The 57,671-nt window shown below is 55.6% G+C and carries 50 protein-coding genes, 1 tRNA gene and 1 pseudogene (1 of these 52 running past the window's edge); 31 read left to right on the top strand and 21 right to left on the bottom strand.

From position 1 onward, the window contains the following. Both ACR0LN_RS14610 and ACR0LN_RS14605 read left to right on the top strand, forming a co-directional pair. Positions 1-144, top strand: partial view of an SDR family NAD(P)-dependent oxidoreductase gene (locus ACR0LN_RS14610; protein ID WP_170463241.1) — the 3' end only. The gene continues 615 nt to the left of window position 1, outside the view; only the last 144 of its 759 coding nucleotides appear in the window; its start codon lies off the left edge, out of view; it ends in the stop codon at positions 142-144. A gap of 217 nt (positions 145-361) precedes the next feature. After that, entirely contained in the window at positions 362-1,699 is a 1,338-nt protein-coding gene (locus ACR0LN_RS14605; RefSeq protein WP_480430616.1) for a metal-dependent hydrolase family protein, read from the top strand. A gap of 110 nt (positions 1,700-1,809) precedes the next feature. Here ACR0LN_RS14605 and ACR0LN_RS14600 read toward each other — a convergent pair whose 3' ends face one another. Both ACR0LN_RS14600 and ACR0LN_RS14595 read right to left on the bottom strand, forming a co-directional pair. Then, on the bottom strand, positions 1,810-2,214 hold the full coding sequence (locus tag ACR0LN_RS14600) for a DUF4345 domain-containing protein (protein WP_480430613.1): 405 nt from the start codon (positions 2,212-2,214) through the stop codon (positions 1,810-1,812). 28 nt (positions 2,215-2,242) lie between these two features. Beyond that, positions 2,243-3,070 carry an NmrA family NAD(P)-binding protein gene (locus ACR0LN_RS14595; protein ID WP_480430610.1) on the bottom strand — a complete coding sequence of 276 codons (828 nt, stop codon included), beginning with the start codon at positions 3,068-3,070 and terminating at the stop codon, positions 2,243-2,245. Between the two features lie 137 nt (positions 3,071-3,207). Here ACR0LN_RS14595 and ACR0LN_RS14590 point away from each other — a divergent pair, with 137 nt between their 5' ends. Next, positions 3,208-4,215, top strand: a complete 1,008-nt coding sequence (locus ACR0LN_RS14590) for an AraC family transcriptional regulator (RefSeq protein ID WP_480430607.1) — start codon at positions 3,208-3,210, stop codon at positions 4,213-4,215. Here the strand turns inward: ACR0LN_RS14590 and ACR0LN_RS14585 are convergent. Both ACR0LN_RS14585 and ACR0LN_RS14580 read right to left on the bottom strand, forming a co-directional pair. Further along, on the bottom strand, positions 4,182-4,655 hold the full coding sequence (locus ACR0LN_RS14585; protein WP_480430604.1) for a GNAT family N-acetyltransferase: 474 nt from the start codon (positions 4,653-4,655) through the stop codon (positions 4,182-4,184). The genes ACR0LN_RS14590 and ACR0LN_RS14585 overlap by 34 nt on opposite strands. Positions 4,656-4,721: 66 nt before the next feature. Continuing rightward, on the bottom strand, positions 4,722-5,369 hold the full coding sequence (locus tag ACR0LN_RS14580; RefSeq protein WP_480430602.1) for a class I SAM-dependent methyltransferase: 648 nt from the start codon (positions 5,367-5,369) through the stop codon (positions 4,722-4,724). A gap of 96 nt (positions 5,370-5,465) precedes the next feature. On the opposite strand from ACR0LN_RS14580, the gene ACR0LN_RS14575 reads away from it, so the two are divergent. Together ACR0LN_RS14575 and ACR0LN_RS14570 are read left to right on the top strand one after the other, a co-directional pair. Next, positions 5,466-6,365 (top strand): LysR family transcriptional regulator, encoded by a 900-nt coding sequence (locus ACR0LN_RS14575; RefSeq protein ID WP_480430599.1) that lies wholly within the window; start codon positions 5,466-5,468, stop codon positions 6,363-6,365. A gap of 404 nt (positions 6,366-6,769) precedes the next feature. Further along, positions 6,770-7,186 carry a hypothetical protein gene (locus tag ACR0LN_RS14570; protein ID WP_170463067.1) on the top strand — a complete coding sequence of 139 codons (417 nt, stop codon included), beginning with the start codon at positions 6,770-6,772 and terminating at the stop codon, positions 7,184-7,186. Between the two features lie 556 nt (positions 7,187-7,742). On the opposite strand, the gene ACR0LN_RS14565 is transcribed toward ACR0LN_RS14570, so the two are convergent. From ACR0LN_RS14565 to ACR0LN_RS14545, 5 genes are all read right to left on the bottom strand, one after another. Beyond that, the gene (locus ACR0LN_RS14565) at positions 7,743-9,317 is read right to left on the bottom strand and encodes a relaxase family protein (protein WP_170367310.1); all 1,575 of its coding nucleotides are present in this window, start codon (positions 9,315-9,317) and stop codon (positions 7,743-7,745) included. Then, positions 9,311-9,739 (bottom strand): plasmid mobilization protein, encoded by a 429-nt coding sequence (locus ACR0LN_RS14560; RefSeq protein WP_082643591.1) that lies wholly within the window; start codon positions 9,737-9,739, stop codon positions 9,311-9,313. Before ACR0LN_RS14560 ends, ACR0LN_RS14565 begins: the two co-directional genes overlap by 7 nt. A 19-nt stretch (positions 9,740-9,758) precedes the next feature. After that, complete coding sequence (locus tag ACR0LN_RS14555; protein ID WP_058281560.1) at positions 9,759-10,679, bottom strand: helix-turn-helix domain-containing protein; 921 nt, start codon at positions 10,677-10,679, stop codon at positions 9,759-9,761. Between the two features lie 24 nt (positions 10,680-10,703). Continuing rightward, positions 10,704-10,780: transfer RNA gene (locus ACR0LN_RS14550), tRNA-Pro, on the bottom strand. Positions 10,781-10,884: 104 nt separating this feature from the next. Further along, entirely contained in the window at positions 10,885-12,000 is a 1,116-nt protein-coding gene (locus tag ACR0LN_RS14545) for a THUMP domain-containing class I SAM-dependent RNA methyltransferase (RefSeq protein ID WP_480430597.1), read from the bottom strand. Between the two features lie 288 nt (positions 12,001-12,288). On the opposite strand from ACR0LN_RS14545, the gene ACR0LN_RS14540 reads away from it, so the two are divergent. Genes ACR0LN_RS14540 through nqrF form a run of 6 tightly spaced genes read left to right on the top strand, consistent with a single transcriptional unit; the run spans position 12,289 to position 18,149 of the window. Beyond that, positions 12,289-13,632 (top strand): Na(+)-translocating NADH-quinone reductase subunit A, encoded by a 1,344-nt coding sequence (locus ACR0LN_RS14540; protein ID WP_480430595.1) that lies wholly within the window; start codon positions 12,289-12,291, stop codon positions 13,630-13,632. Between the two features lie 5 nt (positions 13,633-13,637). Beyond that, complete coding sequence (locus ACR0LN_RS14535; RefSeq protein WP_480430594.1) at positions 13,638-14,846, top strand: NADH:ubiquinone reductase (Na(+)-transporting) subunit B; 1,209 nt, start codon at positions 13,638-13,640, stop codon at positions 14,844-14,846. Then, positions 14,839-15,654, top strand: coding sequence for a Na(+)-translocating NADH-quinone reductase subunit C (locus ACR0LN_RS14530; RefSeq protein WP_480430591.1), 816 nt, complete (start codon positions 14,839-14,841; stop codon positions 15,652-15,654). The genes ACR0LN_RS14535 and ACR0LN_RS14530 overlap by 8 nt, the downstream gene beginning before the upstream one ends. Further along, positions 15,654-16,307: an NADH:ubiquinone reductase (Na(+)-transporting) subunit D gene (locus tag ACR0LN_RS14525; RefSeq protein WP_480430589.1), complete on the top strand. Its 654-nt coding sequence runs from the start codon at positions 15,654-15,656 to the stop codon at positions 16,305-16,307. The genes ACR0LN_RS14530 and ACR0LN_RS14525 overlap by 1 nt, the downstream gene beginning before the upstream one ends. Then, positions 16,307-16,915, top strand: coding sequence for an NADH:ubiquinone reductase (Na(+)-transporting) subunit E (nqrE, locus tag ACR0LN_RS14520; RefSeq protein WP_480430587.1), 609 nt, complete (start codon positions 16,307-16,309; stop codon positions 16,913-16,915). The genes ACR0LN_RS14525 and nqrE overlap by 1 nt, the downstream gene beginning before the upstream one ends. Positions 16,916-16,925: 10 nt before the next feature. Beyond that, entirely contained in the window at positions 16,926-18,149 is a 1,224-nt protein-coding gene (nqrF, locus tag ACR0LN_RS14515; protein ID WP_480430584.1) for an NADH:ubiquinone reductase (Na(+)-transporting) subunit F, read from the top strand. A 35-nt stretch (positions 18,150-18,184) separates the two neighbouring features. Here the strand turns inward: nqrF and tviB are convergent, their stop codons facing one another. Together tviB and ACR0LN_RS14505 are read right to left on the bottom strand one after the other, a co-directional pair. After that, on the bottom strand, positions 18,185-19,468 hold the full coding sequence (gene tviB, locus ACR0LN_RS14510) for a Vi polysaccharide biosynthesis UDP-N-acetylglucosamine C-6 dehydrogenase TviB (RefSeq protein WP_480430582.1): 1,284 nt from the start codon (positions 19,466-19,468) through the stop codon (positions 18,185-18,187). Between the two features lie 193 nt (positions 19,469-19,661). Next, positions 19,662-20,186, bottom strand: a complete 525-nt coding sequence (locus ACR0LN_RS14505) for a CBS domain-containing protein (protein WP_480430579.1) — start codon at positions 20,184-20,186, stop codon at positions 19,662-19,664. A 373-nt stretch (positions 20,187-20,559) separates the two neighbouring features. On the opposite strand from ACR0LN_RS14505, the gene ACR0LN_RS14500 reads away from it, so the two are divergent. The 6 genes from ACR0LN_RS14500 (at position 20,560) to ACR0LN_RS14475 (ending at position 27,676) form a co-directional block, all read left to right on the top strand. Next, positions 20,560-21,585, top strand: coding sequence for an FAD:protein FMN transferase (locus ACR0LN_RS14500; protein ID WP_480430578.1), 1,026 nt, complete (start codon positions 20,560-20,562; stop codon positions 21,583-21,585). Positions 21,586-21,600: 15 nt separating this feature from the next. Continuing rightward, positions 21,601-21,843, top strand: a complete 243-nt coding sequence (gene nqrM / locus ACR0LN_RS14495; RefSeq protein ID WP_480430576.1) for a (Na+)-NQR maturation NqrM — start codon at positions 21,601-21,603, stop codon at positions 21,841-21,843. Between the two features lie 63 nt (positions 21,844-21,906). Next, the gene (locus tag ACR0LN_RS14490; protein ID WP_480430573.1) at positions 21,907-23,595 is read left to right on the top strand and encodes a sulfatase-like hydrolase/transferase; all 1,689 of its coding nucleotides are present in this window, start codon (positions 21,907-21,909) and stop codon (positions 23,593-23,595) included. 89 nt (positions 23,596-23,684) lie between these two features. After that, a complete protein-coding gene (gene gpmI, locus ACR0LN_RS14485) occupies positions 23,685-25,202 on the top strand; it encodes a 2,3-bisphosphoglycerate-independent phosphoglycerate mutase (protein ID WP_480430571.1) in 1,518 nt (505 codons plus the stop codon). After that, on the top strand, positions 25,199-26,329 hold the full coding sequence (locus ACR0LN_RS14480) for a murein hydrolase activator EnvC family protein (protein WP_480430570.1): 1,131 nt from the start codon (positions 25,199-25,201) through the stop codon (positions 26,327-26,329). The genes gpmI and ACR0LN_RS14480 overlap by 4 nt, the downstream gene beginning before the upstream one ends. Before the next feature lie 6 nt (positions 26,330-26,335). Continuing rightward, positions 26,336-27,676, top strand: a complete 1,341-nt coding sequence (locus tag ACR0LN_RS14475) for a S41 family peptidase (RefSeq protein WP_480430567.1) — start codon at positions 26,336-26,338, stop codon at positions 27,674-27,676. A 44-nt stretch (positions 27,677-27,720) separates the two neighbouring features. Here the strand turns inward: ACR0LN_RS14475 and ACR0LN_RS14470 are convergent, their stop codons facing one another. From ACR0LN_RS14470 to ACR0LN_RS14460, 3 genes are all read right to left on the bottom strand, one after another. Further along, positions 27,721-29,247, bottom strand: a complete 1,527-nt coding sequence (locus tag ACR0LN_RS14470) for an MFS transporter (protein ID WP_480430566.1) — start codon at positions 29,245-29,247, stop codon at positions 27,721-27,723. Positions 29,248-29,326: 79 nt separating this feature from the next. After that, positions 29,327-29,686 carry a hypothetical protein gene (locus ACR0LN_RS14465; RefSeq protein WP_480430564.1) on the bottom strand — a complete coding sequence of 120 codons (360 nt, stop codon included), beginning with the start codon at positions 29,684-29,686 and terminating at the stop codon, positions 29,327-29,329. Positions 29,687-29,696: 10 nt separating this feature from the next. After that, the gene (locus ACR0LN_RS14460; protein ID WP_480430562.1) at positions 29,697-30,458 is read right to left on the bottom strand and encodes a DUF6478 family protein; all 762 of its coding nucleotides are present in this window, start codon (positions 30,456-30,458) and stop codon (positions 29,697-29,699) included. Positions 30,459-30,700: 242 nt separating this feature from the next. On the opposite strand from ACR0LN_RS14460, the gene ACR0LN_RS14455 reads away from it, so the two are divergent. The 4 genes from ACR0LN_RS14455 to ACR0LN_RS14440 are packed head-to-tail and all read left to right on the top strand — an operon-like array spanning position 30,701 to position 36,959. Continuing rightward, complete coding sequence (locus ACR0LN_RS14455) at positions 30,701-33,814, top strand: ABC transporter transmembrane domain-containing protein (protein ID WP_480430561.1); 3,114 nt, start codon at positions 30,701-30,703, stop codon at positions 33,812-33,814. Continuing rightward, positions 33,807-34,697, top strand: a complete 891-nt coding sequence (locus ACR0LN_RS14450; protein ID WP_480430559.1) for a CPBP family intramembrane glutamic endopeptidase — start codon at positions 33,807-33,809, stop codon at positions 34,695-34,697. Before ACR0LN_RS14455 ends, ACR0LN_RS14450 begins: the two co-directional genes overlap by 8 nt. 58 nt (positions 34,698-34,755) lie before the next feature. Further along, positions 34,756-35,685 carry an acetyl-CoA carboxylase, carboxyltransferase subunit beta gene (gene accD / locus ACR0LN_RS14445; protein ID WP_480430558.1) on the top strand — a complete coding sequence of 310 codons (930 nt, stop codon included), beginning with the start codon at positions 34,756-34,758 and terminating at the stop codon, positions 35,683-35,685. After that, entirely contained in the window at positions 35,685-36,959 is a 1,275-nt protein-coding gene (locus ACR0LN_RS14440; RefSeq protein WP_480430557.1) for a bifunctional folylpolyglutamate synthase/dihydrofolate synthase, read from the top strand. The genes accD and ACR0LN_RS14440 overlap by 1 nt, the downstream gene beginning before the upstream one ends. Here the strand turns inward: ACR0LN_RS14440 and ACR0LN_RS14435 are convergent. Together ACR0LN_RS14435 and ACR0LN_RS14430 are read right to left on the bottom strand one after the other, a co-directional pair. Further along, positions 36,942-37,169 carry a hypothetical protein gene (locus tag ACR0LN_RS14435; RefSeq protein ID WP_480430556.1) on the bottom strand — a complete coding sequence of 76 codons (228 nt, stop codon included), beginning with the start codon at positions 37,167-37,169 and terminating at the stop codon, positions 36,942-36,944. The two genes, ACR0LN_RS14440 and ACR0LN_RS14435, sit on opposite strands and share 18 nt — an antisense overlap. Before the next feature lie 246 nt (positions 37,170-37,415). Further along, complete coding sequence (locus ACR0LN_RS14430) at positions 37,416-38,351, bottom strand: LysR family transcriptional regulator (RefSeq protein ID WP_480430554.1); 936 nt, start codon at positions 38,349-38,351, stop codon at positions 37,416-37,418. An 87-nt stretch (positions 38,352-38,438) separates the two neighbouring features. Here ACR0LN_RS14430 and ACR0LN_RS14425 point away from each other — a divergent pair, with 87 nt between their 5' ends. From ACR0LN_RS14425 to ACR0LN_RS14405, 5 genes are all read left to right on the top strand, one after another. Further along, positions 38,439-39,080 (top strand): class I SAM-dependent methyltransferase, encoded by a 642-nt coding sequence (locus ACR0LN_RS14425; protein WP_480430552.1) that lies wholly within the window; start codon positions 38,439-38,441, stop codon positions 39,078-39,080. Positions 39,081-39,107: 27 nt separating this feature from the next. Next, on the top strand, positions 39,108-39,410 hold the full coding sequence (locus ACR0LN_RS14420; protein WP_480430551.1) for a DUF6326 family protein: 303 nt from the start codon (positions 39,108-39,110) through the stop codon (positions 39,408-39,410). Then, positions 39,343-40,149, top strand: coding sequence for a class I SAM-dependent methyltransferase (locus ACR0LN_RS14415; protein WP_480430549.1), 807 nt, complete (start codon positions 39,343-39,345; stop codon positions 40,147-40,149). Before ACR0LN_RS14420 ends, ACR0LN_RS14415 begins: the two co-directional genes overlap by 68 nt. Positions 40,150-40,628: 479 nt before the next feature. Next, entirely contained in the window at positions 40,629-42,113 is a 1,485-nt protein-coding gene (locus tag ACR0LN_RS14410; protein WP_480430548.1) for a sulfatase-like hydrolase/transferase, read from the top strand. A 360-nt stretch (positions 42,114-42,473) separates the two neighbouring features. Beyond that, the gene (locus ACR0LN_RS14405) at positions 42,474-43,193 is read left to right on the top strand and encodes a M48 family metalloprotease (protein WP_480430546.1); all 720 of its coding nucleotides are present in this window, start codon (positions 42,474-42,476) and stop codon (positions 43,191-43,193) included. A gap of 445 nt (positions 43,194-43,638) precedes the next feature. Here the strand turns inward: ACR0LN_RS14405 and ACR0LN_RS14400 are convergent, their stop codons facing one another. Beyond that, on the bottom strand, positions 43,639-44,649 hold the full coding sequence (locus ACR0LN_RS14400) for a LacI family DNA-binding transcriptional regulator (protein WP_480430544.1): 1,011 nt from the start codon (positions 44,647-44,649) through the stop codon (positions 43,639-43,641). Between the two features lie 107 nt (positions 44,650-44,756). Between ACR0LN_RS14400 and ACR0LN_RS14395 the strand changes: the two genes are divergently transcribed. The 4 genes from ACR0LN_RS14395 to ACR0LN_RS14380 all read left to right on the top strand — a co-directional run bounded on the left by ACR0LN_RS14395 (position 44,757) and on the right by ACR0LN_RS14380 (position 50,722). Further along, positions 44,757-47,078, top strand: coding sequence for a DUF1989 domain-containing protein (locus tag ACR0LN_RS14395; RefSeq protein WP_480430543.1), 2,322 nt, complete (start codon positions 44,757-44,759; stop codon positions 47,076-47,078). A gap of 35 nt (positions 47,079-47,113) precedes the next feature. Continuing rightward, complete coding sequence (locus tag ACR0LN_RS14390; protein ID WP_480430541.1) at positions 47,114-48,082, top strand: ABC transporter substrate-binding protein; 969 nt, start codon at positions 47,114-47,116, stop codon at positions 48,080-48,082. A gap of 62 nt (positions 48,083-48,144) precedes the next feature. Next, on the top strand, positions 48,145-49,194 hold the full coding sequence (locus tag ACR0LN_RS14385) for a quaternary amine ABC transporter ATP-binding protein (RefSeq protein WP_480430539.1): 1,050 nt from the start codon (positions 48,145-48,147) through the stop codon (positions 49,192-49,194). Positions 49,195-49,204: 10 nt separating this feature from the next. Further along, positions 49,205-50,722, top strand: coding sequence for an ABC transporter permease (locus ACR0LN_RS14380; RefSeq protein ID WP_480430538.1), 1,518 nt, complete (start codon positions 49,205-49,207; stop codon positions 50,720-50,722). Between the two features lie 354 nt (positions 50,723-51,076). Here ACR0LN_RS14380 and ACR0LN_RS14375 read toward each other — a convergent pair whose 3' ends face one another. The 3 genes from ACR0LN_RS14375 to ACR0LN_RS14365 are packed head-to-tail and all read right to left on the bottom strand — an operon-like array spanning position 51,077 to position 55,826. After that, on the bottom strand, positions 51,077-52,561 hold the full coding sequence (locus tag ACR0LN_RS14375) for a SpoVR family protein (RefSeq protein WP_480430537.1): 1,485 nt from the start codon (positions 52,559-52,561) through the stop codon (positions 51,077-51,079). Further along, positions 52,554-53,876: a YeaH/YhbH family protein gene (locus tag ACR0LN_RS14370; protein WP_480430535.1), complete on the bottom strand. Its 1,323-nt coding sequence runs from the start codon at positions 53,874-53,876 to the stop codon at positions 52,554-52,556. The genes ACR0LN_RS14375 and ACR0LN_RS14370 overlap by 8 nt, the downstream gene beginning before the upstream one ends. A gap of 15 nt (positions 53,877-53,891) precedes the next feature. Next, entirely contained in the window at positions 53,892-55,826 is a 1,935-nt protein-coding gene (locus ACR0LN_RS14365) for a PrkA family serine protein kinase (protein WP_480430534.1), read from the bottom strand. Positions 55,827-56,102: 276 nt separating this feature from the next. On the opposite strand from ACR0LN_RS14365, the pseudogene ACR0LN_RS14360 reads away from it, so the two are divergent. Then, positions 56,103-56,628: pseudogene (locus tag ACR0LN_RS14360) on the top strand (transposase family protein); the annotation flags it as partial. Between the two features lie 132 nt (positions 56,629-56,760). On the opposite strand, the gene ACR0LN_RS14355 reads toward ACR0LN_RS14360, so the two are convergent. Next, a partial coding sequence (locus ACR0LN_RS14355; protein ID WP_480430532.1) for a LysR family transcriptional regulator occupies positions 56,761-57,671 on the bottom strand: 911 nt, incomplete at its 5' end.

The raw sequence follows: 57,671 nt of genomic DNA, 5'->3' as shown, positions 1-57,671 counted from the left end.
GAAAGCTACATCGAGCAGGCGATCCCTATGAGTCGGTGGGCGACAGTTGAAGAGATTGGCCATGGGATCGTCTATTTAGCTTCAGATGAATCCGCTTTTATGACGGGGCAAGCCTTGGTTATCGATGGCGGTGAATGCATTTAGTGATGGGTTAGACCGCTCAAGAGAATGTCTATCGCCGCACTTCATTTTTGGTGAGCACATTTCAGTCCGCTTTGGGCTCGATGCGGTCATTTGCAAATTACTCGTGAGCGTCTGCTGTGCGGGACAAAGCCGACCTTGCAGAAAAGTGACGGAATCCTTGAAAAAGCTTGCTTCCGCTGGGATGGTGTCTCCGACAGAATTTTCTGAGGAATTGAAAATGCATTTTCCCAAACTTGCGGCAGTTTCGTCGGTTTTCCTCACTATAGCCAGTTCGCAAGCGCTCTCCCAGGATGGGGGGCCGATACTGTTCACAAACGTCAACGTGTTTGATGGTGTGAATGAGGAAATGATTGCAAATGCCAATGTCGTTGTAACCGACAATCTGATCACAGAAGTTTCCTCAGAACCCCTCGCCGTCGCCAATGGTATCGTCATCGACGGTGGCGGGCGCACGTTGATGCCGGGCCTGATCGACGTGCACTGGCACACGCTTTACTGTTGCAATCCGCAGAGTGTGGTTGTGACCGGCGATATTCTTGAGGTCGCGGTGCGGGGTGCCATCGGGTCCGAAGGCACGTTAATGCGCGGCTTTACAACGGTGCGCGACGTTGGCGGCAATTCATTTGCCATAAAACGGATGATTGACGCAGGCGAGATCGAAGGCCCCCGTATTCTGCCGTCCGGCCCACCCGTGACACAAACCGGCGGCCACTTTGACTATCGCCCCTACCAAGCGGTTCCGACGAACGGCGCGGATTCGCAATGGTACTGGTACAGCGTTGGTTTGATGGCGCAGGCTGATGGTGTTCCGGAAGTGGTCAAACGCGCGCGTGAAATCATGCGCATGGGCGCAAGCCAACTTAAGATTTCCACCGGCGGCGGGGTTTCATCCACTTATGACCCTCTGGATGTACGCCAATACACCAAGGCCGAAATCGAGGCTTTTGTAGAGGTGGCCGACACCTACAACACCTATGTTGCATCTCATGTCTTCACGGACGAGGCGGTGGAAATTGCCGTTGCCGCTGGCGTTAAGTCCATCGAGCATGGCTTTTTGATGAGCCGCGAAACGATGGAACTGATGCGCGACAATGAAGTTTGGTTGTCAGTGCAGCCCCTACTGGATGACGAGGACGGCTTTTCTTTCGACGACCCTGTTAGCCAGCAGAAATGGATCGACGTCACCAACGGTACAGATTTCACCTACAAAACGGCAAAAGAAGTTGGCGTGAAAGTCGCTTTCGGCACCGACATCCTGTTCGATCCCAAACTGGCCGAACGTCAAGGCGCGTTCCTTGCCAAATTGCAGCGCTGGTACACGCCATACGAGGTGCTGAAAATGGCGACTTCAACCAATGCTGAACTACTCAAACTCTCAGGCCCGCGCCACCCCTATCAACAAGGTGATTTGGGTGTAATCGCAAAGGGCGCTTATGCCGACTTAATCCTTGTGGACGGCAATCCGCTGCAAGATATCGACCTGATCGCAGACCCGCATGAGAATTTCGATCTGATCATGAAAGACGGCAAAGTCTACAAGAACACGCTGGACTGAGTTCCAGATGAAGTCCTTTGCTCAAAGCCAATTTTGTAACAACTGCTTTGGACTCAGGGCAGCCGTTCGCTGCACTAGGTGTGAACGACTTCTACGTGGACAAAACCGTCTCAGGCAGGCGCTGCAGATTTCGCATTTCCACCGACAACCCACAAACACAACACCGCAAGCAAAACCTCTATCGCAAATGCGGCAAGAATGTTTTCGGATGGCCAACCATCGAGGACGAAACTGATTGTCCTGCCCACGGCGAAAGCTGAGAAAACCGTAGCCCCAAGCAAGGCTGAGGCCTGGATCAACTTTTGGTAAAATGCTCCGCACAAAATGATCAGGCCAAGTACCGCGAGATTGGCAGCAGGTGCACGCAACTCGCTCGTCAGGTTTGGCTGCGGTGAGAGTACGATGCCGTAGTTGGCGTAGAAAGACTGTGGGTCCAATGTGATGGCCAGACCTATTGCAAATGCCGTTAATCCGGACATGCCCAAGATAAGTCTGCATCTAAGTTCAAGTTTCATGATTGTCTCCGATGTCCTTTGGCCCGGTTCAAGCGGCTCTGGTCCACGCGCCAGACATTGCAGCTTTGTTTGCAAAGTCGGCGAAGTCGCGTGGCGCGCGTCCAAGCGCACGCTGGACACCGTCCGCGAGGTTCGCATTGCGTCCGTCCAGCGTTTCACGCGCGATGTCCGTGATCACATCAGCAATCATCTCGCCATTCGCGTGCGCGATTTCCGCGTGGAAGTCTTCGAATGAAATTGGCAGGTATTGCACAGTCCTGCCCATGGCGCGCGAAAGCTCAGCAGCCATGTCGGCAAACGTCATGAGACGTGGTCCCGTGACCTCGTACAGTTCGCCGGCGTGTCCTTCTTCTGTCAAAGCAGCTACGGCAACATCGGCAATGTCGTCTACGTCGATGATTGGTTCGCGTACATCGCCGGCGGGCATCGGCAAGACACCTGCCATGACCGGACCAAGCAATGCCCCTTCAGAGAAGTTTTGTGCAAACCATGCTGCACGAACGATAGTGAACGGAACTCCGGAATTGCGTACCACTGCTTCCGCTCGTTCCGCATGAAACTCGCCACGCCCGGTTAGCAGCACAAAACGCCGTAATCCCTTTTCACGAGCCAATGCTGTGAAGGCTTCGACTTGCTCAACCGCGCCTGGAAAAGCGATGTCAGGAAAGTAAGAAATATAGGCAGACGAGACGCCTTCCAGGATTGCCGGCCAGGTCTGCGGTTGTTCCCAGTCAAATGGCGTTTCACTGCTCCGCGATGCGCGCCAGACTGTCTGCCCTTTTTCTTCTAGACGTGTCGCGATCCGCGATCCGGTTTTGCCTGTTGCGCCAAGTACAAGAATGGTTTGCTGTATCATAGGTCATCTCCATGAGTTCACTTGATAGCCCGAAATTAGGCAATCAATAGTGATGTTCTATTCTTCAAAATCCAATATTCTTATTCGATCGTCCAAATTATATAGACGAAAAGCTAAATTTCAGCCAAGGTCCCCACATGAACAAGGTTGAACCGCATGTCCCTGACCCAGATGCACTGGCACAGCCGATCGGCGATCCGCTGGGGGAAATCCTCCATTTGCTGAAATTGACAGGTACATTCTATTGCCAGTCTCGCATGACTGCACCATGGGGCGTATCGATACCGGGATTTCCCGGCGTACTGAGCTTTGCGGTCATCACACACGGGCGGTGCTTGATGAAGGTCGGCGACGATGACCCGTTCGAGGTCGAAAAAGGCGATCTGGTCTTGATGACCAACGGAGCACCGGTCGGTTTCTTTAGCTCAGAAGACACGCCGCTCTTGACGCTGGAGGAGTTGCCCATTCGCAAGTTAACCGAGCTTTATGAAACACTGGAATACGGCGGCGGCGGCGCGGAGACGGGCATCATGTACGGCTTGGTCCGAATAGATCACGCCGCCAGTGATATGTTGATGCGCTTGCTTCCGGATTTACTCAAAATCGACCCGTGGGAGGAGGACGCCGGAAGCTGGTTACAGGCAACTTTGCAATTCATCGCAAAAGAGGCGCGGGAATTGAGACCGGGCGGCGAAACCGTGATCACGCGACTGGCCGATGTGGTTGTCATTGAGGCCATTCGTCGTTGGCTGAACAGCGCACCCGATGCAGATCGAGGCTGGTTAAAAGCTGCGCGAGACCCGCAGATCGGGCGCACGATAGTCGCAATTCACCGTACGCCTGCTTCGGCTTGGACAGTCGAGGCTCTCGCGGAGGTTGCTGGTATGTCCAGATCCGCTTTCGCGGCACGGTTTACTGAGTTGGTAGGCGTTCCGGCAATCCAGTATCTTGCAACGTGGCGTATGCACCTGGCCAGCGAAAGGTTGGTGTCCACCGATCAACCTATCTCGCAGATTGCCGCTGACATCGGATACTTGTCAGAGCCTGCGTTCAACAAAGCCTTCAAACGGGTGTATGGCGCACCACCGGGAAAAATCAGGAAGAACGGAGTTCACTCCGTATCCAGGCGAAACTTGAGAAACTGAGCATCTTCGTATTCGATCTCTCCGATGTGTTTGGCACCGAGTTTCCGGAACGCACCAAGATTTTTTCTACTTGGTGGCAGCAGAAACGTGACAAAGGGGATACGTTTGTCAGCAATCGCAAAGTCGATTGCCATTTTGCAAATCCGTTTCCCAAGGCCAAAGGCGTCGGGCCGCAAGACCAACCCAAAATCCCACTCATCATCTTCTTTTTGAAAGCCCCCCCAACCAACATACCGACCGCCTGACAAAAACGCCCAATGTCCAAGACCGTCACGTGCCCAGTAGCCTTCCTTCTTGGCGATAAACTCTCTTGCGACGTCAACATTCCATTTGAACGTCAAAAGCGGCATGTGCTCTGCTACCCGGGGGTCGGACATATGAACCGCAATGTCATTCGGATCGATTTCCGAAAGGCGTGCAAATGAAATCCCATCTTTCATCATTATCCTCATTTGATGGCCCGAGCTGTCCCTTGCATGCAAAGTAATTATGGCGCGAATACTGTTTCACAGCTTTCTCGCGACAATGTACCGGCTCGGCAATAACCCGGCTTGATCCGCTGTCTCGACGATATCGAAGCCCGCAAGTTCAATGGCGTGCTGGAGTTCAGCTACGGATACAAAATTTACGAACGGAGCTTTCCCGAGGACCTGCATAATCGGGATCGCTATTCGGCTGATTATGCCATATTTGAACCCTCCACTCTCTGGAGCGCAAACGGTCTTGGAAATGAATACCCCACCGGGTTTTGTAAGGGTCGCAATGTGTTCGAGTGCATGGCCCATATCGGGCACAAGGTGCAGTAGATTATGTGCGAGGACAGCGTCGTAAGAACCGTCGTTAGGATCGTGCTGCAGAACCTCGGCCACTTTGAACGTTACATTCTCCAACTCTTCTTCAGCGAGTTTCTCGTTGGCGATTTCGATCATCCCCGGTGCGAGATCGGAGGCAGTGACTTGAGCCACATGTGGTGCCAGTAGCAACGCGGTTGACCCTGTCCCGCACCCGATTTCCAGCACGCTGTCTTCGGCTTTCAGGTAGGACTTTGTACGTTCGAGCGTGTTCAGATACCCTTCCATATTTCGGATAGGATCAGCCGCATATTTGCGCGAAATCTTGCTCCAGAACTCGGCATCTTTGGACAATGCAGCCATCTTTAATCTCTCTTTCGAACTTTTCACAGCAGTCAGTAAATTAAAACACGATTTTATGGAATTGCCAGATATTGCAGAACTGTTATGCATTAATGCATGAATTGGAACGCTATCAATTTCGATTGGAACCAGGCTCGGTCCTTTCTTGCAACGGCAGAAGAAGGCTCGTTTTCCGCGGCGGCGCGCGTGCTTGGGCAGACCCAGCCAACCGTCGGTCGGCAAGTCGCCGCGCTGGAACAGGCGCTCGGCGTCAGCTTGTTTGAAAGGGTTGGCAAGTCGCTTAATCTGACAACCGCTGGTGCTGAGCTGTTGGTACATGTCAGTGAAATGGCAAATGTTGCGAACAGGATTTCTCTGACTGCGACAAGCCAGTCGCAAGCCATTGAAGGGCAAGTCAGGATCACTGCCTCCGACGTGATGTCAGCTTATCAGCTCCCGCCCATTCTTAAGCAAATCAGGCTCGCGGCACCGCGGCTTGAGATCGACGTGGTCGCAGCAAATGACATACGGGACATACAGCGGCGCGAGGCAGATATCGCCATTCGGCATGTACGCCCAACACAGCCCGACCTGATTGCAAAGCTGGTGGCAGAAGCGACGGCACATTTTTACGCTGCCCCTTCGTACCTCGAACGCGTTGGACGACCAAGAAATGAAGACGAACTTGCCAAGTTGGATTTCGTCGGTTTTGGCGACATTGACACGATGATTGGATTTCTCAATCCGGCTGGCATCGAAGTAACCCGCAAGAATTTCCGCGTTGGATCGCAGAGCGGGATAGTGTCATGGGAGCTTGTGCGCCAAGGCTTCGGCATTAGTGTTATGTCAGACGATGTGGCGGCCCTTACACCCGGTGTGGAGCGTGTTCTGCCCGAACGCGAGCCATTCAAATTTCCTATCTGGTTGGCCACACACTCTGAGTTACAAACAGCGCGAAGGATCAGGTTGGTTTTTGATCAGCTTGCAGACCATCTCGGCTCGCGGACAAATTATTGAACGTGAGTTGGTCTGGTGTCGTGAACTGGAGTCTGCTTCGGGCTCGGAGCTGCCATTCTCTGCGGTTGGTGCCGAATGGAAAAAGAGCCCAAAGTTGCCTTTACCGTGCCAAAAAATGCTGTAGGGAAAATCGGCAGGTCGCAGCCCAATGCGGACCTTGCAGGGAGCGTCAGAACCGATACTCTTCACCATTTCGAGTAATAACCCTAAGCGATGGCGAAAGACCGTTTGAATGAGGCCCGTTTTGTCGCAATCCATGGTTGATATGAAAGCTGAGACTCAAAGAATATGGTAACAATACCAGACTTTATTTCAAAGTACCTTGAGGGAAGTATGTGGCACACCACGTCCGTACTTCGGTGTGAGAAAATTCTAGATACAGGTTTCATTTTGTAGATCCCCCGTTGCCAGATAGTGAGCGTTATGGAGGCACGCCTTTTGTGCGGGCTGAAGGAGGGGTTAGCCTCTTTGATTTCCCTAAAGGCTTTGATTTGCAAGAATACGAAGCTGAGTTCTTCACAAGTTCTATTGGTGAGTTTCTCCCTTTCAAGAGACAATGGGGGCGATCTGTTTGGCTGCGAATAAACACCGATGTAGTGGCAGAGAACATCAAATCCGGGAGGGAAATCAGAGCCCTTTGGAAGTTAGAAGAATCGACAAAAAGATTTATGGCAGAGATCGAAAGTGCTCACCTGGGCGATATTCCAGTTGCCGCCATTTCTGATGCTTTCGAGATCGGTGCAGGAGACGACTGTTGGAGCAGGCGCTCACTGCGCCCTAGATCGCCAGAAACGCGCAAAAAACAGCCCAGGCCCACCTGAGTAGGATTACAAGTGAAACTCTATGATAAAATCGTTCAGGAACTAGTGGGACCGGAGGACGAGCCTCGATTTCTTGGTGACCGCATGAGGTGTCGATTCTGCGACGCCACAGGGTCAAAGGCATTTGGAAAAAGGACTAACGCTCATACGTTCCCACGATCTTTGGGGAACCGGAGTCTCTACTTTCTAGACGAATGCAAGAAGTGCAATACCGAAAAGTTCTCACGCTACGAATTCACTGAGAATACGCAGTTGAGCGCTAGGCTAGAACAACTTGGCCTATTTTGATCATTTTCGCATCGACCCCAAGTTCTGGTATCAAGTAGCCGTTTTTGGTCCTGAACACATTCCGCAAATACTGATTTCCGTCAGTGTCCATAAACAGACACCGTAAGTTGTAGCAATCGCCCCAAACCCCTGCAATTGCAACTAGTGGAATGCCTATCGGTAGCGAGTCGACTCTTTCAAATTCTCTGTAGTCAATCCCGCAGGCGCAGGATTGGCGGAAGCTCATGGTGAAGCGTTCGTGATGAGTGGGTATCGTCATTCCTTCAGATCAAAGATGGAAGCCGTAGTCTTGGTCTCGTTCAAGCAGCCCATGATTCAGCTCTCTTGCAGCAGAGTTTCGGCGGCTCTCGCTAGCTTCAAACTCGTCTGCAAGTTCTCTTCCAGCGTGGTGTAGTTCTGTTCTTCGGTCAGCAAGTCGGCCAATGTAGCTACGGACTTGAGATGTGATTTCATCAGCAGCTCGATGCACTGCGTTAAGCCATTTAGCCTGGCCTCGATCCCGGTCGTCGAGCGTTCTTCCAAATTGCGCAATTCCGAGGCGGAGGTCTCGCAAGCCGTCACCAACTGCTCGACGCACGCGAGCAAATCTCGCTCCAAGGCTGTCAGGGATTGGTCCATCTAGTTTGGCTCCACTCTGATGCAAGAAACCAATCGGCTCGCCACCGAACAGGTGCGCATGCTTGATGTTTCTGGCGGCAGGATCAAATAAGTCGCTCCCTCGTGAAGTACCGCCTGGATGCCCAACCTCTCTAGCTGCGTCGAGGCGGCTATCGTTGAGAGTTTCCAGCTCCACAGAAAAGTCAGTCCTAAGGTTGCTGCGATCAACACCATACAGGCCGTTATCACCGCCCAAGGTGAGATCTGAATCAGGAATTTGATCTTGTCGATGTGACTCTGCCAGGTCGTCCCGCTCCAATCCAAAAACGTGCGGGTATCGGCTTCGATTGTATTCCGCGCGAGTGTTACACATGCTTGAATATCGCTCCTGAAGCTCTGCAATTGAGAATCCATCAAGGCGGCGTGCTCTTTTCGGATCTTGTCCAAGTCCGCGTTCAATTTCTCGCTCAGCCGGGTCGGCTTGCCAGTCGTCATGGAAAATCTCTCCTTTCAATCGCCAGCGTTCGCCTGTGTCGGGGTCTTTGGCCGTGATGTAATTTTTGCTTACGCGGGGGATATCGAAACCTGCGTCGGTCAGAGCATCGACCATGCTTGCGCGGTCGGTGATGGTGCCGATGCTGATCTGGTCTAAGATCCATTCGTGGAGTTCTTCGCGGCCCTGTGCCCTAGTTGGGGCCTCAACGGTGGCTTGAACCTCCTGTGTGCGTTCCAGATCCATCGGATCGGCCCAGTCGTGCGTCTTGTTCATTAAGTCGCGCAGACTGTCATAGGCTGTCCGATAGCCAGGTGGCGCGATGTTGAGGCTTTTACCGGTTGTCAGCTCCAAACGCGGTGTACAGAAATGCAGCTCAACTCGGTCTTCGTGGCTGTGCCGGACCCAGAGCAAGTCGAATTGCTCACTGTCCATACCAGCGAATGCCAGTGCCTCGAAGGCGTTCATGACTTCGACCTGCTGGGCTTCGGTGGGTGCGTCCTCGCTGGCAAAGCTGATGACGCCCGCGCGGTAGGTCCACTGATTGCGACTGGCGTCGATCAGGGCCTCGGTGCGGGTGGAATCGCCGCGCAGCACTTCAGGCAAAGGATCGCGTATGACCGTCATGGGCTGGCCATCAGCATCGCGGATTAGATCGCGATTGGAGTCATAGGCCAAGACCTCACGCGTGACGAGATAGCCAACTGGACCAGCACCCGCGCCTTTGCCATTGGGAAAGAACTTGATCAGCATTGTCGTGCCTCATCAAGGATCTTGGTAAGCTGGCGTTCAATCACAACCAGTTGTCGGGCGACGGCCAGCGTATCCATGTCAACCCGACCAATCAGAAGCGCCCGATTCACAACCCGCGCAACCTGGTTGAGGTTACCGCCAATGCGCCCTAGTGCCAGGACCAGAGCGGGGTCGACGCGAGGCGCAGGCTTGCGACGACGTGCTTCCGTCAGACCCAAGGCTTCGCGCAAGAGGGTCGCGGCAGACACTCCGGCAGCTTCGGCTTTGGCGCGAAGCTCAGCCTTCTCAGCAACGCTACATCGAAAGACGAAGGTCTCGGTGAGCGGCGCTTTGGCGGGCGGCGTGCCTCCGCCGGTGGGGTTCGAAGGGGAGGCTTGCCACCCCTCGCAAGGTCCCGTGTCAGCAGCGCCAGCGTATGACATGGGTCGCCTTGCTCTTTGCTCAGACCGCATGGCACAGTTCCTGCTTCGATGGTGCAAACAGGGTCCAGCCTTCGGTGATGAGCCAGCTGCGCAACACGGGCCACTCGTTCTTGTTCGTTGGAGGGAACCTGCCGGGGAGCCAGTAGCCGCGCTCGTTGTTTTCGATGGCTTCAGGAAGTACCCGGTCGATCCAAGCACCAAACATTCGTTCGGTGAACTGCTCCCATTGGCGGCAGCCGAAAGATTGGCGCGAGACGAATTCGGGTTGCGCACTGCCCACGCGCGCCGAGTCGGATGGCCCACCATTCGGCAGATCCGGCTCAAGCGCGAGGTTTTGTTCTATGGATTGTTCTTTCTTTATATAGGAAAGATCACCCATGCGCCCTTTGTCTCTCACGGGCGAACCCTTTCGCCCTTCTGAAAGGCTCATCGGTGCATCCTTTTTCCTCCGGCGAAACGGGATGATTTTTGTTGGGGAGCGAAGGTCGTATTCTGTGTGATTGCCTGCGCCACGCCCTTCAGTTCGAAACAGCCAACCGAACTCGACAAGCTGTTTGAGGCAGCGTTTGATGGTTGCTAGCGACATTCCGACCAGGAACTCATCAAGCGTTTTTAGTGAGGGATTGAGTTGGCCGGTCCTGTCGTTGGCGAACTGTACCGAAAGCGCTGAGGCAACTACCTTAGTTGACGAGTTGAGGTCAGCGCATTGCAGAACGGCCTTGAGCCATTCAAAGCGATTGAGCCTAGACATATGCGCCTCCCGCGATTGCGGACCGGCTGCGAATTTGGTATTCTGTTCGTGCAGATAAATTTGCATTACCGTTGAGGTGGGTGGCCGCCCCCTCAGCGGTTTTTCTTTCACTTTTCTTCGGAAACCAGACCCTGAAAACAGAATAATCCGGACAAAATCCGGGTATGCTGCTGCGGCGGCGCAGTTCATTCGTATTTAACTGATTGATTTTATTGGTCGGAGTGAGAGGATTCGAACCTCCGACCCCTGCCTCCCGAAGACAGTGCTCTACCAGGCTGAGCTACACTCCGACCGTGGCGCGTGATCTATACCTCGGGATTTGGATGTGCAAGGGGGATTCTGAGTTAGACCTGTGGAATTACTGAAGGCTAGTATCTTGCCCCTGTTTGAGGTTCTAGGGCAGGGGGTCGGTGCGGTACAGCCTGATTTTTGTACCCCCGTGGTCCACGACAGGCCCTGCGGGCAGCAAAGGCAATCGAGTAGCGCGGGCAAGAGATTGGTTGCTTGTTACAACCCCAACGCGCCAGCCGCTGAACCGGGACATCAAAACCTTTCCAAAACTTCCGTATAGTGAGCGCAGACGTTTTTCGTCACCGATTCTGGCTCCGTAAGGTGGGTTGACGATAATCAGTCCGGTGGGCCCTGCGGGTGGTTTAATGTCGCTGACCGATCTGCATTGGAATCTCGTGTTCGCGGCCACTCCGGCGCGATCGGCGTTGGTGTTCGCCGCTTCAACGGCACCCGCGTTACGATCCGAACCGCAGAAGATTGTTTCAGACTTATTCTGTGTGCCATCCGCGCGAAGCTTGGACCAGGTCTGCGAGTCGAAACTGCTCAAGTCTTCGAACGCAAAGCTGCGCGACCGGCCGGGGTTCAGCCCTAACGCAATTTCGGCGGCCTCAATAACGAATGTGCCGGAACCGCACATCGGGTCAAGAACGGGCTCGGACCCGTCAAATCCACACTCGCGCAGGAACATCGACGCCATCGTTTCACGCATAGGCGCCTTGGCGACTGCCGGTTTGTGGCCACGCTTGTGTAGGGGGTCACCCGAGGTGTCGATCGAAAAGGTGCAGATGTCCTTATCTATGCGCAGCAGAACACGCAGGTTCGCGTCGGGTGAAATTGATGCGCCCAGTGTTTCCTTGATCGCCCGTTCGACCCTCTGCCGCGCAGCGCCCGCGTGGTAAATGCGGGACTTGCGACTTGTGGCCTCGACTTTGACCGAAATATCCGGGCGTAGAAAATTGGCCCAAGGGAATTTACGAGACCGCTTGTCCAGTTGCGCCAAGTGAACAGCCGGGAAGCTGCCCAACCGAACCAATACCTTGTTGGCCCCGCGCAAACACAAATTGGCGCGCCAGACTTCTTGCCAATCGCCGTGGCAGCTTATTCCGCCGGGCACGATTTTTGCCCCAGCGAATCCCTTCTCTACCGCTTCGGCCTGTAAAGGAGCCTCAAGCCCGGGGGTTGCGACCAGAAAAATCTCAAGATCGGTGTTTTGTTCCATTGGCCGTGCTTACACTGGAAGTATCCCGGGTGCGACCAGCAAATTAGGCTGCGACATAACGTAAAACTTCAAAGGAAAGTGACATTCTGCTCATATTTTGGGCTGCAACGGGTTTGCCTTTAACAGCATCCCCGCGTAAACGGTGCCAAATCAGAATTTCGCCCGCGGATTTTTAACGCATTTCGACGCTTTTGCGACGACTGCACGAAAAACACGCGTTATTGTCAGGCCCAGTAGTGGGCCCGTCATATTCGGCGCAGGTAAAGAGGCTTGGAAGACAGTAGCGACATGCAAACTTTCAAACTGAAAAAAGGGTTGGAGCTGCCGGTGCTGGGTGCGCCGGATCAAGCCATCCAGCCGGGACCTGAATTTAAGACCGTTGGGGTATTGGGCGGGGATTACCTGGGCCTGAAACCACGCATGTTGGTTCAGGAAGGCGAAATAGTTCAGCGCGGCACGCCGCTGTTCTGTCACAAAGACGCTCCGGACGCGATGATGGTTGCGCCGATGACTGGTAAAGTTGCGGCAATCAACCGAGGTGCGCGTCGGGTGTTGCAAAGCGTCGTGATCGAGGTTTCGGACCCCAATGATACAGGCCTTGACTTCTCGGGCGTGGGTAACGCCGACAGTGCCGAAGGTGTGACCGAGAAGTTGTGCGCCGCTGGCCTTTGGACCGCATTCCGCACGCGACCCTATTCGAAAATGCCGGAACCCGGCACCAAGCCGGCAGCCATCTTTGTAACAGCAATGGATAGTGAGCCACTGGCCGCGGACGCAGCCGTGATAATCGCCGACGCTGGCGAGGCGTTTGCTGCCGGTCTGGCCGCGATAGCCAAGCTGACCGAGGGCAAGACCTATCTGTGCCACAAGGAAGGTGACTCCGTTCCCGGCGCTGACGTGTCGGGTGTCGAGGTCGCTGCGTTCTCGGGGCCGCATCCCGCAGGTCTGGCTGGTACGCATATTCACTTCCTGGAACCGCTGGTCGGTGACAAGCAGGTCTGGACCATCGGTTATCAGGACGTCATCGCCGTTGGTCGCCTGATGCAGACCGGCCATCTGGACCCGAACATCGTGATCGCGCTCAGCGGTCCCGGTGCCCGGCAACCGCGTCTGATCCGAACTGTCATGGGCGCTTCGACCGACGAATTGACCCGTGATGAGGTCGCGGTGGACGGCACACCGCGCGTGATCTCGGGCTCGATCCTGTCGGGTACTCATGCTGAAGGACCGACCGCCTATCTGGGCCGTTTCGCGCGTCAAATCTCGATCATTCGCGAAGATCACGACCAGCATACTCTGGGCTGGATTCTTCCGATGCCATCGAAATTTGCGGTGCAGCCGGTGTTGGGTTCGGCCTTGGCCAAGAAACTATACGCCTTCACTTCGAATTTGAACGGCGGACGTCGTGCGATGGTGCCCACTGGCACGTTCGAAGAGCTGATGCCGCAGGACTACCTGCCGACGCAGTTGCTGCGGGCCCTGTTGGTCATGGACACCGACACCGCGCAGGCGCTGGGTGCGTTAGAGCTGGACGAAGAGGATCTGGGTCTTGTTGGCTTTGCCTGTCCTGCAAAATATGAATACGGGCTGGCGCTGCGCGACTGCCTGACCAAGATTGAAAAGGAGGGCTGATCCAAATGGGTTTGCGCAGCTTCTTCGATCGGATCGAGCCGAACTTTACCAAAGGCGGCAAGTACGAGAAGTATTTCCCCATCTACGAGATGGTGGAAAGTTTCATCTACACTCCGAAAACCGTCACCTCCGTCGCCCCCCATGCGCGGTCATACGTGGATATGAAGCGGATCATGACTTACGTCGTGATCGCCACCATCCCCTGTATTCTTTGGGGGATGTGGAACACCGGTTATCAAGCCAACTCGGCCATAGCCACGCTGGGGCCGGACTCAGCTACTGGTTGGCGGATCGCCCTGTTGCAGATGTTCGGCATCTCGCTGAACCCGTCCAGCCTTTTTGCCAACGTAATGCACGGGCTGCTCTACTTCCTACCGATCTATATTGTGACGCTAGTTGCGGGCGGTATCTTTGAGGTCATCTTTGCCACCGTTCGCGGTCATGAGGTGAACGAAGGGTTCCTCGTAACCTCAATGCTCTATACGCTGATTATGCCGGCGACGACGCCTTTGTGGCAGGTCGCTTTGGGCATCATCTTCGGTGTCGTGATTGGCAAAGAGGTCTTTGGTGGCACCGGCAAGAACTTCCTCAACCCCGCGTTGGTTGGCCGGGCATTCCTGTATTTTGCCTATCCGGCACAAATGTCGGGGGATGCAGTCTGGACGCCGGTGGACGGGTTTTCTGGCGCGACCGCTCTGGCGGTATCGGCTGCCGAGGGTGTTCAAGCGTTGGCGGCCGATGGCATTACGTGGTCCAGCGCCTTTTTCGGCACCATTCAGGGCAGTTTCGGTGAGACTTCGACGCTGGCATGTATGATCGGTTTGGCCTTTCTGTTGGCGACAAAGATTGCCAACTACCGACTGATTGTCGGCTGTCTGGCCGGGACAATCGGCTTTACCCTGCTGCTGAACCTGATCGGGTCGGACACCAACCCCATGTTCGCAATGCCGTGGTATTGGCACGTGGTGCTTGGCGGCTACGCCTTTGGTCTGGCCTTCATGGTCACTGAACCGGTCTCGGCAAGCCACACCAATGTCGGGCGTTATATCTATGGCGCGCTGATCGGTGTCATGGTTGTGATGATCCGTGTCGTCAATCCGGCTTTCCCCGAAGGCATGATGCTGGCCATCCTGTTCGGCAACGTCTTTGCACCGCTGATCGACTATTTCGTCGTTCAGGCCAACATCAAACGGAGGGCGCGTCGCCATGTCTGATACGCAATCCCAAGAACCAAAGGGCGCGATTGCCAAGTTTCTGGCGGCTTCACCGGATTCCGTTGGCAAAACGATTTTCGTCGCCGTCGCCGTTTGTCTGGTTGCTTCGATGGTCGTGTCCTCGGCCGCCGTAAGCCTGCGCCCTGTGCAGCAAGCCAACGCGCTGAAAGACAAGCAGGTGAACGTCCTGCAGGTGGCGGGTGTCTATGAACCCGGCGTCGATGTGTCAGAGGCTTTCGCTGCGTTTGAACCGCACGTACTGGAACTGTCCACCGGCGAATTCGTTGACGATCAGTTCGACCCGACCACTTTCGACGACATCGCTGCCGCCAGCGATCCTGAACTGAGCGTCGCACTTGATGACGACCCGGCCGGCATTGGGCGCAAGTCCAAGTACCGCGTGATCTATCTGCTGCGGGACGATGCTGGCGATCTGGACAAAGTCATCCTGCCGCTGCACGGCTATGGCCTGTGGTCCACGCTGTATGGCTTTATCGCGCTGGAAAACAATGGCAACGATATCTACGGCCTGCAATTCTATCAGCATGGTGAAACGCCGGGTCTTGGTGCCGAGGTGGACAACCCGCGCTGGAAAGCGTTGTGGAATGGTAAAAGGCTGCGGGATGACAATGGTGATCTGCAGATCACCGTGTCTAAATCCCAGCCCGCCGCCGGGCCTGACTTTTACGTCGACGCGCTGGCAGGGGCGACTCTGACCTCGGTGGGGGTCGATAACCTGGTGAAATTCTGGATGGGTGACGCGGGCTACGCTCCGTTCCTGGCCAAACTGCAAGCAGGAGAGCTCTGATGTCTCAGACCAAAAAAGAGATGCTGGTCGACCCGCTTGTCGACAACAACCCGATCACGTTGCAGGTGCTGGGCATTTGTTCGGCGCTGGCGGTGACGTCGTCGCTGCAAGTGTCGTTCGTGATGGCGCTGGCGGTGATCTTCGTGACATCGTTCTCTTCCTTCTTCATCTCGTGCCTGCGCAACCAGATCCCGGGCTCTATCCGGATCATCGTGCAGATGGTGATCATCGCCTCTCTGGTGATCCTCGTGGACCAGATCCTCAAGGCATACGCGTTTGAGATCTCAAAAACCCTGTCGGTCTTCGTTGGCCTGATCATCACCAACTGTATCGTTATGGGCCGCGCCGAGGCGTTTGCGATGAAAAACCCCCCGGTCGCGTCCTTCATCGACGGTATGGGTAACGGCATGGGCTACGGCCTGATTCTGTTGCTTGTCGGTTTCATCCGAGAGCTGTTCGGGAACGGTTCGCTGTTTGGCGTCACCATACTGGAGACTGTCAACAACGGCGGTTGGTATGTGCCAAACGGCATGCTGCTGCTGCCGCCGTCAGCGTTCTTCATCATCGGTCTGATTATCTGGGCGTTCCGCACATGGAAGCCGAACCAGGTGGAAGAGCGTGAATACAAAATTCAGCAGGTAGAGGCCCACTGATGGAAGGTCTGATTTCACTGGCCGTAAAGGCCATCTTTGTCGAAAACCTTGCGCTTAGCTTCTTTCTGGGGATGTGTACTTTCATCGCTGTGTCCAAGAAGATCTCGACAGCGTTGGGTTTGGGGATTTCAGTCATGGTCGTGCAGGCCATCACCGTGCCCACCAACAACCTGCTGCTGAACTACCTGCTGAAGCCGGGCGCGCTGGCCTGGGCCGGGTTCCCGGATGTGGACCTGACCTTCCTCGGCCTGATCTCGTATATCGGCGTGATCGCGGCGATGGTGCAGATCCTTGAGATGATCCTGGATAAGTATTTCCCGCCGCTCTACAACGCGCTGGGAATCTTCCTGCCGCTGATCACGGTGAACTGCGCCATTCTGGGTGGTTCGTTGTTCATGGTGGAACGCGATTACAATTTTGCTGAGGCCGCCACCTATGGTCTGTCTTCCGGCTTTGGTTGGGCGCTGGCAATCACTGCGATGGCAGGTGTACGCGAAAAGCTGAAATACTCGGACATTCCCGACGGCCTGCAGGGCCTTGGGATCACTTTCATCACCGCGGGTCTGATGGCAATGGCCTTCATGTCCTTCTCGGGCGTGAAACTGTAAGGAGGGCGCAATGGAAACTTTTAGCCTGGGCGTCGTCCTCTTTACCCTAATCGTTCTTGGTCTGGTCGCCATCATCATGGCCGCCCGATCGCGTCTGGTGTCGACCGGGAACGTAAATATTACCATCAACGGTGAGAAGACAGTTTCGGTGCCCGCAGGCGGTAAGTTGCTGCAAACACTGGCGGCTGAAAAACTGTTTGTTCCGTCTGCGTGCGGTGGCGGTGGAACTTGCGCGCAGTGCCGGGTGAGGGTGCATTCTGGCGGCGGCTCGATCCTGCCGACCGAGGAAAGCCATATTACCAAGCGTGAGGCTGCTTGCGGTGACCGTCTGTCCTGTCAAGTTGCGGTCAAGCAAGACATGGAGATCGAAGTCCCCGAAGAGGTTTTCGGCGTCAAGAAATGGGAATGCACGGTCCGTTCGAACGAGAACGTGGCGACCTTCATCAAAGCGCTGACGCTGGATCTGCCCGAAGGTGAAGATGTGAACTTCCGTGCCGGTGGCTACATCCAGATCGAGGCACCCGCGCACGCACTAAAATACACCGATTTCGATGTGGAAGAGGAATACCGCGAGGATTGGGATCGCTTCAATCTGTGGCAGTATGAATCTGTCGTCGCCGAACCCATCGAACGCGCCTACTCAATGGCCAACTACCCGGATGAAAAAGGCATGATCATGCTGAACGTCCGTGTAGCTTCGCCGCCTCCGGGGTCGGAAGGTATACCGCCGGGTCAGATGTCGTCTTACATCTTCAACTTGAAGCCAGGCGATAAGGTCACGATTTCGGGCCCGTTTGGTGAGTTTTTTGCCCGCGAGACCGAGAAGGAAATGGTTTTCATTGGCGGTGGTGCCGGCATGGCGCCTATGCGCAGCCATATCTTCGACCAGCTCAAGCGTCTTGAGAACCGCAACCGCAAGATCAGCTTCTGGTACGGTGCGCGCTCGAAGAAAGAGATGTTCTTTGTCGAGGATTTCGACACTCTGGCCAAGGAGTTTGACAATTTCGAATGGCACGTCGCTCTGTCAGACGCTCAGCCCGAGGATGACTGGAAAGGCTATACTGGCTTCATCCACAACGTTCTGTTCGAAGAATACCTCAAGAACCACCCCGCACCTGAGGATTGCGAGTTCTACATGTGTGGCCCGCCAATCATGAACCAGTCGGTCATCAACATGCTACTGGATTTGGGCGTGGACCGCGAAGACATCATGCTGGATGATTTCGGCGGGTAAGAAACGAAAAACCGGCGCTTCTGGCGCCGGTTTTTTTAAAGCCGCAGGTCGCTGGCCTCTTTGGGCAGGCACGATTTTACATCGAAAAGCACCGACTGTTCTTTGCCATAGGACCGGATTTGTACTGGGTCGAGTGCTTTGAATTCCTGATGGGCCACCGCAAGAACCACGCCATCATAGGTTCCGGGCTGCGGGTCTTCGATCAAAGAAATCCCATATTCGTCCTGCGCTGCCTGACTGTCGGCGTGAGGATCGTGGACGTCGACTGTGATCCCGTAATCTTTTAGCTCGTCTATGATATCGACAACCCGCGTATTGCGCAGGTCAGGGCAGTTTTCCTTGAAAGTCAGCCCCATGACCAACACCCGCGCCGCGGCTACGTTTATCCCATCACGCATCATCCGCTTGACCAATTGCGAGACGACATATTCACCCATACTGTCATTCAGCCGTCGACCAGCCAGAATGATTTGAGGGTGATGTCCCACCGCCTCGGCCTTATGGGTCAGATAGTAGGGGTCCACACCTATGCAATGACCACCGACCAGCCCGGGGCGGAAGGGTAAAAAGTTCCATTTCGTGCCAGCTGCGCGCAGAACGGCCTCGGTGTCGATGTCCATCCTTCCGAAGATCATCGCCAACTCGTTCACCAGAGCGATGTTGAGATCGCGCTGGGTGTTTTCGATAACTTTGGCCGCCTCGGCCACCTTAATGCTTTCGGCCTTGTGGGTCCCGGCGCTGATAATCCGCGCGTAAAGACCATCAACAACCTCAGCCACTTCCGGGGTTGAGCCCGAGGTCACCTTGCAGATATCCGCAATCCGATGGGTCTTGTCGCCCGGATTGATCCGCTCCGGGCTGTAACCTGCGAAAAAATCCGTGTTAAACGTCAGCCCCGAGATGCGTTCTAAAACCGGTACGCAATCTTCCTCGGTTGCACCGGGATAGACAGTCGATTCATAGATCACCAAGTCACCGGGTTTCAACAATCCGCCAACCGTCTCAGATGCGCTGAGCAGTGGCGACAGATCAGGCTGTTTTCCAGCGGTGATCGGGGTGGGCACGGTCACAATATAGGTGTCGCAGGAGGCCAGATCGCTCAGATCGGTTGTGAAAATCAGCCCAGACGCCGCCACCAGTTCTTCGGGCTCGACTTCTTGCGTAGTATCTTGGCCTGCGCGCAAGGCATCAATCCGGGCAGGGTTAATATCGTAGCCCACGACTGGGCCAATCTTGCTGAAGGCCACCGCAAGGGGCAGGCCCACATAACCCAAACCGATTACGGCAATACGGCGCGCGTTCGGGTTGGTTTCAAACATTACAAGCCCTCGGGCAATAACCAACAGCGCGGCCCGGATTCGAGCGCTGGAGCTTTATTTTAACGAACCCGCTTGGTTTTGCGGTGTCTGTCAACAGAACCCGTTTCATTCATCCCTCGACCTTGACGCAGCTTTTGACGCATCAGGGATACTGTCGCCGGGCCAAGGTCAAGGAGATTTTCCGCGAAACCGGTCAGCCGACGATCATCTGCTTCATGCGCAGCGCTTCGTATTCCAGCTCCTTCAGGCGGAAATGCACGACGTCACCGATTGTGATCACGCCGCACAGGTTGCCGTCCCGCAGAACCGGCATATGGCGAAAGCGGCCTTCGGTCATGGTTTTCAGTACGTCATTCAGCAGATCATCAGGTGAACAAGTCTTAACCTCGCGCGTCATCAGATCCTCAACCGATTGAGGCAGGGTTTGGCCGGGCGTATCTGCCATGCGCCGCACGATGTCACGTTCGGACAGGATGCCCTGTAGACTGCCATTCTGGTCGGTCACAAGCACCGCGCCTATCCGCTTTTCCTTTAGCGTATTGACCACCGAATGGATCGTTTCATTCGGTCGCACCGAAAACACCGCATCCCCTTTACCCTCGAGCAATTTTGACACGGTAGTCTGGGAATGCGACAGGTTTGACTCTGCCGACTGGCTGTAAGTTGTCTTGTCAGCCTTATCACCGCGCGTCGGGGACTGGTAAGAGGTTGGGGCCATGGGCAATCTCCTTCATGGTTATTGCAAAGTCTTTCCCTTTCACCTTAGCGCAGCTAAACGACCTGTATAGGGTGCAATTGCGCTGATGGGCAAAATCCCACGCCCGTGAAGAAAGCTTAAGCCTTTGACCGATCTGTATCTTACCCCGCCTGTCGCCGCCTTGATTTTCTTTGTGGTCGTAGTGTGCGGTCATAACTTTCGAATGGCTTGGAAGCAGCAGCCGCCGGGTTGGCAGAAACGTGCGTGGCTTTTTGGGATACCTGCCGCGATTGGCCTTCTGGTGTTGGGCTTCACACCGCTCAAACTGTGATGCCGGTTTGACTCTGGCTGAGGTGGCTGGCATATGCCGGGCACTGATTTCCAGGAGACCCCAATGCGTCTTGTGCCTGTTCTGGCTTTCGCCACACTTCTATCCGGCTGCCTGTTCGATAAGGAACCCGAAGTGGTACGCTTGTCGGGCGAAACGATGGGAACGACGTTCAACATCACTGCGATTGGTGAGGATCTGGACGAGGACGCCTTGGCCAGCGCGGTCCAGGAAACCTTGGCCGATGTTAACGCCAAGATGTCGAACTGGGACCCGAATTCCGAGGTCTCGACCTTTTCCGCCGCCACCAGCACCGACCCCATGTCCGTATCCGCCGAATTCGCACAGGTGATGACGGCAGCGAATGAGGTCCATGAGGAATCCGGCGGTATCTTCGACGTCACACTAGGCCCACTGATCGAGCTATGGGGCTTTGGCCCGCGCACACCGGAAGATCCGGTGCCCTCAGATGCCGAGATTGAGGCCGCGCTGAGCGGTGTCGGCCAAAACCGCTTGCTGAACTTGGATGTCGAGGCGGGCACGCTGGCAAAATCTGCGCCCGGCGTGGGCATCAACCTGTCGGCCATCGCCAAGGGCTATGGCATCGACGCCGTGGCCGAGACGCTGCGTGAGGCGGGGATCGAAGACTATCTGGTTGAGATCGGCGGCGATCTGGTCACCAAGGGTCAGAATGACAAAGGCGAAACCTGGCGCATCGGCATCGAAAAACCGCAGGCCGGTGCACAGACCCCGCAACTGATCGTATCGGTGGGCGATCTGGGCATGGCCAGCTCGGGTGATTACAAGAATTTCTTCGAACAGGACGGTGTACGGTATTCGCATATCATCGACCCGACTACGGGTCGTCCGATCACGCACCGCACCACCTCGGTCACCGTTCTGGCCGAAAACGCGATGATGGCGGATGCCTGGGCCACCGCGATGCTGGCTTTGGGGCAGGATAAGGGCCTTGAGCTGGCCGAAAAGCATGAACTTGCCGTGTATTTCATCTCGCGGGATGTGACAGGTGGCGAAGATGCCTATATCACTGTACATAGCTCCGCATTCAAAGACGCGATTGGCACCAACTAACCGGTAGGACCCACGATGAGCACCTTTATTCTGGCTTTCATTCTGCTGACCCTCGTTGTGGTGGGCATGTCGTTGGGCGTGATGCTGATGGGCAAGACCATCAAGGGCAGCTGCGGTGGCCTGAATGCGATCTCGGGTGCGGACAAATGTGTGGTCTGTAAAAAGGACGTCGATCCCAACAGCCCATTGCGTGACCAGTTGCAATGCAAACGCGCCAAGAAGATGCTGGATCAGATGGAGCGTCAGGCTGAAGCATAGATTGCGCTTCGCTGAAGGCCGGTAATTGGCTAACAAGGTCCCTGACCATAGGGGGGCAACACGTTGGCCAAGGCCAAAAACATCCTGTTCATCATGTTCGACCAGCTCCGCTGGGACTACCTGAGCTGTTACGGTCACCCGCATCTGAACACTCCGAATATTGACCGTCTTGCCGCGCGGGGCATTAGGTTCAATCGCGCCTACATCCAATCCCCGATCTGCGGCAGTTCGCGCATGTCCACCTATACCGGGCGTTACGTGCATTCGCATGGGGCGTCATGGAACGGCATTCCCCTCAAGGTGGGCGAAATGACCATGGGCGACCATCTGCGCAAGGCCGGGATGGATTGCTGGCTGGTCGGGAAAACCCATATGCGGGCCGATGCCGAAGGCATGGCGCGGCTGGGGCTTGAACCTGACAGTCTGATCGGTGCCCGCGTGGCGGAGTGTGGTTTTGACGTATTCGAACGCGATGACGGTATGCGCCCTGAAGGTCCCGATGGGTTTTATGATCCTGATGGGTCTAAGAAATATAACACTTACCTGACGGACAAAGGGTACGAGAGCGACAACCCCTGGCACGACTTTGCGAATTCCGGGCTGGATGATGATGGCAATGTTTTGTCCGGTTGGTTCCTGAAGAACTCATCCGAGGCGGCAAATATTGCCGAAGAGGATAGCGAAACCCCATATCTGACCGGGCGCGGCATTGAGTTCATGGAAAAACATGACGGCCCCTGGTGCTGCCATCTGAGTTTTATCAAACCGCACTGGCCTTACATCGTTCCCGAACCCTATGCCTCGATGTACGGCCCCGAGCATGTGCTGCCTGTGGTGCGGTCCGAGGCCGAACGTGTGAATGCGCATCCGGTGCTGCGCGCGTTCATGGACACGAAAATCGGGCAGACATTCTCGCGTCAGGACGTGCGTGAAGCGGTGATCCCAGCCTATATGGGCCTGATCAAACAGGCCGATGACCAGATGGGCCGCCTGTTCGACTGGATGGAGAAAACCGGTCGGATGGGGGACACGCTGATCGTGCTGACCTCGGACCACGGCGATTTTCTGGGCGATCACTGGATGGGAGAGAAGACATTCTTTCACGACGCCTCGACCAAGGTGCCTCTGATCATCTACGACCCGTCCCCCGAGGCCGACGCGACACGCGGTACGGTCAGTGACGCGTTGGTCGAATCCATCGACCTCGCCCCGACGTTTGTGGAGGTGGCAGGGGGTGAGGTAGCCTCACATATCCTCGAAGGGCACTCTCTGATGCCGATTCTGCATGGACAGGCAACTGAAACGCCTCGCGATGTGGTGATCTGCGAGTACGATTACTCTGCCTCACCGATTGCCGATGCGCTGAATGCATCGGTCCGCGACGCGGTGATGTTCATGGTCGCCGACAAGAGGTGGAAACTGATCCATTGCGAAGGTGGTCATCGGCCCATTCTGTTTGATCTCGAGAGCGACCCGGATGAACTGACCGATTTGGGCAATAGCGCTGATCATGCCGAGGTTATCGCGGAAATGTACGACCACCTCTTTGCCTGGACCCGCCGCCCGTCACAGCGAACTACGCGGTCGGAACAGCAGTTGATTAAAATGCGGACCAAAAGCAGGGGCAGGGGAGTCGTTGTCGGCGTCTACGATGAAAACGATATGCCATTGGACCTGACGGTCAAGTATCGAGGGCGCAAGGCCCGGCCCTTTGCTGAATATCTTGGCAAGGGCAGACCACCCCAGCATTAATTCTACCCGTTGCAGGCTAAAAGGCGGTTCACCCGCCGAAGCTCAGTCGATAAAAGACCGCCCAAGAGCAGAAACCCGGAGAGCCTAACATGACCGCCCCCAAACCAGTTGTCCTGTGCATTCTTGATGGTTGGGGCCTGTCCGAGGACACCACGGCCAACGCGCCCTATCTGGCCGATACACCGACCTTCGATGCAATCATGGCCAACGGCCCGCACGCGACTCTGATCACGCATGGGCCGGATGTGGGCCTACCGAGTGGTCAGATGGGGAATTCCGAGGTCGGCCACACCAATATCGGCGCAGGCCGGGTTGTGGCGATGGATCTGGGTCAGATTGATCTGTCGATCGAAGACGGATCGTTTTTTGACAACGAAGCCCTGCAGGCATTCATTGCCAAGGTGAAAGCCTCGGGTGGCACCGCGCATCTGATGGGCTTGGTGTCAGATGGCGGGGTGCATGGGCACCTGAACCACATCGTCGCTGCGACCAAAGCGATCACAGATGCCGGTGTTCCCGTTGCGCTGCACGCAATCACGGATGGGCGGGACGTCGCCCCGAAATCGGCCTTTACCTACATCGCCGAGCTTGAAGATCGCCTGCCCAAAGGTGCGCGCATCGTCACCGTCTGCGGGCGTTATTTTGCGATGGACCGCGACAACCGCTGGGAGCGCGTCAGTGAAGCCTATGAGGCGATGATCAAAGGCAACGGTCGCGCGGCCGCAACGGCCCATGGTGCAGTTGACCACGCCTATAACCAGTCTGAAACCGATGAGTTCATCGTGCCAACAGTTTTGCATGGCTTTGGTGGGGTCAAGGATGGCGACGGATTCTTTTGTCTCAATTTCCGCGCCGACCGTGCGCGTGAAATTCTGCGCGCGATTGGCGAGCCAGAATTCGTCGATTTCGATACCGGAACCCGTCCGAAATTGGCTGCTCTGCTGGGCATGGTCGAATATTCGGACGGCCACAACGCCTATATGAACATTGTCTTCCCCAAGCGGGACATCGTGAACACTCTGGGCGAATGGGTCGCAAAACAGGGTCTGCGTCAGTTCCGTCTGGCTGAAACCGAGAAATATCCCCATGTGACCTTCTTCCTCAACGGCGGCAAGGAAACACCGGAAAAGGGCGAAGATCGGTACATGCCGAAGTCGCCCAAAGTGGCAACCTATGACTTGCAGCCTGAGATGTCGTCGGCGGAGGTGACCGAGAAATTCGTCGAGGCGATCGAGGCAGGCTATGACCTGATTGTCACTAACTATGCCAACCCGGACATGGTGGGCCATACGGGTGATTTGAAAGCCGCAATCAAGGCATGTGAAGCTGTGGATCTGGGGTTGGCACAAGCCGTCGCTGCGCTTGAAAAGGCAGGCGGCGCAATGATCGTCACCGCCGACCATGGCAATTGCGAGATGATGGTGGACCCCGAAACCGGCGGACCGCATACCGCGCATACAATTAATCCGGTGCCTGTGGCACTGGTAGGCGGGCCAAAAGGTGCCAAGCTGCGTGACGGACGCCTGTCCGATCTGGCACCAACCCTGTTGCAGCTGATGGGCCTGGAGCAACCACCCGAAATGACCGGGCAGAGCCTGCTGTCATGACCCTGCGCGCGCTTCTGTTGGCGTTGCTGATGGCAACGCCGGCCTACGCCCAGACCGATCCGTCAACGGCGGCTCTGAATGCGGCGCGCATGCTGGAAGACGCGTCAATCGCACTGACCGAGGCCGATAGCGCCCGCGACCGGGTTCGTGCGCTGACCGAAACCATTCAGGCTTATGAGGCCGGTTTGACCGCCATGCGCGATGGGTTGCGTCGTGCAGCAACGCGCGAGGCGCAATTGACCGCGGAACTGCGCACGCGTGAAAAGGAAATTGCGCAGCTGCTGGGCGTGTTGCAAACCATCGAAACAACGGCTCCTCCGGTTTTGATTTTACACCCATCGGGTCCATTAGGTTCTGCCCGTGCGGGGATGATGCTGTCCGAGGTCACGCCGGGCCTGAACGCCCGCGCGCAAGCACTTGCGCACGATCTGCAAGAGGTACAGACCCTGCGGCAGCTACAGCAAAGTGCCTCGGAAACTCTTACCGAGGGCTTAACGGGTGTCCAAACCGCCCGCACCGAACTGAGCACTGCTATCGCTGACCGCACCGACCTACCGCAACGCTTTGTCGAAGATCCGATCCGCACGGCGATTTTGATCTCGTCTACGGAAACGCTGGAAGGGTTTGCCAGCGGCCTGTCAGAAATTTCGGAAGGGGAAATTGCGGAGACCAGGGCCGATATTTCTGACCGAAAAGGCCAAATTCCTTTGCCAGCACAGGGCGTCTTGCTGCACGGGGCCGGTGACTCAGACGCGGCAGGGGTAAAACGTCCCGGCGTTGTGCTGGGCACACGACCCCGCGCAATTGTAACATCACCGACAGCCGCCACGATACGTTATCGTGGGCCTCTGTTGGATTTGGGGAATCTGGTGATCCTCGAGCCTCAACCGGGTCTTTTGTTCGTGTTTTCGGGCCTGCAAGAGGTTTACGGCGAAACCGGACAGGTGATCCCCGAGGGCACTCCGGTCGGTCTGATGCCCGGTGAAACCCCCGAAATCGGCGCTATTTTGTCAACAAGCGGTGATGGCACTGGAACTGACCGGTCAGAAACGCTCTATATAGAGGTAAGACAGGATAACAGCCCCGTGGACCCGGAATCATGGTTCCGGACCAGCAAGGATGGATGAACACGTATGAAGAAATTTGTGATGGCCGGTCTGGCCGGAACCGTGGCGGGTATACTCGCAACTACTCAGATCGCCGGCCCTTTGCTGGCGCAAGAGGCTGAGAACAAGGCGAGTGTTTATGAGCAATTGGATCTGTTCGGCGACATTTTCGAACGCATCCGCTCGCAATATGTCGAAGAGGTCGAGCCCGAAGAACTGATCGAAGCTGCGATTGACGGCATGCTGACGTCGCTGGACCCACATTCCAGTTATTTGTCGCCGGACGACGCAGAACAGATGCGCGTACAGACCCGTGGCGAATTCGGCGGATTGGGTATCGAGGTGACTCAGGAAGACGGTTTTGTGAAAGTTGTCTCGCCGATCGACGACACCCCGGCGGATGAGGCCGGGATCGAAGCGGGGGATTTCATCACGCATGTCGATGGCGAAAGCATTCTGGGCCTGACGCTGGATAAGGCGGTCGATCTGATGCGCGGCCCGGTTGGGTCAGAGATCGTGATCACCGTCGTGCGCGAAGGTGAAACGGACCCGTTCGACGTCACAATCATCCGCGACACGATCAAGCTGACTGCGGTCCGCGCCCGCACCGAAGGCACTAGTGTTGTGCTGCGTGTGACTACATTTAACGATCAGACCTTCCCCAACTTACAAGAAGGGCTGAATGAGCAGATCGAAGAGGCCGGTGGTATCGAAAAGGTCAACGGCTTTGTTCTGGATTTGCGCAACAACCCCGGCGGTCTGTTGACGCAGGCGATCAAGGTCTCGGATGCGTTTCTGAACGAAGGTGAAATCGTTTCTACCCGTGGCCGCGATCCGGGTGAAGGTGAGCGGTTCAACGCTACTCCTGGCGATCTGGCCGAAGGCAAGCCAATTGTGGTTCTGATCAACGGCGGCTCGGCATCGGCGTCGGAGATTGTTGCCGGCGCGCTGCAGGACCATCGCCGCGCCATTGTTGTCGGCACCAAGAGCTTCGGAAAAGGCTCGGTTCAGACAGTCATGCCGTTGCGCGGGGACGGGGCCATGCGCCTGACCACGTCGCGTTATTACACGCCATCAGGCCGCTCAATCCAAGCGCTTGGCGTTAGCCCTGACATCATCGTCGAACAACCGCGTCCAACACCGGAGGCGGAGGAAGAAGACGCGAACCGTCCCACCCGCTCCGAGGCTGACCTGCGTGGCAGTTTGAACAATGACAGCCTCAGCGAAGACGAAATCCGTCAGATCGAGGAAGACCGTGCCCGCGCCGAAGCCACAGCAGAACTGCGGGAAGAGGATTACCAACTGGCCTACGCCATCGACATCCTCAAAGGTTTGTCGGCCTTTAACCCGAACGGGCCATCGCAGTAAAACGAAAAGGCCGCCTGAACAGGCGGCCTTTTTCTTTGGAAAGGTCAGCTTTCGACTTTGTGCAGCTTTTCCTCGTCCAGCAGAATCGCAAGCAGAACCCCGATCGAGACAGATATAGTCGCAAAGATGAACGCCATGTTCATTCCTGTGTCAAAGGCCTCAGCGATGGCTGTTTTGACCTTTTCTGCCTCTGGTGTTGATAGTTTTTCCATGACGGCCTGAGCCGAGGATGTTGTCAAAGTTCCTCCGTTGATGGCCCTTTGATCAGCGTCAGACAAATCAATTCCGGCAGTGGTCAGGCGCTCGCCCAAGTCGCGCAGGCTGGATAGATACATAATTGCCGTCGCGCAGGCCACTGATATGGCGCCGTAAACAAGGTGGGTCATGAAACTCAGGCCGCCGACCAATCCCGCGCGTTCCGGTTTTACCGCGCAAACGGCCGCGGTTCCGGATGGCCCGACCGTCAATGTAGCCCCTAACCCGATCATCGCCATGCCGGGCAGGATCTGGAAATAACCCAACCCGTCCGGCATTACGACAACGCTGGCCGCCCCGACGGTGGCACAGAGATACCCCCATAGCAAAAGCCGCTTGGGGCCGAAATCGTTGTATAACCTACCCGAGAGAATGGACCCAACAGCCAGTAAGGTCGTCAATGGGGCGAGGCCAAAGGCAGACTGCAGGGTGGACCAACCCAGAACCTTCTGCATGTACTGGGGAAAATACATCAACCCGACAAAAACAGCTGATACGTTGAACATATTCAGCCCTAGCGTGATGCAGAATTCTCGGTTCGCCATCATCTGCGGCAGCAGCAGTGGTTCCTTGACCCGTTTCTCGACCAGCGGAAACAGAACGAACAGCGCCGCGCTGACAAGGAATAACATTAGCAAAGGGGGCGACGTCCAGCCCCAGTCCGCGCCCACATCCAACCCGTAGAGCAGCAGCAGGACGGCGAACGACAGCACGCCCATACCCGCAACGTCGATGTGTTCCCCTTGTTTGTGCTGGGTTTCACGCTGCATCAACAGCAGCGCCGTGACCATCGAGATGGTAGAAAACACGACGTTTGCGAGGAAAAATAAACGCCAATCCCCAAGACTGACTGCTGCGCCACTGATCAAAGGGCCAATGACGTTGCCGCAGGTCACCCCAGCAAGGATCAGTCCCATGATCATGGCCCGATGTTCGGGCCGCGAGACTTTGGTCGCGCCAAAGGCCAGCGTGCAGGGCCAGACACATCCTGCACCGATCCCTTGTAAGGCGCGCGCGATGATCAGGAAATCCAGGCTGGGTGAAACGAAGCACATGATGGACGAGAACAGAAAAATCGACAGTCCGATCAGCATCATCTTGCGATGCCCGTACATATCGCCCAGACGCCCGCCAGCGACCATGGTCATGGCGAAGAACAGGGCATAAATATTCAGCACCCACTGAGTGCTAGTAATATCTGCGTCGAAACTGTTTTCGATTGCCGGAACAAGGATCAACGCGCCGGTAAAGTCTATTCCGATCCCGAAACCGGTCACCATCAAGGCAATGACTTTAACGATGCTGCTGCGGTCCATAGGCAGACCCGGGTTGCTGCGGATCGCTTAAGAATGCACGGAATTCCGACGAAAAGATAGAGACTTACCCTTGGGCGGGTCACCCTGCCGTTTTCTGCGCCCGTCTAAAGGCGCGTTTCAGCATTTCCAGTTCTGCGCGCAGCAACTCCACCTCGGCACGCAGGTCATCCGCTGCGGGCGTTCCCGCTATTATGGTAAAATCTCCAAGCCGCTCTGCCGTGTCTGTGTCAAAAATCACAAAGCAGTGCACTCCTTCGGACAAAGCCGACACCGGAACTGGGATGTCTATGGTCCACCCGTCCTCAGCCGGTGCAATACGCACGTCTTCCAGAATTTGACCAAGATGTTGCACCTCTACGTTTGGTTCGGACTTGGCTTGCAGGTGCCCCTGCCAAAGACCTTTTTCAAAGCGGATTGGCGTCAATGTTGGATGCGTCATGCCAGTGCTCTCACAAATCGGCGCGATGGTGGCGGCAGAAAGTCAGATCGCGCATCATAACGCGATTCAACTGTGGGTTTTCAAAGATCAGGTCCAGCCAGATCTTTTCAATGCGGGCCTCGTTCAAAGGCAAATGTGCCAGATCGAAGTCGATCGAGCTTGAATGAACCGTAAGATCCAGCTTGCGTAGAACTTGTTCGGTATTCGGCCCGTGCTGAATGTTGATCCGAGCAAAGACCTCCAAACGCTGTTCGGATTCAATCTGAGTGTCCACACGGACAAGGTGCTGTTTGGTCAGGCCCTGCGCCGCTTCGGGCGGCAGTTCCACGGACAAGGATAGAAATGTTCCGGCAAAGCCGAACACCTCAACCTTCAGGCCGTAAGGGGCCAAATCCTTGTCGTGCGCGTTTCGTGTTTGCCGCATCCCGATCTCAGAGAGTGGGCAGTCGTGGAACAGCGTTATCTGCCTGTCGATCTGGGCTTTGCGCGGAGCAGAGGCGACCCCCGGTTGCGACAAAGGCCCACGCCACAAGTCAGGGCGCCAACTCCAGTCTGTGCTGAGCGGTTTGGGAAATTGCGTGGACCCGATTCGAGGGTGGGCCAGACGGCTGTCGGCTTCGTGGATTAGCATGTTCAAATGCCTGCGCAGCTTGCGCGCCTCGTCACGCTGCTGTCGCAACTGCGGCTCAGGGGCATGGGCAGCACTGCGCAAAGCTTTCCGCCAGCGTTCGACGACCCGGCGGTGAATATAGCGATCCAGTAGTCTGCCCATGGCCCCATCGTTTAAGACTGTGCCCTTCTTTAGCCAAAGACGGGATCAAGTTTAAAGGTGATTTAACTGATTGAGAGATCAAATCTCCCGAGTTTGTGAAGATGATGGGGTATGGGCACCGTTGCTGCAATCTGTTAGACGCTGGCATTCTTGCAATCATCGGGGTCAGTGCGTACCGTCTGACATCTGACCGCAAGGGATTACCCAAAAACAATCCAAACGTTTTGAGGCAAGACCGGGGCATGGAACCCACTCTATTCGCATTCATCTGGAAATATTCTAAAAAACAACAGCTTGTGCTGCTGTTTCTGACAGTTCTTTCCTTTCCTTTTCTATATGCTTCGCTTGAGCTGCCCAAGCAGATCATCAACGGCGCGATCGGTGCGCCCAGTACTACTGTGACCGTGCTGGGGTTCACCGTGACGCAGGTGCAGTACCTGATGATCCTGTGTTTCGCATTTCTGGCCACCGTGATTGCCAGTGGCCTGATGAAAATGCGCATCAACACGATGAAGGGCGTTCTGGCCGAGCGTATGTTGCGCCGCCTGCGATTCACCCTGATCCACCGCACGATGCGGTTCCCGAAATCCTACTTTGCCACAACAAGCCAGGGCGAACTGGTTTCGATGATTACCTCCGAGGCAGAGCCAATGGGCGGACTGATGGGCGATGCCATTGCCCAACCGGTGTTCCAGTTCGGCCAGATGATGACCATCGTCACCTTTCTGTTCATGCAAAGCGTCTGGTTCGGCCTGGCCAGTATTGCGCTGATCCCACTACAGGCGTGGCTGATCCCAAAGCTGCAGCGCCAGATCAATCTGCTGAACAAGGAACGTATTCAGGAAGTTCGGAACCTCAGTTCCGAGATCGGAGAAAGTGCGGCGGGCATCAGCGATCTGCGCACCAACGGCGGCTGGCGGTATAGGCAGGCGCAGTTCAGCCATCGGTTGGGGCTCTTGTTTGAGATCCGGTTCAAGATCTACAACAAGAAATTCTTCATGAAGTTCCTCAATAATCTGATCACGCAGATTACGCCGTTCCTGTTCTATTCGGTCGGTGGCTATCTGGCGATCAAGGGTGAGGTAACGGTAGGTGCTTTGGTCGCCGCGCTTGGTGCTTACAAGGATCTGAGCGGCCCGTGGAAGGATTTGCTGACCTATTACAATCAGGTTCAGGACATGTCGCTGCGGTGGGAGGTGGTGACCGAAAGGTTCGCGCCGTCGAACATGATCCCCGAAGAGCTATTTGTGGGCGAACCCGAGGTGATCCCCCATCTGACCGGCGAGATCGAGCTGCGCAATGTGACTGTGCGTGACGATGATGGTAAAACCATTCTGGAAGACATCGACCTGACCATTCCCAAGGGCGCGCGGGTGGCGATCCAGTCCACCCATGCCGCAGAGCGCAACGCGCTGGCGCAAGTGCTGACCCGCGAGGTAATGCCAGTGCAGGGTGACGTGGTCATGGCGGGTCACAATCTGAAAGACCTTCATCAATCCGTGATTGCCGCCCGGATCGGCTATGCCTATTCGCGACCCTATCTTTTCAATGGCACTGTGGGCGACAATCTTATGATGCCGCTGCGCCCTCATCCGCAGCATCAGGCTGACGTGGCAAAGGCCCCCAGCCGTTGGCAGATCGAAGCCGCTCGATCCGGCAATCCGACGGACTCTTTGTCAGATGAATGGATCGACCCCGAATTGGCGGGGCTAGATGACGTTGAGGACATCCGGGACTGGTGGTTCCAGCTGGTCGAAGCGATGGGAACCGACGAGCTTTTGTTGCGCCGCACTCTGCGCACTCAGTTCGACCCGGCGCTACATCCTGATCTGGCGCGGGATGTGGTCAATCTGCGTGAAACGGTTATGCAGCGGCTGAAGGAGAATGGGCTGGATCGTCACGTCTACCGGTTTGATCCTGAGCGTTTCAACCCGACCGTGCCGCTTGGGGGAAACCTGCTTTATGCCACGCCATCACGGGACATCACGCCCGAATCTCTGGCCGACGACTGGCGCTTCAAAGACATGCTAAGCGCACACGATCTGGCCGAAGATGCGATGAACATGGCAAGCGACGTGGTCGAGACGCTGGATCAGGCGTTCGGGCGCGGTGGGACGGATCACCCGCTGTTTCTGCGCTTGGGTATGTCAAAGGACATGTTCCACCGCCTGCTGGATATCAAGGATCGGCGGAAAGCCAAAGATGGCAGCAATATCAGCGAGGCCGAACGCTCGCTGTTGCTGACGGTCCCATTTCTGCTGACGGCCGAGCAGATCGGCCCGGACTTCCCAGAGGAATACAAGGACAAAATCCTGTCTATTCGAAAAGAGCAGTCCGAGCGACTTCAGGGTGCTTTAAACGGCATGTTCATTCCTTTGTCTCCTGACAGCTATTTCCCACGACTCACCGTGATGGAGAATGCGCTTTATGGTCGGGTATCTATGACGGCGGGCGCGCATGCCGAAGAGATCGAGGACCTGGTGGCGCAAGCTATGAACGAGGCCGGCCTGCGTCGCCGGGCGGCGGCTACCTTGTTCGATCTTCAAACCGGGTTGGGCGGTAACAATCTGCCAACGGTGTTTCAGGAACGCGCCGCGTTTTCCCGTGCTGGCATCAAACGCCCTGACATCCTGGTTCTCGACAAAGCCTTGGCCAGCCACGATTCCGAAAGTCGTCTGCGTACGCGTTTGCGACTACGGGAGTTGCTGCCAAACTCGATCATGATCTTTATGGAGGATCACTTTGCCCACCCCGAAGCCTATGATCTGTTTGTAGAAATCAAGGATGGCCGAATTGACGGTGTCTCACGCACGCAAACTCGCCTCGAAGGCGGCGCTTCGGACGATCTAAGTACCAAGCTGGAAATCATTTCTTCTACCGAACTGTTTTCGGGCATTGACGCTCGTAACCAGCGGCTGCTTGCATTCTCGGCGCAATGGTATGAGGTCGCCGAAGGCCAGATGATCTTTGCCCACGGACAGACGCCCGATGCCGCCTATCTGTGCATCAAGGGACAAGCCAAACTGGATTGGCCGGATGAAGAGGGAAGAAAACGCACTATTTCGATAATCGAGCCCGGTCGGTTGATCGGTGACCTTTCGATCATCACCGGAGAGCTGCGCCAACTGGACCTTACTGCAATCACGGACTGCACTTTCCTGCGTATCGGTGCAGAAGAACTGCGCGCGGTAATCGAAAGCGATGCTTCGGTCGCAGTTCAACTGTTGCAGACTGTCGCCGGGTACCTGACCACCTTGTCCACAAGGATTAACGCGCTACAGAACCCATCCGATGTCTTCCCGGACCTACCCGAAACCATCGAAGGCGAAGGCGAAGGCGCTGGCAACAATGCATGACCACACTGTCTATTCCGCCCACGAGCAATTGGTGCGCGAGGCCCGTGCCCGCCCCGAACTGTGGCGTCTTGTTGTTGGACTGGTCATTGTCCTTGCTTTGTATATCGCACTGAATTCTGTGCTTTTTGCAATGATCGGCGGATTGGTCTCTCCGGCTCAGGCCCAAACTCTGATGCTGGGGACTTATCCGTTTGCCACGTTGCTATTGCTGATCAGTTTTGGGTTTCTGACGTTAGGCGTCGCCATCGCTGCGCGGCAATTGCAGCGGCGATCACTCGCGTCAATTCTTGGTCCACGCAGCCTGTGCCTGCGCCAATTCTGGCAGGTCCTGCGGGCCCTGTTAATATTAGGCTTGGTGATGGTAGCCCTTCCACCTTACGGCATGGGTGAACCTCTGACCAAGAACCTGGCCCTGTCAACGTGGCTGCTGTTGCTACCACTTTCAGCGATTGCCGTACTGATTCAGACCAGTGCCGAAGAAATTCTGTTTCGAGGCTATATCCAACAGTCTTTGGCCGCCAGATTTCGGTCACCGATAATCTGGATGGGTCTGCCGTCTGTTTTATTTGCTGCGGGTCACTATGCGCCGGGTATCACCGGCGAAAACGCCCTGTTGGTCGCCATCTGGTCTTGTGTGTTCGGACTTCTAGCCGCCGACCTCACCGCGCGTTCGGGGACGTTGGGACCCGCTATCGCCTTGCACTTCCTCAACAATACTGTGGCGTTGCTGTTCATCTCGTTGCCCGAAACTCTCAGCGGCCTTGCCTTATACCTGCTGCCCTATGACATGTCAGAAACGAGTTTGTTGCGGCAATGGCTGTTCGTGGATTTTGTCGTGATGTTGGTCTGCTGGTTAACTGCGCGTCTTGCACTTAGGCGCTGATTGCATTTCCTTCCGTAGCGTCTTATTTGACGTCAACGCCGCATAACAAGGTTCCGACATGAACTGGATCACAAACTACGTCCGCCCCCGGATCAACTCGATCTTCTCTCGCCGGGAAGTGCCTGAAAACCTTTGGCACAAATGTGACGAGTGCGGCACGATGCTGTTCCACCGCGAATTGGCTGAGAACCAGAACGTTTGTACCCAGTGCGGCCATCACATGGCCATCACCCCGCGTGAGCGTTTCCAGCACCTGTTTGACGGGGGTATTTTCACCGAAGTCGATGTTCCTGCTCCGACCGCTGACCCACTGCAATTCCGGGATCAAAAGAAATACCCGGACCGCATGAAATCGGCCCAGAAAAAGACCGGCGAAAAAGAGGCAATGCTGGTCGCTACAGGCGAGATCGGACGCACTCCGATTGTTGCCGCAGCGCAAGACTTTTCATTCATGGGCGGTTCCATGGGCATGTATGTCGGAAACGCGATCATTGCCGCCGCGCAAGAGGCGGTGAAGCTGAAACGCCCTCTGATCTTGTTCTCGGCTGCCGGCGGCGCAAGGATGCAGGAAGGCATCCTGAGCCTGATGCAGATGCCGCGTACGACCGTGGCGGTCGAAATGCTCAAAGAGGCGAACCTGCCATATATCGTTGTGCTCACACACCCCACCACCGGCGGTGTGACAGCATCATATGCGATGCTGGGCGACGTGCATATTTCAGAACCCAACGCGCTGATCTGCTTTGCCGGGCCGCGTGTAATCGAACAGACCATTCGTGAAAAACTGCCCGAAGGGTTCCAGCGCGCCGAATATCTGCTGGATCACGGAATGCTTGATCGCGTGACCAAACGGACCGAGATGCGGGACGAACTGATCACCATCACGCGCATGTTGATGAACCAACCTCCGGCGGTCAAAGGCGATTTGCCCGCCCCGGAACCTCAAGAGACCAAGACCGAAGCCCCGGTCGAGGACGCGGCGGAATAATGACCGTTCAGACATCTGACGTCATCCTGGACCGGATGATGGCGTTGCATCCCAAGATCATTGACCTGACCTTGGATCGAGTCTGGCGTTTGCTGGCGGCTCTGGACAACCCACAGAGCAAGCTGCCACCGGTGATCCACATTGCCGGGACTAACGGCAAAGGCTCGACCCAGGCGATGATCCGCGCCGGGATTGAGGGGGCAGGACTGTCGGCCCACGCCTATACCTCGCCCCATCTGGCGCGGTTTCACGAACGAATCCGTCTGGCTGGTGAACTGATTACCGAACCTGCGCTGACCGAGGTTCTGGATGAATGCTACGCCGCCAATGGGGGCGAAAACATCACCTATTTCGAGATCACCACCTGCGCGGCTTTGCTGGCCTTCGCCCGCGCCAAGGCGGATTTCACGCTGCTCGAGGTCGGTTTGGGTGGCCGTTTGGATGCAACGAACGTCATTCACGAACCTGCGGTGACGGTTATCACTCCGGTTTCCATCGACCACGAGCAGTTTCTGGGCAATACGCTTGGCAAAATCGCTGCCGAAAAGGCGGGGATAATAAAACCCGGCGTGCCGTGTATTGTCGGCCCGCAACAGGACGAAGCACTAGAGGTCATCGAATACACCGCCGCGCGTCTTGGCGCTCCGCTTCTTGTACATGGCCAGCACTGGCATGTGCACGAAGAAAACGGGCGTCTCGTTTATCAGGACGAAACCGGTCTGCGCGATTTGCCTTTGCCAAACTTGCTGGGGGCGCACCAGATCCAAAACGCGGGTGCCGCGCTGGCGGTGTTGCGTCACTTGAACATGGGCGACGAAGCCTATGAGGCTGCGGTGATGAATGCCGAATGGCCCGCGCGCATGCAACGCTTGAAAACCGGCCCTCTGGTCGAAGCCGCGCCACAGGCCGAGCTGTGGCTGGATGGCGGCCACAACACCGCTGCAGGCGTGGCATTGGCAGAGGTTTTATCGCGACTGCCGGAACGCCCGACACATATGATCTGCGGAATGCTCAACACCAAGGATGTGACCGGTTATCTGGCCCCGCTGGCCAAACAGGCCCAAAGCCTGACCGCCGTTTCTATTCCCGGTGAAGCCGCCACACTCAGCGCCGAGGACACCGCGGCAGCGGCTGCCAAGGTTGACCTGCCCGCATCAACGGCGGACAGCGTCGCTGATGCGCTGAGGTCTATCGTGGTGAAAGACCCGCAGGCGCGCATCCTGATCTGCGGCTCGCTCTACCTCGCGGGCAACATTCTACGCGAAAACGGCTGAACCGCCCACTGGCTTCACCTGGCCATAAATATCCGGGAGAGGCGCGCAAAACGTGGCTGGGGCACAGCCCTTAAACCGCTCGAAAGTTGCACTTTCGGTATTTGTCGAGAAGTGCTTACTTTTGATCGCAATCTCTTCAAAGAAATGCCCCACGCGAAGTGCAATAAATGCGCCAAGCCTGCGTTTTAGCTCGCTCAACAATTGTTGCATTGGTCCTCCAAACTAGCCATTCGAGGCGAGGTTGAATTTATGATCGTTGTGAACGAACAGACCCCAGACGGTCAGGCTGCAGTTTGATGTTATCTCACGTGCTCAGGTTGAAAGTAACTGAGTAATAATTAGGGCAGATATGAGGCCACCCTCACTGAAAATTGCAACATTGAAGAAACAGTGCTCTTATTTGGCTGGTTGGCATTCTCTAAATGGGTTTCCGGTTCTTTGTGCAACCTCATCGGATCAATCTGATGACGGTTTCTTTCGGGGGCGTGCCTCGATCCCACGAACTGCATCGGACAAGCCACGGGCCAACAGGTCAAAGACGATCCGAATGCGACGGCTGGTTTGCAGCTCGCGATGGGATACCAGCCAAATTGGAAACTCAAGGGACGGTAAATGGGCCAATACCTTTTCGACGCCTGGCTCGGCATCGCCCAGCACTTCGGGCTGCATCGATACGCCATAACCGGCCTTCACCAATTCCCAAGCCACCACGCCGCTTTCGCTGGACATCACGAAACTTTCCGCCCTGACGGGAATCCCCATATTGTGAAGAGGGGCCATCAAGCGCTCGGGGTCTGCGTTGCCGACGAAGTCATGCCCGGCGATGTCGTATGGAGTCTTGGGGCGGCCCGCGCGGTCAAGATAGATGGTCGCCGCGAAGAGATTGGCGCGAAAATTTCCAACGTGCCGAGCGATAAGATCGGACTGCTCGGGCCGAACGTGACGGATCGCGATATCAGCCTCCCGCTGGGTGAGGTTTTGCACGTCACTCGACGCAAGGATACGGACGCGGACCCCCGGTGCAGTTGTTCGCAGCGATGTAAGAAGGCCCGGCAAAATGGATGCCGACAAGAGATCTGTCGCCGTCACGGTAACTTCGCCCGTCACTTCCTGCGATTTCCCGGTGGCTACCATCGAAACCAATGCAGCCGCTTCGCCCATGGCACGCATGTGATCAAGAAGTTCACGACCAGTTTTGGTAAGCGTCGGCCCACGCACGCTGCGCTCTACCAGCGTGACACCAAGCGTGGACTCCAGATCTGAAACCTGTCGACCGATGGTGGGCTGCGTGGTCTTTAGGGCACGCGCGGCACCGCTGAACGATCCTTCCTCCATCGTCGCAAGGAAAGCGCGGATTTGGTTCCGGTCAAATGAGATCGCATCCCAGTTCATGCATGGGCGTATAGCAGATGTATGAAATTGAGCAATTCACTGTTTCTCAGTGCACAGCTATCCGAGCGACCAACAAGGAGCCGCACTATGCACACCGAGAAACCAAATGCCGATACCGCACCCTTTTGGGACCGGATCGCCCCGAAATACGCGCGCAACCCCGTTAAGGATCCCGCTGCCTACAATCAGAAGCTGAACAGTATCCAGGCGCTCTTGAGCGCCAAGGACCGGGTTCTGGAAATCGGTTGTGGCACAGGAAGTACGGCCCTGCACCTTGCTCCCTCTGTGTCACAGATTGTGGCGACCGACCTCTCGCGCGGGATGATCGCAATCGCCGAGGACAAGCGCCGCGCAGCAGGCGTCACCAACGTGAAATTTGTCCAGGCGGACGCGTCTGAGATGCTCGACGAAGTGCTCTTTGACGTCATCATGAGCTTCAGCCTGCTTCACCTTGTGAATGATGTGCCTGAGGTTTTGGACACGGTTTACGCCCAGCTCCAACCCGGTGGGTTTTTCCTGTCGAAGACAGTTTGTCTGGGCGATGCTTCCCTAGTCCTTCGTCTGCTTGTTCGCGTCCTGTGTACCGTCGGTCTGGCTCCACCAGTTACCCCACTTACTAAGGCCGGGCTCAGTCGCGCGCTCGTACGAGCCGGGTTTGACCTCGTGGAATGCCGGTACTTCGGCAAAGGTCGGTTGAATCCCTTCATTGTGGCGCGACGTGCGTTCTAAGCCGCGACCCAACGAGAGGTCCTAAACATGCATTTTCAATCTCAAACCCAAGATAACCGCATTCTTTTGGCGGGGCTTTGGATCTTTCTCCTCATAAACATCATCCTCCGCGACGGTCATCACTTCATCATGCCCGGTTTCGTTGAAACCATCTTTACGGGACACTTAAATGGCATTGAAATTACGCCTGATACGCTGTTGCTCGCTTGTGTCGTCATCTCTGTTCCAAATTCGATGATATCGATTGCATTAATAGATCTGGATGACGATCGTCAGCTTATTCTGCAACTCGTTGCAATCGCGGGCATTTCCACCATTGTCTGGCTTTAGGCGTCACAGCCCACCGCAGGCTGAACATCCGCAGTGCCCCGTAACTTGCGTCATGGCCCATCTCGCAAACTCCGACGACAGAATGATCCGCCTCTATGATCGACTGGCACCGGTCTATGATCGGCTTCACCAACGCTGGTTGAGATATTCGGGAGGCGAGGCACAAGCTGCTCTCGAAGCCGCGGTTCGGGTCGGGCTGAGGCCAGGGTCGCAGCTTCTCGACGCGGGCTGCGGTACAGGGCGATTTGCGCGTGGCCTGCTATCAGATGGCGTGCAGCCCGACCAGGTTACGGTGCTGGACCCATCCGTGGCCATGTTGGCACGTTGCGCTGATCTTCCCGTGAAAAAAGTCCGTGGCCGCATTGAGGCTCTCCCATGTCCAGATGCATGTTTTGACATCGTGACATGCGCTTGGGTGATCGAAACATTGACTACGCCACGCGAAGCTGTGGAGGAACTTTGCCGAGTGTTGCAACCCGGCGGGTTGTTGTGTTTGACATTTTGTGCCGAGAAACCAGAGCGCAGAATTCTTGACCGGATCGTGCAAAAGCGACTTGCATATTGCGGAACAGGTCGATTCCTCGACATTGAAAAAGTTGAGAAGAGCGTAAGGGGCGCTATGAGCTGTGACCTTCGGATTTTGCCTTCGGCAGGTCCTGCTGCGACACTGATTGCCAGGCGTACCCGCACGGGATCATCCGGTACACAGGGCCGCGCTTTGCCGGATATCAATATTTGACCAAATCCATAAAAGACATATGGATGAGTAAGCTAATCCCTTCCCTGACCCATGACGGCGACCGTCGGTCGGTATTTTACCATGTCCGCCAGATCCAGCTAACGTGATCCTTAGCCTTGATCTCGCGCTCTTGGGCCTGATTGAACTGTTCGGTTCGCGGAGCAATCAATGTGCCAACTGCGTTGGATTGCGCCTGAACCAAGCCCGGAAAACCGGTGCCCCAAAAATCAAACCGAACAGGCTTGTCTTCAGGTGCGAGTTGGCTCAATTCATGCTAGCAGGGCAGGCCGCTTGCTTGGGTCTCGCCAAGCCAAAAGGCGTTTGCGATACCTGCGACGCTGCTATTGTCAGTTCGCACCACTGCATCATCTACAGATATGGGCCACGTTTGACCGAGCAACAAGTTTGAGCGAATGTTCGGGCTGCACGCCGATCCATAGAGCAACCGGGAATGTAGTCGAAAACGGGAGCGAAGGAATTTGAAACGCCGCAGTGAATACAATCTGTTGATCATCATTTCTGACGAGCATCGAAAGGATGCGATGGGATGTGCCGGCCACCCCATCGTCAAGACACCAAACCTAGATGCACTGGCCGCGCGTGGAGCCCGTTTTGTCAATGCGTACACGCCATCCCCGATGTGCGTTCCTACTCGAGCCGCAATTGCAATCGGCGATCATGTTCACAGGATTCGTCATTGGGACAGCGCCTCACCCTATGATGGTGAGACCCGCAGTTGGATGCGGCATCTGCGTGATAGCGGAGTAGAGACCGTCTCAATCGGCAAACTGCATTTCCGTTCAGCGAAAGATGACAACGGGTTCTCTGAGGAAATCTTACCGATGCATGTGGTGGGTGGCGTTGGATGGCCTGTTGGGCTTTTGCGAGACAGTCTGCCATCCTACGAAGCCGCCGCCGAATTGGCTGCAGATGTGGGGGTGGGCCAGAGCACGTATACCGACTATGACCTCGATATCACCGACGCGGCCGAGGCCTGGTTGTGCAACAAGGCCAGATCAGATCGCCCTTGGGCAGCCTTTGTCTCGCTTGTCAGCCCTCACTACCCGCTGACCTGTCCGGAAGACTACTACAACATGTATGATCCGGCAGAGATCGACCTTCCCGTAGGTTATGAAGAACGATTCCGTCCGGAGCATAGTGAACTTCAGAACGTGGCCGGGTTTTTCGATTACGATCGCTATTTCGACGAACAGAAAATGCGCGAGGCGAAAACAGCTTACTATGGTCTGACAAGTTTTATGGACAATTGCGTGGGCCGCATCCTGAATGCTCTGGAGGCCAGCGGTCAGGCGCAGAAAACGGTTGTCGTGTATGTATCGGACCATGGTGACATGATGGGCGACCAGGGATTCTGGACCAAGCAGGTGATGTATGAGCAATCCGCCGGTGTGCCGATGATCGTGGCCGGACCGGGCGTGCCTGCGGGTCGCCGCGTTAGTACCGGGGCCTCGCTGGTCGATCTGGCAGCTACTGCTTTAGATGTGACCGGGGTCGATCATGATACGGTCAGCCGCGCTCTGCCCGGGATTTCGTTGCGCGAACTGGCAAGTGCTGGTGACGACCCCGAGCGCACAATCCTAAGCGAATATCACGATGGAGGCTCAACTACCGGAACTTTCATGGTGCGCTGGCAAAGATGGAAATATGTGCACTACGTAGGGCACGATCCTCAGCTTTTCGACCTTGAAGCAGATCCCGACGAATTACACAATCTTGTAATCGTTTGCCCGAAACATCCGGACACGGTTGCAGCACTGGCCGAGGGCGAACGCCGGTTGCGTGAGATTTGCGACCCCGAAGCAATTAATGCGCAGTGCTTTGCGGACCAACGAGACCGTATTGCCGAGTTGGGCGGTGAGCAAGCTTGCCTGACTGCATATTGCTTCAACCATACACCCACACCAAGCGAACAAGCAAAAGTGCGCAAAGGGAAAGCACTGTAATTTCTGGTTTACTTTGACGAAAAAGGAGTTCGACTTAGTGTGTTTCTCCGACCTTTCTATGGTGCAAGAGGAGTGTGTTCTGGATTATCAACGATGTCTGTTGCTTTGACACACGCACCGAGCGCTTGGTTCCGCGATAGCTAAGTGTGCTGACGATGATTTCGTTCGGCTTTGGCGAAGGTCAGGAATATGGGTCTGCGACCGCAGCTTCCTATTGGGTTATTGAAAGCGGGTTCTTTGCCGACTTCAGGAGTTCGCGTTTCCCTCATGGGTGGTGCCTTGAGTTTACAGACCTGGGAATTTGGCTTTAGTTTGGCGACGCGTCCTGACTTGAGTAGAGTTCCCTAGAAAGGTTGTAAGGTGAGGTTTTTGAAACGAGCTGTATCGGTACTGGCTGCTCTGATGTTGGCAGGATGCGTGTCGACCAACGCCCCTCCTTCGGCGCCCATCCCCGACCCTGGTCGTGCGAGCGCCCCGGTCAATTCGCAGCAGGCACAAGTCAGATTCCGCCAGGTAGCCTCACGAGTTGAGCCCGCAGCCGAGCGGGAATGCCGTCGCCGCACTCAGGGCGTGAATTGCGATTTTCTGATCCGAATTCATCCGGACAAGCAAGCGCCCTCAAACGCCTATCAGAGTTTAAGCAAGTCTGGACGCCCGGTAATTACGATGACCCAGGCTTTGATAAAGGATGTGAACAATACCGACGAGCTAGCATTTGTCATGTCTCATGAAGCCGCTCACCACATACAGGGGCACTTGGCGCGCAAGGCTCAGAACGCGGCGGCTGGTGCGATGATTTTGGCGGGCCTGGCAACAATCGCCGGGAGTGGGGCAAATGACATCGCCGCCGCACAAGACCTGGGAGCCTTTGTTGGTGGGCGCAGCTATTCAAAGGACTTTGAGTTGGAAGCTGATCGGCTAGGCACGGTAATAGCCTACAAAGCGGGTTATGACCCTCTCAAAGGTGCGCTGTACTTCGCACGGGTTCCCGATCCTGGTGATCGCTTTCTAGGGACGCACCCCCCCAACGCTCAAAGGTATTATGCGGTACAAGCTACGATGGCGCAGATCGGTGGTTGACTGTTTTGAACGTTAGGTCGCAGCAAAGCAATAAGCCGAGCGAACTTTGATACCGCGCCCCTTGGGAACGTCCGGTTTGAAGGACGCGACGCAAAACCGAAGTCCCAGCTCAAGAGCATGACTGCCTCGAGACTCGGTCATGCTGAATTGGACAATGCGACTGAGTTGGACATCGGAGGCCCAAAGGAATTGGATGAGAGGGTAGCAATACTGATGCGCGAGCATCCGAAAATCTCTGTTGTTGGTGGCTGCTGTGGTCGAGATTTCTGGCGCATGAGACGGGTGGAGCGAACTATCGTGGGATAAGTTAGTTATCCGAGGCGCGAGGGGTCGTCACTTGGCATCGTCGGCCAATATGCTGCACTCATAGGTAATTAGTCGGTTTTGGTGAATTTGTGCTGCTGCACCCAACCGCGTTGACAATGCCTGGAATGGGCCGCTGGCTTTAAATTCGTTTGGTGGAGTTTCTAACGACGAGACGTGTAACGAGCTCTTGGGGTTTGGGTGCCTGTTGAGCCGTGATCCAGTGCGCCAGAGCGTCCGCCGCACGTTCACCCATTTGAGAAACGGGTAAGTGTACGCTTGTCAGTGGCGGAACGGTTACCGCCGAGGTAGGCAAGTCATCAACGCCTACCATCGAAATTTGGTCCGGGACGGCGATATCTTGGGCCTGAAGACCAAGCAACACCCCAAGGGCGACGACGTCGGAAAGGCATAGAATTGCGTCTGGCTTGGCGTTCAGGTTGGCTAGGTGTTCTGCAATGTCCGCACCGCCCTGATGACTGATCTCGGTCTCGAATGTCGAAAGTCTTCCGGCGAAAGGAATGGCTTTGAGGCCGGCAAGGCGTGCTCGTGTGCGGTCATTGTCGTGAACAGGGCCATGCACGACCGCAATGTCTTGATGACCGAGGTCGGCAAGGTGCTTTAAGGCCAGTTGCGCCGCAACCGCGTTGTCATATCCGATGGTCGGCAGCGGGTTTGTGGGATCAAAGTAAGACGTGATGATCGTTGGCACCATAGTGCGCTCGATCAAATCGTGAAACGCTGGGCTATGTGCAGCCCCGGTGATGATCAGGCCCTCTGCCCCGATATCCAGCAGGCTTTTGGCTTTTTCGGCCTCGATGTCTAGACTTGCCTCGGTGGTTGCAACGATCAGTGACAATTGATGCTCTGAAAGCCTACGCTCCAGCGCAGCGAGAAAGCGGGCAAAGATTGCGTTGTCCAGAGTAGGGACCAGCGCGCCGACAAACCGGGTGCGGCCGGAATTAATCGCACGGGCGGCTGCGCTGGGGACGAACTTCAGGTCTGCTATGGCGGCCTGAACTTTCTCTAGCGTGTCTTTTTTTACCACCGTCGGTTCATTCAGCACTCGCGATACTGTGGCGACGGACACGCCCGCAGCCTTTGCTACATCTCTGAGATTTGCGCGTTTTTTAGGCTCAGGGGCTTTTTGCATTGTGAATTTTGAAGTCCGTTTCGCGGGTTACTGAGTAAAGAGTTGACATATGTAACTAGTTTCATCAACCTCTGTAACTAGTTACATTTTGGGAATCAGCTTCCAATATGCAGGGAACATCTGTTTTACATACGTTCGCGAATTCTGGCTTTGACGGCCCTGGCCGCCTTTTCCCGGGGTTTCCAAAGGCGTCTGACGTCCGCCCGCATATTCTTGCCCCGCGCGGGGCAGCCCGACTGAACCTGAAGCGCGGAGATTTGCTTTCGATAGAAGGGGTTGGATCAAAAAGGACACTGGACGTTGTTGCCTTCAATGACGATGGGCAAGCGGGGTTGGCGGCTCTGGGTTTGACGGCAACCGGGTTAATCGAATGGGACCGTTTTGACAGCGCTCCGCTCTTGGCTTGGGTCGCGGCGCAGGGAGGAGATCAGCGGATTTCCTGCCACAGTTTGGACTCTGCACCCGAGCCGCTGATTCTCCGCGCGGATCAGGCTGTTACGGTCTGGGTGGTCCACTCCACCGAGGTTGCAGAGCTAGTTGAAGGCAGAGCGACCGGGAGCATTACGGTCCTGCACAAGTCAGCGACGACCAAAGGATCGCATTTGCCACCCTTGCTGGGTGACACGCGGGATGAATTCACCGTGCCGCGGGGCAGCGCGCTGGCGTATGAACTGAAGGCCGGAGAATTCATTCAGATTATTGATATTGAGGGCCAGCAATGTTCTGACTTCATGGCGCTGCGAACCGATGGGTTGGGCCGGGGAAAGGAATGGATGATCGACTCGACCGCGACCCGATCCATGGTGCGGCGGGCCTATCCCGGCCCCGGCTTGTTGGACAAGTTTTTTGATCGAGAGATGCGGCCCCTGCTGAATGTGGTTCAGGACACTTGCGGGCGGCATGATACATTTGGATTGGCCTGTACCGCGCGCGGTTATGAGGAACGGGGTTTCCCCGGCCATCTGAATTGTTCGGACAATATGTCAAACGCTCTGGCACCTTATGGGGTCGCGCGACGGGCGGCGTGGCCTGCGATCAACTTTTTCTGGTCGACTTGGGTGGACCCTGCAACACATCACATCCTGACCGAAGAGTCCCACTCTCGGCCCGGCGATTACGTGGCGATGCGCGCGATTGAGGACTTGGTCTGTGTTTCGACTGCCTGCCCGGACGATATCGACCCGATCAATGGTTGGAATCCTACGGATGTGCATGTGCGCATCTACCACCCGGAAGCACCGATCCGTCGCGCGGTTGCCTATCGTGAAAAGGAAGACGCCCCCATGTCGATCAGTCAGGAATCCGCCTTCCACGACCGCCTGGCGCCGCTTACCCAGCATTTCGCCCCGGCCCGTGATCTTTGGACGCCAGTCAGCTACCCCGCTCATGGCACACTGGGTGAATACTGGGCCTGCCGTCAGGCAACTACGGTTCAGGACATGAGCGGGTTGCGCAAATTCGACATCGTCGGCCCGGATGCCGAGGCGCTGATGCAACAGGCCACCACGCGCAATGTAGCGAAACTGCCGGTCTGGCGCGGGTCTTACACGCTGATATGTGATGAAAGCGGCTCGGTCATCGACGATGGCACCTTGTTCCGCCTCGCGCCCGAGATTTTCCGCTGGTGCTGCGGGTCCGAGGAAAGCGGCCGCGTTTTGCAGGAACTGGCTGACGCGCGAGGGTTGCAGGTGCGAATTCATGCGTTGCGTGGAGCAATGCCGAACCTGGCCATTCAGGGGCCAAAGTCGCGCGACCTGCTGCGCAAGATCGCTTTTACCCAGCCACACGTACCCGGCTTGGAGCATCTGAAATGGTTCGGCGTCACCGTCGCGCGATTGAACGACCGTGAGGGTGCGCCGTTTATGTTGTCCCGCTCGGGATATACCGGCGAACTGGGGTATGAAATCTTTTGCTCCAAGTCCGACGCTGTGGCGATCTGGGACGCAGTGATGTCCGCCGGGGAAGAGTTCGGGATCACCCCCATGGGCTCAGCCGCGTTGGATATCATCCGAATTGAGGCAGGACTGGTTGCCGCCAACGCGGAGTTCGCTCCGGGAGTGGACGCCTTCGAAGCCGGATTAGGCTTCGCCGTCGATCTTACCAAGTCCGAATTCACTGGAAAAGCGGCGCTGGAACGTAACGCACGCGAGCCGCGCCGGGTGCTCAAGGGGCTGTTGATAGGCTGCGACGACGTGCCTGCACATGGTGCCCCTGTATTCGCAGGCGAACGGCAGGTTGGCGTGGTCACTTCGGCCACACGCTCACCGATGCTTGAACACGCGATCGCTATGGCGCGGCTGTCGGTCGAACATGCGGAAAACGGAACCGTATTGGAAATTGGGCAACTCGACGGGCGGATGAAACGTCTGCGCGCCACCGTCTCGGACATTCCATTCATAGACCCGCAACGAAAGCGGGCACGTGCCTGATGGCGCATGTAACTCAATGCAACGGGAGAAATGACATGAAAAAAATTTCGCTTACGGCAACCCTGGCACTGGCTTTGGGCGCAACAACAGCGATGGCACAGGACAAGGTCATGGTGGGTGAACCCAGCTGGCCCGGGGCCAAGATCATGAGCCGCGTGATCGGTCAGGTCATCGAAACCCGCTTGGGCGGCGAAGTTGGCTATGCCCCCGGTGCCAACGCGGTGATCTTTGCAGCCATGGATGGCGGGCGTGGAGATATTGACGTGCACCCGGATGTCTGGCTGCCAAACCAGTCTTCATTCACAGACGAATATGTCGACCAGAAGGGCACCGTGGCGCTGTCTGCTGGTAGCTATGAAGGCCGAGCCGGGATTTGCGTACCGAACTATATGGTCGAAGATCACAACATCCGTTCAATCTACGATCTCGCTACACCAATGGCGCAGGAGTTGTTCGATTCTGATGGCGACGGGTTAGGTGAAGTCTGGGTGGGCGCGTCGGGCTGGGCTTCGACCAACACGTTTAAAGTTCGGGTGCGCGACTATGGGATCGAGACCTTTCTAACGCCGACCACTGAAGATGAAACCGTGTTCTATTCGCGGCTGAAAGATCAGATCGATCAACAGAAGGGTGCTGCTTTTTACTGCTACGCGCCGCACTACGTGCACGCGCTTTATGACGTGACCATTCTGGAAGAGCCCGAGCACGATGCGGCTACCTACAAGATGGTGCAGCCCGATCAGGATGCCGACTGGTACAACAAATCCCATGTCAGCACGGGTGAGCCGGTGAAAACCGTGACCGTGGCGCATTCGAAATCGCTGGAGCAACGCAATCCGGCAGCAGCGTCTTTCCTGGCGAATATCGACATGGATGCGGGTGAGTTGAGTGGCCTAACCTATGAGGTCGTAGTCAAGGGCCGCGACACAGATGAGGTCGTGGCTGAATGGATTGCCGCCAACGGAGACACCGTCGACGGCTGGCTTGGTTTGACAACCAACTAACGCCATGGTGCCTCCGAACTCCGGGGGCGCCGATCAGAACTATCAACAGCGGTGAGGCCAATATGACAGCGGATATCGCAATCGACGCAAAGGGCGTGTGGAAAGTATTCGGCGCACGGTCGCAAGAGGCTTTGCAGGCCATCCACAGCGAGGGTCTGAGCAAGGCCGAAGTGCTGGAGCGTTTCAACTGCGTTGTTGGCGTAGCCGATGCCAGTTTCGAAATCGAACGGGGTGAGCTGTTCTGCGTGATGGGCCTGTCGGGTTCGGGCAAATCGACGCTCGTGCGGCATGTGAACCGTCTGCTGGAACCCACCGACGGACATATCTATCTGGATGGCGACGACGTGATGGGTCTGAATGACGAAGGGCTACGCGACTTGCGCAACCGTCGTGTCGCGATGGTGTTTCAAAACTTCGGTCTGATGCCCCACCGGACCGTGCGCGACAACGTGGCAATGCCACTGGAAATCCGTGGCACCGGAAAGGCCCGTCGCTGGGAAGAAGCCGACAGGGTACTGGAACTGGTCGAGCTGAACGGCTGGGAAGACAAATACGCGCATGAGCTGTCGGGCGGTATGCAGCAGCGCGTGGGGCTGGCCCGCGCCATCGCTGCCGATCCTGAGATTTTGTTGATGGATGAGCCATTCTCGGCGCTTGATCCGCTGATCCGTAAGCAGTTGCAGGACCAGTTCATGGACCTCAGTCATAAGCTGAACAAGACCACAATGTTCATTACCCATGACCTGGACGAGGCGATCCGCATCGGACATCGCATCGCGATCATGAAGGACGGTCGCATCGTGCAGATCGGCACGCCGGAAGAGATCATTCTGAATCCCGCCGACGACTATGTGGCTGACTTCGTGGCGGGGATTTCCAAGCTAAACATGATCTTCGCCCACGCGGTGATGAAACCGGTCGATGAGTTCGAAGCACGCCATGGCGAAGTGCCGGACGATGCAAAAGAGGCGCATCCGGATATGGATTTGGCCGATCTGATGAACCTCTGCGTCGATGGGCATGGCGTTGTGGCGGTGACGCAGGACGGCAAGACCGTGGGTGTGATCAACCGCGCGGGTCTGATCCGCGCGATTCAGGACAGTCAGGCATAAGGGGACCGCTATGAAACATGTTGATATGCAACAGATCCAACCGGAAACCGCCGACCGTCTGAATGGCCTGATCGGAGATTTCGTGGGGCAGGGGCAGTCCTACTATCAAAAGACCTTCGCCTATATGATGCAGGCCCCCGGCTATCGCTTTACGCTGAACAAAGCAGCGGCGATCCTTGGGCCGATCTGGTTCGGGGCACGGGGTCTTTGGTCATGGTTCCTTGGTTTTTTGGTGCTGGAAACGCTGGCCTATATTCAGATCGGTCTTGGCTTGTTCGGCGATCTCGGGCGCGAGTTCCGCGAACGCGCCGAGCAGATTGAGCAAACGCTGGAACTGCGCCGTCAGCAGATTGCGGCGGCAGAGCAATCAGGGTCGGCGACGCTGGATTCACTTAAACGTGCTGCAGAGTCGTTGGAGGGCGCTCTGACTGGGGCGCAGGAAGCCGCTCGTACCGCAGACTCGACTGGTCTCACATATCTGGCGGTTGGGATTGCCTTGCTATTGGCGGTCAAGTTCCTTGCCGCTTCGCTGGCCAACTGGACGCTGGAAGGGCAGTTTGCGCGCTGGCGCTCGGACCCCAGTGTCGCGCATGGATGGTCAATTGCCCGGCTGGTTGTTGCCTCGGTTCTGACCGCCGTTGTGGTGATCCTTTCGATGATCAAATTCGCGCAGCCGGATGCTTTGGCCGTTCTCAAAACCTTCCCGACCAACCGCGATTGGCGGCTGAATGTCGGCGACGGTGTGCAGGCGGTGTTCGAATGGACAAAAACCGCCGGGCGCGGATTTTTCGACGGGCTGACCTACGGAATGCGCACCCTGCTGGACTGGATCGAGGTTGTGCTGGTCGATACCCCATGGCCAGTGGTGGCGCTGGTGATCATCATGCTGGCCTATCTGTCCGCCGGTCCTCGTGTCGCGATCTTTACCGGCGCGGCGCTGGCTTATCTGGGCTTGCTGGATTTCTGGGAAAAAGCGATGACCACAATCGCATTGCTCGGCGCGGCAGCGTTGATTTCAATCACGCTGGGCATTCCGCTAGGCATCTACTGCGCCCGTCGCCCACGCGCTTTTGCCATCGTGCGGCCGATTCTGGATTTCATGCAGTCGATGCCGTCCTTCGTATACCTGATCCCGGTGGTTGCCTTTATCGGTTCGGGCAAACCTGCGGGCGTTGTAGCGACCATGATCTTCGGCAGCCCGCCGGTGATCCGCTTCACTGTTCTGGGCCTGCAACAAGTGCCCGAAACTGTGCGCGAGGCCGCCTTGGCCTTCGGTGCAACGCCACGTTACCTGCTGTGGCGCGTGGACCTCCCATTGGCTCACAAGACCATTATGGCAGGTGTGAACCAGACGATCCTGATGTCGCTAGCCATGGTTGTTGTCGCTTCGCTGATCGGAGCCAAGGGCCTAGGCGAGGACGTGCTGGAAGCGCTGCAGTATGCGGCGGCAGGGCAGGGGATTTTGGCCGGTCTGGCGATCCTGTTCTGTGCGCTCATTCTGGATCGGATTGTGGCCGGAAAGAAATAAGGCTTGTGGCAGGCTTTGGAGGATATGCCGCGAGCTTTTCACAGTTGACGCTCGCTGATGCTGCGAGTGAAAGGCTTGCGGTGTTTTGAAGTCGAACGTCGTTTCAGAATATCTTTCAAAAGCGCAGCGTGTCCGAAGGTCTGGATCCTATTTGAATTTTTTTGACGTCCACTAAGGCCTGTCAAATCACTACCCGGAAAAATTCATGTTCTAGCGAGGCGTAGCAGTGAATCATCTCATGCTGAATCGCTATCCGTTTCATCAGTTCGCTGAACTGGCCGATTGAACTGCAAACACACCCGGATCAATTCGGCCAGCAAGAATCTTGGCAATAAAACGACGCTCGCCAAACCGCTAGTTTTCGAACGCTGCGTCAAAGCCCCAGATTTGCCGTAGATGGCCTAAAGTCGCTTCACAGGCCTTTTCATTCAGCGGCACACCGTTACGCACGGAGTGGTTCAGTCTTAGGTGGCGATCCCCCATCAAGTCCACATCGACGATTTGAATATCGGGATCGTGCTCCGAAACGTCGAAGCTGCGCGCCAGGGTGTCGCGCACGTGGTGATAGCCGCGTTCGTCGTGAATTGCATCGACTGTGTAAAAGGGTTTTCCCTCGTCATCTGTCAGTGAAAACATACGAAACCGACGCATGACATTGGGGCTGAGGAACTGCTGAACGAAACTTTCGTCGCGGTAATTGGCCCAGGCATCTTTTAATATTTCGCGCCACGCGCGGCTGCCCGCTATGTCCGGAAACCATTCCCGGTCTTCTTCGGTCGGGTCTGTGCAGATGCGCCGGATATCCTGCATCATTGCAAAACCCAGTGCGTAAGGGTTGATCCCCATCGCGTTCGGGGCGTCAAAGTCGGGCTGCGTCAGCACATTGGTATGGCTGTGCAGTATCTCGAGCATGGCACCATCTGTCAGGAGACCGGCACGGTGCAGTTCGTTGGTGATGTAATAGTGGACGAAGCAGGCGCATCCTTCGTTCATCACTTTGGTTTGGCGCTGCGGATAGAAATATTGTGCTATGTTGCGAACGATGCGCAGGACTTCACGTTGCCAAGACTTCAGGACCGGGCTGTGACGTTCGACGAAATACAGCAGGTTTTCTTCCGGCAGCCCCATTTCACGCTTGCGTTTCCTCGCCTCTTCATCGGTTTTGGACGACTGCGTGGGGTGATCGAAGGCGTCCCACAGGTAATGCACCGCCCGCTCCTCTTCGATACGCCGCTCACGCTGGCGGGTTCGCTCATCCGCAAGGGATGAGTGAGGTGGACGCCTGTGCCGAAAAACGCTCGACGGCATGAGCGCATGGGCCGCGTCGAGTAAATGCTCAACCTCGCGTTCCCCGTGCTGTTCTTCGCATTGGGCTATGAAACCGCGCGCATAATCGAGGTAGTCGAGAATACCTTGCGCATCGCTCCACTGGCGAAACAGGTGATTGTTCTTGAAGAAATGATTGTGACCGAAGGCCGCGTGGGCAATTACAAGGACCTGAAGCGCCATCGTGTTGTCTTCGAGGCAGTAAGAGATACAAGGGTCAGAATTGATAACGATCTCATAGGCAAGACCGTTTGCACCTTTGCGATAGGCTTTCTCTTCGTGAACGAAACGCTTGCCAAAAGACCAGTGCCGATACATGAGAGGCATCCCGGTCGATGAATAGGCGTCCAGCATTTGTTGATACGAGATGATTTCGATTTGGTTCGGGTAGACGTCAAGTTCGAGTTCATCATTCGCCACACGTTCGATCGCGTCATAGCTGCGCTGGATGGTATCGAAATCCCACTCTGCACCTTCAAACAGCGGTTGCGTTGCTTGGGCCTGTTCAGCCATTGGAAACTCCGTTCGTCTTGCGCGCAAACAACTCGCGTAGAACCGGGTAGATGTCACCGGCCCGCGCGATCCGTTTCATCGCGAAGTTTGGCCAAGCCTCTGCGACCTGCCGGTACGAACGCCACAGTTCCATACCGTTATCTTCGCTGTTCATCAGATTGGCTTCGGTCTCGTCGACGATTTCCGTGTAGGCGAAGTATTGGCAGCACTTCATCAGATCACTGTTCAATAGGTCGGCGCACAATTGCGAATCTCCGCTAAAATTCTCACCATCCGACGCTTGCGCGGCATAGATGTTCCACAGTGAGGGCGGATAGCGGGCTTCGATTATCTTTTTCATTTCATTGAGCGCGCTGCTGACGACCGTACCACCGGTTTGGCGGGAGTGGAAGAAAGTGTCTTCATCGACTTCCGCCGCGACCTGGGTGTGGCGGATGAAAACAAGGTCGATCTTGTCGTAGCGTTGCTTGAGGAAAAGATGCAGCAGGACAAAGAACTGCTTGGCGAGGCTCTTTTCCCGCTCTCCCATCGAAGCCGAAACATCCATCAGGCAGAACATCACCGCATTCGCCGCCGGCTCGGGGCGCATCTCGAAATACTTGTAGCGCACATCCAGCGGGTCAATGTAGGGAACCATCTGTCGGCGACGTAGCATCTTGTCGAGCTGCTCTCGCAGTTTCTGCGTTTCCGCTTGTCGCGTCGCATCCGGCTTTTCAAGCGCTTCCAGTTCTTCAACCTGTTGTGTAAGAGCCTGTATCGCCGCATTTGTCGGGCGCCGCATTGCCAGCCGTCGCCCGAAAGCATTGCGCATTGTTCGCGAAACACTGAGGTTGGCAGGTGTCCCGGCTGCGGTATAGCCCATGCGATGCGGTTTGGAGACGGTGGCCTCTTTCAAACTAAGTTTGACCATGTCGGGCAGTTCGAGATCTTCGAAGAAAAGGGAAAGAAACTCGTCCCGCGAAAGAACGAACATGAACTCGTCCTCACCTTCCCCGTCAGGAGCCCCCTCGCGTCCACCTTGACCGCTCTGACCCGACGGCGGTTTTTTGAGCCGGTCACCGGCCCTGTAGGTCTTGTTTCCGGTCAGGACCCGGTCTCGGATACCCCCTTTGCTGTCATGTTGAAAATGCGGCTCTGCGATCCCTTCTGCCGGAACCGAGATGTTTTCCTGCTGGTCGACATCGGCGATTTTTCGGCGCCGGACACTTTCGTCTACCGCCTCTTTGACGGCAGAGCGCACCCGGCGCAGAAATCGCCTGCGGTTCCCAAGGTTCTTATCTTTGGGGTTCAGCCTTCGGTCGATGAAATGGGCCATTTGAGCATAGACTCCTCATCCTGCCTTGTTGACCCGCATGTACCATTCAACCAGGCGCCTGACCTGCCGGCGCGTGTAACCGCGACCGATCATGCGATCGATGAATTCGTTATGCTTGGCTTCGGTTTCCTTGTCCCGCTTGGCACCAAAACTGATGACCGGCAGCAGATCTTGAATCTGACCGAACATGCGCTTTTCGATGACGCGTCTCAGTTTCTCATATTTACGCCAATCCGGGTTACGACCGCGATTGTTGGCCCGCGCGCGCAGCACGAATTTAACCACTTCATTGCGGAAATCCTTGGGGTTGGAAATTCCCGCCGGTTTTTCGATCTTTTCAAGTTCCTGTTCCAGAACGCTGCGATTGAGGATCTGTCCGGTATCCGGGTCCTTAAAGTCCTGATCTTCGATCCAGGCATCAGCAAAGGAGATGTAGCGGTCGAACAGGTTCTGACCAAAGTCAGAATAGGATTCCAGATAGGCCTTTTGAATCTCATTACCGATAAATTCCGCGTAGCGCGGCGCCAGATCGTCTTTCATGAAAGACAGGTACCGGCTTTCGACCTCATCAGGGAATTGTTCGCGTTTCACAGCCTGTTCAAGGACATAAAGCAGGTGAACCGGATCGGCGCCGACTTCTTCGGTGTCGTGGTTGAAGGTCTCGGACAGCACCTTGAACGCAAAGCGGGTGGAAGTGCCCGTCATTCCTTCGTCTACGCCAGCCGCATCCCGATATTCCTGCACGGACCGCGCCTTGGGATCGGTATCTTTCAGGGTTTCACCGTCATAAACGCGGAGCTTGGAAAACGTTGGCGAGTTTTCATGTTCTTTAAGCCGAGTCAGAACGCTAAACTGGCTTAGGATGGACAGTGTTTCCGGCGCGCAAGGTGACTCGCCCAAGCTGCTTTCATCAAGCAACTTGTCGTAAATTTGGACTTCATCCGATGCACGTAGACAATAGGGAACCTTGACCAGACTGATCCGGTCCAGAAAGGCCTCGTTGTTCTTGTTGTTTTTGAATTGCTGCCATTCTGCTTCGTTCGAATGCGCAACGATGACGCCTTGGAAGGGGAATGCACCGATATTCTCTGTGCCCGCATAAGACCCCTCTTGCGTGGCGGTCAGCAGGGGATGCAGCACCTTGATCGGCGCTTTGAACATCTCGACAAATTCCATCATTCCCTGCGTGGTGCGGTTCAGAGCACCGGAATAGGAATAAGCGTCCGGGTCGTTCTGGCTGAATTCCTCCAGCTTGCGTATGTCGAGCTTTCCGACAAGCGAAGATATGTCCTGGTTGTTTTCATCACCGGGTTCAGTCTTCGCAACGCAAATCTGGCGCAGCTTCGACGGATAGAGTTTGACAACGGAAAATCTGGAAATATCGCCGTCGAACTCCTGCAGGCGTTTGACAGCCCAGGGCGAGATCAACCCGTTCAATAGCCGTTTGGGTATATTATACTTGTTCTCCAACAGATCTCCCATCCGCGCGCGGTCAAAAAGGCCAAGCGGAGATTCAAAGATCGGGCTGATCTGATCACCTGCCTTCAGTACATAGATCGGCTGCCGCTCCATCAGGTTTTTGAGGATCTCGGCAAGAGTCGACTTGCCTCCGCCGACCGGACCCAACAGGTAGAGGATTTGCTTGCGTTCCTCCAGGCCCTGGCTGGCGTGGCGGAAAAAGCCAACGATGCGCTCAATGGTTTCCTCGACGCCATAGATGTCTTGGAAAGGTTTGTATCGCTTGATTGTCCGATTAAGAAATATGCGACTGAGCCGAGCTTCCTGACTGGTGTCGACAAGCTCTGGTTCATCAATCGCGGCAACCATCCGCTCGGCGGCGGTGGCCCGCATTGTCGGGTCTTCTCGACATTCCAGCAAATAGTCCTGCAATGTCATTTCGATGAGCTTGGTCCGCCCATACTCTTCTGCAAACTGCTCGAAAATCTCCATCTGTAAAGTTCCTCTAGGTTTCGTACTCCTTCGTCCCAGCGCGCTAAGTTCAACCTAGTCTACCACAAAACTGGTCCGTAATTGTTTAATTTCTAATCACAATTTGTTTCCCTCTAGACGTTTTGTTGAAATTCCTAGGCATGGAAGCTTTCAAAACATGTGCTCGCATACGTTTTTTGCCGCCAGGTTAGTTGCATTCAAAACCCCAAATGAGAGGTTGAGCCAAAGGTGCCGTAAAGCGCCAATGTCGCCTCAAAACTAAGGTGGGATGAGAGGCCCCAATGTTCGAAATCCCATAGCGATCCATGCGGGGATGATCGGCGCGCCGAGCGTGCCACAGTCTTTATCAACCGTAATCGATTGAGGTGGAGGGGCATGGACACCAAGCTGCATGCCGTCTGCGACAGAATAGGACGACGCTGAAGTTCTTTGTGGCAGTTAGCAGGTCAGTGATTATTTTGGGGTAAGGTTTGGACGCAGCCGATTGCCAGCGGTTGATTGGTTGCTCGGTCCTTCTCATCGTGTTCTATGCAAACGACTGCCGGGTAAAAATCACGGACGCGACTTGGATTGGTTCAAAGAAGCTTTGCAAGATAAAGTACTACGTTTTTGTTTACCTAGTGGAATCAACGCAAAAAGGCGGTTCGATACGATAAGCGCCACTACAAAGCCACATCCATAGTGAGATTAGGTAGAATGGGGATGTGTCGCGATCCGGTGCGGCAGATGCCCCAAAGCTTTTCTGGCGGCAATCACAATTTCGGGTGTCGTCATTTACTGGCTATGGGCCTGGAGCCTATAAAAAAATTGAAAAAGAACGAATAACGGTATTTGAGCTTCCCTACCAAAAATGGGGCGCGCTTAACTCTTTATCCTTTCAGCGCCTTTTGTCTTACAGGCTAAATTCTTTTCCCGAACTTCATAACTAAACTTTTTAAGCCCAAAAGGGATTCTTTTGAAAACGTGTTTCATGGTCTAGTACTTCATTTAGGATCTGAGTGCTTTTAGAAATTTCCGCGCTGTTATTTCTCCTCGCGTGTAGAAACACTTTCAGGTACGCAGCTGGTCGATGAGGATTAATGGCGAGAATTTCAGAATTTCTATCGCTCTTAACCACGCCATTTTTAAACGGAAGTAGTGCGCCGGATACACCCAAAATTGCAGCTGCTCTAATTTCGTGCCAACATGAAAACATCTTCTTCAAGACGTAATCTTTATATCCCTGTTGGTTTAAACTTTCTCGAAGGTCTGAGTAAAGATCCTCTGAAACCGTTTCCGGAACCAATATACAATTCATTGATTCTCCGGGCCTAGATTCCGCTAAGTACAAGGGAATGCTAAACTCTGAAATGGCAATATAGCTCTCACAATCTATATTATCGAAGCTTAACCAGAGTTCGGGCTGAATTTTTTTTGCGATATTTGTGCGTCGTTTGTACGCAGAACTTCTGTCTTCTACTAAACGAAAATCGACATTTCCGTCTTTCGCCAGGGCTGAACGATCAAGTATCGCCCCGAGGCCATGTGCGATCAGGCTGGGAACGTAAACAACGCATTCGCATCTATCGTCGGATGCAGTACTGCATCCAGCGTACTTTTTCATCAGCAAGTCATAGTGGTCGTAGAGCGTTTTAGCGTCTTTGTAGAAGGCTTCTCCGATATCCGTCAGCCCCAATGTTCCCGACGGGCCGCGTTCCAGAAGGGTTGATCCGATTTGTTGTTCCAGCATCTTCAACTGTTTACTCAACGCGGGTTGTGTCAACGGCGGTGAGAAAGTCTGCCATTGGGCGGAGCAAAAGTCGTCCACTGTTTGGGTTACCGGCGCCTTGGCAAACGCGCTCCCAA

The organism is Ruegeria sp. AA6, from assembly GCF_056542865.1.
Note: the sequence above shows the minus strand (reverse complement) of the source record. Positions and strands in the feature narration are given on the sequence as shown.

Bases quoted from the DNA above. Each gene is read 5' to 3' on its own strand.
- ACR0LN_RS14605 (WP_480430616.1), top strand. From the start codon at position 362: ATGCATTTTCCCAAACTTGCGGCAGTTTCGTCGGTTTTCCTCACTATA.
- ACR0LN_RS14600 (WP_480430613.1), bottom strand. From the start codon at position 2,214: ATGAAACTTGAACTTAGATGCAGACTTATCTTGGGCATGTCCGGATTA.
- ACR0LN_RS14595 (WP_480430610.1), bottom strand. From the start codon at position 3,070: ATGATACAGCAAACCATTCTTGTACTTGGCGCAACAGGCAAAACCGGA.
- ACR0LN_RS14590 (WP_480430607.1), top strand. From the start codon at position 3,208: ATGAACAAGGTTGAACCGCATGTCCCTGACCCAGATGCACTGGCACAG.
- ACR0LN_RS14585 (WP_480430604.1), bottom strand. From the start codon at position 4,655: ATGAAAGATGGGATTTCATTTGCACGCCTTTCGGAAATCGATCCGAAT.
- ACR0LN_RS14580 (WP_480430602.1), bottom strand. From the start codon at position 5,369: ATGGCTGCATTGTCCAAAGATGCCGAGTTCTGGAGCAAGATTTCGCGC.
- ACR0LN_RS14575 (WP_480430599.1), top strand. From the start codon at position 5,466: ATGAATTGGAACGCTATCAATTTCGATTGGAACCAGGCTCGGTCCTTT.
- ACR0LN_RS14565 (WP_170367310.1), bottom strand. From the start codon at position 9,317: ATGCTGATCAAGTTCTTTCCCAATGGCAAAGGCGCGGGTGCTGGTCCA.
- ACR0LN_RS14560 (WP_082643591.1), bottom strand. From the start codon at position 9,739: ATGTCATACGCTGGCGCTGCTGACACGGGACCTTGCGAGGGGTGGCAA.
- ACR0LN_RS14555 (WP_058281560.1), bottom strand. From the start codon at position 10,679: ATGAACTGCGCCGCCGCAGCAGCATACCCGGATTTTGTCCGGATTATT.
- ACR0LN_RS14545 (WP_480430597.1), bottom strand. From the start codon at position 12,000: ATGGAACAAAACACCGATCTTGAGATTTTTCTGGTCGCAACCCCCGGG.
- ACR0LN_RS14540 (WP_480430595.1), top strand. From the start codon at position 12,289: ATGCAAACTTTCAAACTGAAAAAAGGGTTGGAGCTGCCGGTGCTGGGT.
- ACR0LN_RS14535 (WP_480430594.1), top strand. From the start codon at position 13,638: ATGGGTTTGCGCAGCTTCTTCGATCGGATCGAGCCGAACTTTACCAAA.
- ACR0LN_RS14530 (WP_480430591.1), top strand. From the start codon at position 14,839: ATGTCTGATACGCAATCCCAAGAACCAAAGGGCGCGATTGCCAAGTTT.
- ACR0LN_RS14525 (WP_480430589.1), top strand. From the start codon at position 15,654: ATGTCTCAGACCAAAAAAGAGATGCTGGTCGACCCGCTTGTCGACAAC.
- nqrE (WP_480430587.1), top strand. From the start codon at position 16,307: ATGGAAGGTCTGATTTCACTGGCCGTAAAGGCCATCTTTGTCGAAAAC.
- nqrF (WP_480430584.1), top strand. From the start codon at position 16,926: ATGGAAACTTTTAGCCTGGGCGTCGTCCTCTTTACCCTAATCGTTCTT.
- tviB (WP_480430582.1), bottom strand. From the start codon at position 19,468: ATGTTTGAAACCAACCCGAACGCGCGCCGTATTGCCGTAATCGGTTTG.
- ACR0LN_RS14505 (WP_480430579.1), bottom strand. From the start codon at position 20,186: ATGGCCCCAACCTCTTACCAGTCCCCGACGCGCGGTGATAAGGCTGAC.
- ACR0LN_RS14500 (WP_480430578.1), top strand. From the start codon at position 20,560: ATGCGTCTTGTGCCTGTTCTGGCTTTCGCCACACTTCTATCCGGCTGC.
- nqrM (WP_480430576.1), top strand. From the start codon at position 21,601: ATGAGCACCTTTATTCTGGCTTTCATTCTGCTGACCCTCGTTGTGGTG.
- gpmI (WP_480430571.1), top strand. From the start codon at position 23,685: ATGACCGCCCCCAAACCAGTTGTCCTGTGCATTCTTGATGGTTGGGGC.
- ACR0LN_RS14480 (WP_480430570.1), top strand. From the start codon at position 25,199: ATGACCCTGCGCGCGCTTCTGTTGGCGTTGCTGATGGCAACGCCGGCC.
- ACR0LN_RS14475 (WP_480430567.1), top strand. From the start codon at position 26,336: ATGAAGAAATTTGTGATGGCCGGTCTGGCCGGAACCGTGGCGGGTATA.
- ACR0LN_RS14470 (WP_480430566.1), bottom strand. From the start codon at position 29,247: ATGGACCGCAGCAGCATCGTTAAAGTCATTGCCTTGATGGTGACCGGT.
- ACR0LN_RS14465 (WP_480430564.1), bottom strand. From the start codon at position 29,686: ATGACGCATCCAACATTGACGCCAATCCGCTTTGAAAAAGGTCTTTGG.
- ACR0LN_RS14460 (WP_480430562.1), bottom strand. From the start codon at position 30,458: ATGGGCAGACTACTGGATCGCTATATTCACCGCCGGGTCGTCGAACGC.
- ACR0LN_RS14455 (WP_480430561.1), top strand. From the start codon at position 30,701: ATGGAACCCACTCTATTCGCATTCATCTGGAAATATTCTAAAAAACAA.
- ACR0LN_RS14450 (WP_480430559.1), top strand. From the start codon at position 33,807: ATGCATGACCACACTGTCTATTCCGCCCACGAGCAATTGGTGCGCGAG.
- accD (WP_480430558.1), top strand. From the start codon at position 34,756: ATGAACTGGATCACAAACTACGTCCGCCCCCGGATCAACTCGATCTTC.
- ACR0LN_RS14440 (WP_480430557.1), top strand. From the start codon at position 35,685: ATGACCGTTCAGACATCTGACGTCATCCTGGACCGGATGATGGCGTTG.
- ACR0LN_RS14435 (WP_480430556.1), bottom strand. From the start codon at position 37,169: ATGCAACAATTGTTGAGCGAGCTAAAACGCAGGCTTGGCGCATTTATT.
- ACR0LN_RS14430 (WP_480430554.1), bottom strand. From the start codon at position 38,351: ATGAACTGGGATGCGATCTCATTTGACCGGAACCAAATCCGCGCTTTC.
- ACR0LN_RS14425 (WP_480430552.1), top strand. From the start codon at position 38,439: ATGCACACCGAGAAACCAAATGCCGATACCGCACCCTTTTGGGACCGG.
- ACR0LN_RS14420 (WP_480430551.1), top strand. From the start codon at position 39,108: ATGCATTTTCAATCTCAAACCCAAGATAACCGCATTCTTTTGGCGGGG.
- ACR0LN_RS14415 (WP_480430549.1), top strand. From the start codon at position 39,343: ATGACGATCGTCAGCTTATTCTGCAACTCGTTGCAATCGCGGGCATTT.
- ACR0LN_RS14400 (WP_480430544.1), bottom strand. From the start codon at position 44,649: ATGCAAAAAGCCCCTGAGCCTAAAAAACGCGCAAATCTCAGAGATGTA.
- ACR0LN_RS14395 (WP_480430543.1), top strand. From the start codon at position 44,757: ATGCAGGGAACATCTGTTTTACATACGTTCGCGAATTCTGGCTTTGAC.
- ACR0LN_RS14390 (WP_480430541.1), top strand. From the start codon at position 47,114: ATGAAAAAAATTTCGCTTACGGCAACCCTGGCACTGGCTTTGGGCGCA.
- ACR0LN_RS14385 (WP_480430539.1), top strand. From the start codon at position 48,145: ATGACAGCGGATATCGCAATCGACGCAAAGGGCGTGTGGAAAGTATTC.
- ACR0LN_RS14380 (WP_480430538.1), top strand. From the start codon at position 49,205: ATGAAACATGTTGATATGCAACAGATCCAACCGGAAACCGCCGACCGT.
- ACR0LN_RS14375 (WP_480430537.1), bottom strand. From the start codon at position 52,561: ATGGCTGAACAGGCCCAAGCAACGCAACCGCTGTTTGAAGGTGCAGAG.
- ACR0LN_RS14370 (WP_480430535.1), bottom strand. From the start codon at position 53,876: ATGGCCCATTTCATCGACCGAAGGCTGAACCCCAAAGATAAGAACCTT.
- ACR0LN_RS14365 (WP_480430534.1), bottom strand. From the start codon at position 55,826: ATGGAGATTTTCGAGCAGTTTGCAGAAGAGTATGGGCGGACCAAGCTC.